The organism is Geminicoccus sp. (assembly GCF_036263595.1).
Classification (GTDB): Bacteria; Pseudomonadota; Alphaproteobacteria; order Geminicoccales; family Geminicoccaceae; genus Geminicoccus.
In genome coordinates this window covers 1-55,121 of the sequence record NZ_DATAGQ010000204.1, presented here as the reverse complement: position 1 = coordinate 55,121, position 55,121 = coordinate 1, and the positions used below count along the sequence as shown (strand labels likewise).

Genomic DNA, 55,121 nt, shown 5'->3' with positions numbered 1-55,121 from the left:
CAGCGATCTGCACCACGACCTTCCCGGTGCTCCTGCGGTGCTTGAGCAGCGAAAAGGCGTCCTTGGCCCGGTCCAGCGGGATGACGTCGGAGATGTGCGGCCGGATCTTGCCTTCTTCCAGCCATTCGAAGATCTGCTCGAAGCTTTCCCGTAGCCGGCCCGGGTCGTGCTTGCGGTAGCTTCCCCAGAAGAAGCCCATGGCCGAGACGTTCTTGACCAGGAGCAGGTTTGCCGGGATCTGCGGGATGACTCCGGATGCGAACCCAACGACGACGATCCGCCCCTCCCAGGCGGTGACCCGCAGCGACAGATCGAACATCGCGCCGCCGACGGGATCGAACACCACGTCGACGCCGCGGCCGCCGGTGATGTCCTTGATGACGGTGCGAAGCTCGGGGTCGTCGCTGTCCAGGGCATGATGGGCGCCGTGCTCGCGCGCGAGCGCCGCCCGCTCGGATCCCCGCGCCGTCGCGATCACGGTGGCGCCCAGCGCCCGTCCGACCTCCACCGCCGCCAGCCCCACGCCGCCGGCTGCGCCATGCACGAGCAGCACTTCGCCCGGGAGCAGTTGCGCCCGCCAGGATAGGGCGCCAAAGGCCGTGCCGTAGGTGAGGGCCATGGCCGCAGCCGTCAGGTCGTCGATATCGTCCGGGATCGGGATGACGTCCTCGGCACGCGCGAGCGTCTTCTCGGCGAACCCGCCATGGTCCAGGAAGGCCAGGACACGCTGCCCGGGCTCGACGCCGCCCATGATGGCGCCGGCTCCCACCTTGTCGATGGTGCCCGCGATCTCGAGGCCGGGCACGAAGGGCAGGGCGGGGCGGTCCTGGTACTTGCCCTCCAGCATCAGGAGGTCGGCGAAATTGACGCCCGCGGCCGCCACGTCGATCCGCACATGGCAGGCTCCCGGCTCCGGATCACGCAGCTGGCGCAGGGCAACTCCTTCGATCCCGACCGTCTGCTCGCAGACCAGTGCACGCATGGCGCGATTCCATCCGAGAAAGCGGGCCCGACCCTAGTCCTGACAGGCGCCTTGTGAAAGATCCGGAAGCGTGGCGCGGGCCAACGCTCCGGGCACGGTCGCCAAGGAGCCTTCCGGATCCGCTGGCGCGCAGCTACATGGCCGCTCATGTTCGAACAACAACTTCGCGGCTGGTTCGCGATCGGCGCCGAGGCGATCTCGAAGGAGGTCAATTTCGGCAACCTGATGCGGACGGCCCATGCCTTCGGGGCCGCCTATCTGTTCCTGGTGGACCCTGTCGCCACGCTGCGGGACGCCAGCCGCACCGATACGTCCAAGGCGAACCTGAGCCTGCCCGTCTTCCGCTATGGCAGCCCGGACGAGATGAAGCTGCCGCATGGCTGCAAGCTGGTGGGGGTGGAACTGACCGACGATGCCGTGCCGCTGCCGTCGTTTCGCCATCCGTCCGCGGCCGCCTATGTGTTCGGACCAGAGCGGGCTTCGCTGACCCCGGCGATGCTGGCGCGCTGCGACCATGTCGTCCGGATCCCGACCCGGTTCTGCGTCAACCTCGCCATCGCGGCCGCGATCGTGATGTACGACCGGCAGATCACGCTCGGCCGGTTCGGCGAGCGGCCGGTCATGGCGGGCGGCCCCGTCGTCCCGCCGGCCCCCCATGTTCACGGCAACGTGGTCCTGCGGCGCAGCGGGCGGGACTGAAGGGCACTGCGCCCTCTTCAGATTGCGGGCCCGTATGGTTATGATCACCGGAGTCCATGATCACTGCCTCCGGAGCCGAGTTGCATGAAGGCGCTCGCCGCTGTCGTCTTGTCTCTTGCCGCGTTCGTCCCGACCTTTGCCGAAGCCGCGCCCAAGCTCCTGTCCAACCACCGGGACTGGAACCTCTACGTCGTCGAAGGCGACGAGAAGCTCTGCTACATCGCCTCGGAGCCGAAGAAGCAGGAAGGAACCTACAAGTCCCGCGGCAACCCGTTCATCATCGTGGCGCGCATCCCGTCCAACCCGCCCATCGACGAGGTGAGCGTGCGGACCGGCTACGCGTACAAGAAGGACAGCGAGGTCTCCGTCCGCATCGACGGCACCGCCTTCAGCTTCTTTACCAATGACGAGCAGGCCTGGGCGAAGAGCGCCGAGGACGACAAGGCGGCGATCGCCGCGATGCGGCGCGGCAGGGAGGCCCTGGTCCAGGCGACCTCGACGCGCGACACCAAATCTAGCGACACCTACTCCCTTTCAGGATTTTCGGACGCATATTCAGCCCTGGCGGCAGCGTGCGGCAAAAGTGCCTCGCTGGCCGTGCCGGGCCCCCTTCGAGGCTGAACGATCGTGCAACAGTTGAGGAAGAAGCTGGCGGCCGACGGCCTGCCCAGCCTGATCGGCGCTGACCGGGCTGGTCTGGCGGCGGTGCTGGGCGAGCTTGGCGAGCCCGAAGGCAAGCGGTCCCTGCGGGCCCGCCAGCTCTTCCATTGGATCTACCATCGCGGTGCGCGCTCGTTCGACGAGATGACGACACTGTCCAAGGACCTGCGCGCCAAGCTGGCCGAGCAGTTCTCGGTGGCGCGGCCGGAGATCGTGGTCGAGCAGCAGTCGAGCGACGGCACCCGGAAGTGGCTCCTGCGCTTCTTCGACGGTCAGGAGGTGGAGTGTGTCTTCATCCCGCAGACCGACCGGGGGGCCTTGTGCGTCTCGACTCAGGTCGGCTGCACGCTGACCTGCAAGTTCTGCCATACCGGCACCATGCCGCTCGTGCGCAACCTCCAGGCGGGCGAGATCCTGGCGCAACTGCTGGTGGCACGCGACGCCCTGGGCGAGTGGCCCTCGCCGCGCGACGACCGGCTCTTCACCAACATCGTGGTGATGGGCATGGGCGAGCCCCTGTTCAATTATGACGGCATCGCCGCTGCGATGAAGCTGGCGACGGACGGCGACGGGATCGGCATGTCCCGCCACAAGATCACGCTGTCGACCTCGGGCGTGGTGCCGAGGATCGTCCAGTGGGGGGAGGAACTCGGCACCGGCCTTGCCATCTCCCTGCATGCGGTCCGCGACGACCTGCGGGACGAGCTCGTGCCGGTCAATCGCAAATGGAAGATCGCCGAGCTGCTCGACGCCTGCCGCGCCTATCCGCACCGGAACAAGCCGATCACGTTCGAGTACGTGATGCTGGCCGGCGTGAACGACAGCGACGCCGATGCGCGCGAGCTGGTCCGGCTGCTGCAGGGCATGCCGGCCAAGGTCAACCTCATCCCGTTCAACCCATGGCCCGGCACGATCTACCAGTGCTCCTCGAACAACCGGATCCGGGCGTTCGCCCAGATCGTCGAGGATGCCGGCTATTCGAGCCCGGTGCGGGTGCCGCGCGGGCGCGACATCCTTGCTGCCTGCGGCCAGCTGAAGACAGCCAGCGAGCGCGCCCGGGTAAGGGGGAACCTTGCTTCCGCCAGGGCCGAGGCGGCATTGCACTGAGGGCATGGCCTCCCGGTGTCTGGTCCAGATCGTGATGCGGCGGACGAGGCTGCAGGAGAGTTCGGATGCGGCGTTTCCTGATCGGCCTGCTTGCCACGCTGGGTGCGCTGGTCCTGGTCTTCGGCCTTGCCGTGGGCGGGCTGATCTGGTGGTTCGTCCGTTCCGGTCCCGAGCCGTTGCCCGATTCGATGCTGCTGACGCTCGACCTGCGGCGCCCGGTGCTGGAGGGAACCGCAGGCTTCGGGGCGGGCTGGCTGGCGCCGCGCGAGGACTACAGGCTGCTGGACCTGGTCCGGGCGCTGGACAGGGCAGCGGGCGATCCCAGGGTCAAGGCCGTCTATGCACGGCTGGACGAGGCGCCGCGCGGCCTGGCCGTCACCCAGGAGCTGCGGCAGGCGGTCCTGCGCGTGGCGGCCGCGGGCAAGTCCACGATCGCCTTTGCGGACAGCCTGGGTGAACTGTCGCCCGGCAATGAAGGCTACTACCTGGCCAGCGCCTTCCAGCAGATCACCATCCAGCCCATGGGATCGGTCGGGCTCACTGGTCTGGCCCTGGAAGAGCCGTTCGCGGAGGGGCTCCTGGCCAAGCTCGGCATCGAGCTGGAAGTCACCCGGCGCAGCGAATACAAGACAGCCCTGGACTTCGTGGCCGCAAGCGAGCCGTCTCCGGCCCATCGGGAGATGAGCGAGGCGCTGATCGGGTCGCTGGACGAGCAGTTCAGGGCGGACATCGAGCGGTCCCGCCCGGCCGTAGCCGGACGCATCGACGGCCTGATTGATGGCGGCCCGTATACGGGGCAGGCCGCGCTGGCTGCGGGCCTGATCGACCGGCTGGCGTTCGAGGACGTGCTGCTGGAGGAACTGCGCCGTGGTGCCGGGGCCCCTGACGGTGGGCGGCTGCAGCGGGTCGACCTGGACGACTACGCCGAGCGTGGCGAGCGGGCAGCACCGGAAAGCGCCCCGGTGATCGCGGTCGTCCATGCGCTCGGCCCGATCTTGCGGGGAACGACCGGCTTCGACGACAGCACGGCCGCCGCCGACGACGTCGCGGCGGCCCTCTCGGCAGCGCGCGAGGACCAATCGGTCCGGGCCGTGCTGTTCCGCATCTCCTCACCCGGCGGATCGCCCGTCGCCTCGGAGACGATCAGTCGGGAGATCGAGCGGCTCAAGGACGCGGGCAAGCCGGTCGTCGTGAGCATGGGCGATGTCGCGGGCTCCGGGGGCTACTGGATCGCTGCCGATGCCGACGTGATCATGGCCAATCCCGCGACGCTGACCGGCTCGATCGGCGTCATCGCCGGCAAGCCCGTGCTCGATGCGCTATGGGCATGGCTCGACGTCAACTGGACCCTGACCAGCCGGAGCGAGGCTGCTGGCATCTGGTCGTTGAACAAGCCCTACACGCCTGCCGAACTCGCCAAGGTGAACGCGTCGGTGGATGCGATCTACGCTGCCTTCAAGGACAGGGTCGCCGCCGGCCGCGGCCTGACGGCGGTCCAGGTCGAGGACGTCGCCCGGGGCAGGGTCTGGACGGGTGCGCAGGCCAAGCCGGCGGGCCTGGTCGACGAGCTGGGCGGGCTGTTCGAGGCGATCGGCGCCACGAAGAAGCAGATGGGCCTGCGGGAGGAGGACGAGGTGGCGCTCGTGCTGTACCCCGACCCGAGCGAAAGCTTCGGGCGGATGATCGGCCGTCTGACCCGTGGGCTGACCGGGGCGATGGCGCTGGGCGACCGGCTTGCCGGCCTTGTCACGGTCGGTCCCGGCGCCGTCGGCATGTCGCCGCCCTCCTTCCACTGAGCTGGCGGCATGTTTCGCTGCTTGATCGCTGGTGGAGTTGGGGGCAAACGGCCGGGGTGACCATGAACGAGACCCCCACCATCCCCGCTCCTTCCGTAACGACGACGGAGGGCCAGGGGACGCCTCCGCCATCCGAGGCCCCGATGGCCGACCGCTGGCGGCTTGCCGTGGCCGCGTCGCGTACGAGCCTGCTGGTCGCCGTCGGCTTGGCGGTCCTGAAGCTCGCGGCCGTCATCGGCACGGGTTCGGTGGCCATGATGAGCTCGGCCGTCGACAGTTTCGCCGATGTCGCTGCGTCCGGCATGATCTGGCTGAGCCTGCGAGGGGCGCAGCAGCCGCCCGAGCCGGGCTACCAGCTGGGCCAGGGCAGGCTGGAAGCGGTCTCCGCCCTGACCCAGTCGGCCTTTGTGGCCGGTGCCGGCCTGTTCGCCCTGTGCATCGCGGTCAGGCAGCTGATCTACGTCCAGCCGCTCGGCCACGAGGTGAGCGGGCTCGCCGTGATGATGGTGTCGCTCGTCGCGACGCTGGGCCTGATGATCTACCAGCGCCGGGTGGTGGCGCTGACCGGTTCCTCCGCGATCGCCGCCGACCGGGCTCATTACGAGAGCGACCTCTTCACGAACATCGCCGTCGTCCTGTCGCTCGTCGGCGCCGGGATCTACGGCCTGCACAGGCTCGACCCGCTGATCGGCGGCGCCCTCGCGATCTATCTTCTCTTCATGGCCTACCGGATCGGGCGCGACGCCGTCGGCACGCTACTCGACCGGCCGCTGCCGGCCGAGTTGCGCGCCCGCATCGAGGCGGTGGTCCGTGCCGATGCCGACATCGTCGCCATGTACGACCTGCGCACCCGCCAGGCGAGCGGCACCCGGATCGTGGAGTTCCACATCGAGCTCGCGCCGGACACGACGGTGTCGGACGCGCGCGCTATCATGGACCGTGTCGAGCTGGAGCTGGACGAGCTGGTGCCGGATGTCGAGGTAACCATCCATCCGATGCCGGCCGTGCACGACTAGGGAGCAAGCGTCCGCCGGAAGGCGAGGAGGCAGCCATGCGGATCACCGAGTTGAAGGCGACGCCGGTCAACATTCCGCTGGAGGCTCCCTTGTGGTGGAGCGGTGGCCTCTACCCCGGCACCTCCAAGGTCATCATCGAGATCCGCACCGATGCCGGCCTGGTCGGACTGGGCGAGGCGCCGTCGACGGATGTACTGCGGACGGTGGAGCAGATGGGCGAGCGCCTGCTCGGGGAGGATCCCCTGGACATTGCCGCCTGCGAGAGCCGTTGCCTGCCGCCCTGGCAGATCGTCCAGAACACCGATAACGCATCGGTCGCCAAGGCGTTCGGTGCTATCGAGATCGGCCTGTGGGACCTGCGCGGCAAGGCGTGGGGGCAGCCCTTGTACCAGCTGCTGGGCGGCAAGGTACGCGACCAGATCCCGTTCACCGAATATTTCGGCTTTCGCGAGGGGCTGGAAGAGACGCCCGAAGCGGTCGCGGACTACTGCCTGGCGATGCATGGCGCCTATGGCAGCACGCTCTTCGAGGGCAAGCTGATCCTGGGCGACCCGTTGATCGAGATCCGGACGGTGCGCCTGCTCCGTGAGGCGCTGGGGTCGCAAGCGGTGATCCGGCTCGATTCCAACATGCAGTGGTCGCTGCCGACCGCGATCAGGATCCTGCGCGAGATCGAGCCCTTCGACATCCGCAACTATGAGGATCCTGTCGGCAGCTTCGAGGAGATGGCGGCGCTGCGCCGGCATTCGTCCATCCCGTTTTCCACGCACATCCCCGACATCCGCCGGGCCGTCGCCCTCGGCACGCCCGAGGCGATCGTCGTCAATTTCGCCGTGCTGGGCGGGATCGCCCGGGCCATCCGCTTCATCGGCGCCTGCGAGGCGATGGGCGTGGGCTTCTGGTGCTATTCGGGCGACACCGGCGTCTGCACGGCCGCCTACCTGCACGTCTCGGCCGCCATGCCCTGGATTAGCGAACCCTCCCAGTCGCTGTTCCGCTGGCAGGTGGGCGACGTGATCGAAGGCGGGCCGTTCCGGCAACGCGACGACATGGTGGCCGTGCCGCAAGGTCCTGGCCTCGGCGTGGTGCTGGACCACGAGGCCCTGGCCTGCTGGCACCGACATTACGTGGACAACGGCCCGCTCGACCATTTCCAGGATCCTGCCAGGCCCGGCCGGTTCCGGCGCCTGCCCCTGGCCTGACTGGCCGCGCGTCAGATGCCGATCGCCATTCCGTCCTTGCGCGGGTCCGAGCCGCCGAACAGGACGCCACGCTCGTGATCGAGCGCGATCATCTGGCCGCCGCCGAACGGTTCCTGTGCCCATTCGACCTGATGCCCGAGTGCCTGGAGTTCCTGGCCGACCTTGCTGCTGAAGCCTCGTTCGAGGACGAAGCCTGGACCTGGATAGGCCATCGCGCGCGGGGCATCGATCGCAGCCTGCGGGTCGAAGCCGTGATCGCGCACTAGCGAAAGGACGTGGGCATGACCGACCGGCTGATACTGGCCGCCCATGACGCCGAACGAGGCGAACAGGCGGTCGCCCTCGAAGGCCAGGGCCGGGATGATGGTGTGCAACGGGCGCTTGCGCGGGGCCAGCGCATTGGGGTGGCCGGGCTCCAGTCGGAACGATCGCCCGCGATCCTGGAACACCACGCCGGTGCTGGGGCAGACCAGGCCGCTGCCGAAGCCGTCATAGACCGAGCAGATCAACGAGCAGGCATTGCGGTCGCGATCGACGACCGTCAGGTAGACCGTGTCCTTGTGCGCTTCCAGAAGGGGAGGCGGTGCATGGGAGCCGCAGCGGTCCGGCACCATCCGGCTGCGCATGGTCGTGATGGCCGCCTCGCCGAGCAGGGCATCGACCGGCACGTCCAGGTGACGCGGATCGGCGAGATGGCGGTCCCGCTCGGCATAGGCCAGCTTGGTGGCTTCGGCCAAGAGATGGTGTCGCGCGCTGCCGTGCGGGTCCATGGAGGCGAGGTCGAAGCCTTCCAGGGCCCGCAGGATCATCAGCGCCACGATGCCCTGGCCGGCCGGTGGGCATTCGACGACCGTCAGGCCGCGATAGCTGGCCGAGACCGGCTCGACGAACTCCGCCCGGTACGCGGCGAAATCGTCCTCGGTATGGGTGCCGCCATAGTCGCGCAGGCTCCGGACCATCGCTGCCGCAAGCTCGCCTTCGTAGAACGCCCGCCCGCCATGCTTGCCGATCTTCTCCAGCGTGGCCGCAAGCGCCGGCAGCCGGATGACCTCGCCCACCATGGGGGAGCGGCCGTTTGGAAGGTAGAAGCGGCGACCAGCCTCGGTCTTGCCGATCACCGCAACATCCCCCGCCCAGTCGAAGGCGACCCGGGGATGGACCGGAAAACCGTTGCGGGCGTAGTTGATGGCCGGCCGCAGCAGTTCCTGCAGGCTGCGCGTGCCATGAGCCTGCAGAAGCGCGGACCAGCCGGCGACGGCACCCGGCACGGTCACGGCATGCGCGCTGTCCTGCGGGATCGATTGCAGACCTTCCCCCCGCAGCCGCTCGATCGTAGCCCCCGCCGGAGCATGGCCGCTGCCGTCGACGGCGATCACGCCGCCCGATGAAGGCGCATAGAGCGCCCACATGTCACCGCCGATGCCGACCATCTGCGGCTCGACAACGCACTGCACCGCCACGGCCGCGATCGCCGCGTCCACGGCGTTGCCGCCCGCGCGCAGCGTGTCCACCGCCGCCAGCGTCGCCAGTGGATGGGATGTCGCGGCCATGCCGTCGACGCCGATGGCCGGGCTGCGGCCCGGCAATTGAAAGTCCCGCACCCGTGCTCTTCCCGTCTCGGCAGCGTCAGATGGTCGCCAGGGCAGGTAGCCCTCAGCTGCGATGATAGGGATGTCCGGCAAGGATCGTCGAGGCACGATATAGCTGCTCGACCAGCATGGCCCGCACGAGCATGTGCGGCCAGGTCATCATGCCGAGCGCCAGCTTCAGGTCGGCACGCCCGGCTACGGCTGTCCCATGACCATCGGCCCCGCCGATCAGGAAGGCGATGTCGCGCTGGCCCTGGTCCCGCCAAGTCCGCAACTGCTCGGCAAACCGCACGCTGGTGAGCTGGCGCCCGCGCTCGTCCAGCGCGACGACGCTGGCACCGGCCGGAACCTTGGCGAGCAGAAGCCTGGCCTCGTCCTCGCGGCGGGCCGGATCATCGGGACGCTTGCGGCTCTCAACCTCGACGATCGGCGTGATCATCGGGCAGCGCTGCCGGTAGTGCTGGACGAGTCCGTCGATCAACGGGTCACGATGCCGGCCCACGGCAAGGATCGTCGCCCGCACGATGCATCGTCAGCCGGGGCTGACGACCAGCCGCTTGGGAGCCTCGACCGACCACAGCTTCTCAATGTCGTAGAAGCTGCGCATCTCAGGCTTGAACAGATGGATGATCACGTCGCCGGCGTCGATCAGCACCCAGTCGGAGGCGCCCAGACCTTCGCCCGACGCGTCCTTCATGCCGCGCTCCTTCAAGGCGTGCAGGATCTTCTCGGCCATCGACGAGATGTGACGCTGTGATGTGCCCGAAGCAACGACCATGAAGTCGGCCATTGCGGTCTTGCCAGCTAGATCGACGACGATCGGGTCCACAGCCTTGTCGTCATCGAGCGACTTCAGCACGAAGTCGAGGAGGTCGGTCGATGGAACGCCTCCATTGCCTGATCTGGCTATTTCGATCTCTCCTGCCAGGCCGCCTCGGCGCGCAGCCGAATAGCGGTCGACGACGCCGGGTGCAGCGGATGGTGCAACAATACCCAAGCCGGCGGGCAGAGGTCGGCCAGCACATGAGCCTGGCGCTCGTCGAGGCGAGCGCCGGCAAAGCGCCGGGCAACCAGACCCAGTCCAGCACGCTCAAGATATGGTGCCCTGGCGATGACCGCAACCGGGCAGGCATGGAACAGTCGAAGCCAGTGCTTCCAGCGCGGCAATTGGATCAGATTGTCGGCGCCGATGATCCAGACGTGCCGCCTGCTTGGGTCGCGTGCGAGACCGGTAATGGTGTCGACGGAGAAGCGCAGGTTCTTCTGTTCCTCATAGTCGCTGACTTCGATCCGCGGGTCGGCCGCAGCTACGCGCCTGGCACTGGCGAACCGGTCGGCGAACGAGGCCATGCCGCTCCTGGTCTTGAGCGGGTTCTGCGGCGAGACCAGCCACACCACCTTGTCGAGCCGGAGACGGCGCAACGCCTCGCGGGTCGCATGCAGGTGACCATCGTGGGCCGGGTTGAACGAGCCGCCGAACAAGCCGACACGCGGCACGGCGCGCGGCAGGGGCTGCGCCGGCGACATGGCCGGCCGAGCGATGCGAGCCACGGGGCGGCGCAGGGAAACGGGATCCATCGAACACCGGTCCAGTGGGTGACGCTGTCAGGAGAGATCATCCCTGCAGGGCCGGCAGGTGCCGCCTACCGATCCTTTGACTCCGGCCTCACCAGTCGGCCTTCGCCTGCGCGGTGGAAGTACTGCGAGCAGACCAGCCAGCCCTTGAGCGGTCGCAACAGTGCCATGCAGGCCAGGATGGTCAATGGAAAGGTCGTCACCAGCTGAACCCAGTAGGGCGCGTCGAAGGCCAGGTCCAGCCACACCGCCATCACCAGGGCCGGCACGCCTACCACCGACATCGCGAAGAAGGCCGGTCCGTCGGCCGGGTCGGCGAAGGAGAAGTCGAGCCCGCACACGTCGCACTTCTTCGCGAGCCGGAGGTAGCCGGCGAAGATGTGCCCCTTCTGGCACCTAGGGCAACGGCCGCGGATGCCGGTCCTGATCGGGCTGTCCGTCTCGTTGAACTCGCCGGTCCCGCCGCTGGCGTCCGCCATCGTGGACATGTCCTTTCGCGCTCGCTCGATCGCTGGTGTTGCGTCACTTGAACGGCCGGTTGAACTGAGAGTTGCGGTCCGAAGCAAGCTATTCGGCGGCGAGTCAGGGCAGATACGGAACGATCCTGCCCTGCTGCACAACGGGGCCTGTCGGCGTCCCGGTGGGAGAACCGCCGGGCGGCTCCAGCGAAACGGCCAGCACTGCACCCTCGCCGATCTGGGCAAGTCGATCCGCGTCGATGACGGCCGTCGTGCGGTGGCCGCCGAGCACGCCCAGCGAGATCGGCGTGTCGGTGCCCTCGGGGATAAGCCAAAGCTCTGGCACACGGCTATCGTTCGGTGACTGGCCGACCGGATCCACCGAGATGGTGAGATTGGCCGGATCGGCGGTGACCAGCCAGACCGGTGCTCCCTCGGCATTGTCGAGTACCGCGACATAGGAAGGACCGCCACCTTGAGGAAGTGGCCGGATCAGGAGCAGACCGGCGAATGCTGCTGCCGCCAGCCCAGCCGCCAGCGCAGCGTTCCGCCAGATCGTGACGTTGTTCCAGATCCGCGTGCGCGCCGGCACCAGCACCCGGCCGGGCCGTGCTGGACGAGCCTGCCGGTTGATGGTCTGCTCGATGCGGCCGAACAGCTGCGGGTCGGGTTCAGCTGGGGCGGCCAGGCCAGCCAGGGGCGAGAGGCGCCTCTCCCAATAGGCCACGGCCGCCTGCGCCTGCCGATCGGTCCGCAGGCGCATCTCGAACCGCATGTGATCTTCCGGGGAGAGTGTTCCGAGCACGTACTCTCCGGCATCCGCATCGAGATCGTCACGATCGGAAGGAAGGTCGCTCATGCGCTCAGGCACTCCCGGAGGCGCAGGAGGCTGCGGCGGATCCAGCTCTTGACCGTGCCGAGCGGATGGCCCAGCCGCTCCGCAAGTTCCTCGTGGCTCCAGCCATCGGCGAACGCCATGACGACGCACTGCCGTGGCCCGGCTTCCAGCTCCTGGAGGCAGCGTGCGAGCCCGATCCGGTCGGCCGCAGGTATGCCCGGTACCTCGGCCATGCGGTCGAGCAGGCTGTCGGCCTCCCCATCCACCTCGGTTTCCAGCGCCGTCTCGCGCGCTGTCTTGCGGATGTGGTTGATCGCACTGTTGCGCACGATCGTGATCATCCACGCCAGGGCCGGGCCCCGGGCAGGATCGAACCTCGACGCATGCCACCAGACGCGCACGAACGCATCGTGCAACGCGTCCTCCGCCACCTCGCGGCGGCGCACGATCCTCATGGCCACGCCGAGCAGCCGGGAGGCTGTCGCCGCATAGAGTTCCTTGAAGGCGGCCGCGTCCTGTTGCCCGACTTTCTGCAACAGGGCGTCCAGCGGCTTCTCGGAAGCTTCGCTGTCAGATGGTGCTTTAATCTCGCGAGCTCGCATCTGCAGGTGGAATAGGCCCGCAGCGGCTCGGCGCCAAGCCGACCCATGACCTCGACCTCACGACAGCGGCAGGTTCGAGGCTACTACGCATGAGGTGGTGGCGATGGATGCAGGGCATCAGCCAGGCCGGCACTGTCCGCTGCCTCGTACCTGATACTTGTAGGTCACGAGTTGCTCCAGGCCGACCGGCCCGCGTGCATGCAGCCGCCCCGTCGCAATTCCGATCTCCGCGCCGAAGCCGAACTCGGCACCATCCGCGTACTGCGTCGACGCATTGTGGGTCACGATCGCGCTGTCGACCTCGTTCAGGAAGCGCTCGGCAGCGTCGACATCCCGAGCGACGATGCAGTCGGTATGATGGCTGCCATAAAGGTTCACATGAGAGATGGCCTCGTCCAGGTCCGCCACCACCTTCACCGCCAGCACGGCGTCCAGATATTCGGTGCGCCAGTCGTCCTCGGTGGCAGGCAGGGCCCGTGACCAGAGCGCCAAGGTCTCGCCGCAGCCATGAATCTCGCAGCCGCGTGCAGCGAGGGTGTCCAGGATCGGCGGCAGCAGGCGGCCAGCGACGGGCCGGTCGACAAGCAGGGTTTCCGTGGCGCCGCAGATCCCGGTCCGCCGCAACTTGGCGTTCAGGACCAGGGCCTGAGCCATCTCTGCATCCGCGCTGGCATGGACATAGGTGTGGTTGTTGCCGTCCAGGTGCGCGAACACGGGCACCCGGCTCTCGTTCTGGACGCGCGCCACCAGGGACTTGCCCCCGCGCGGAACGATCACGTCGACATGCTCGCCCGCCCGCAGCAGGGCGCCCACGGCTGCCCGATCGGTCGTCGGGATCATCTGCGCGGTGTCCTGGGGCAGGCCCGCGTCCGCAACCGCCTTGGCCAGCACCGCGTGGATGGCGCGCGAGCTGTGGAAGCTGTCCGAGCCGCCACGCAGGATCACGGCGTTGCCGGCCTTCAGGCAGAGGGCCGCGGCATCGGCGGTCACGTTCGGGCGGCTCTCGTAGATCACGCCGACCACGCCCAGCGGCACGCTGACCCGCGCGATGTCCAGCCCGTTCGGCCGGCGCCAGCGAGCGAGTTCCCTGCCGACCGGATCGGCCAGACCCGCCACCACCTCCAGCCCGGCCGCCATCGATTCGACCCGCGACGGGTTCAAGAGCAGGCGGTCCATCAGCGCCTTGCTCAAGCCGGCCGCCTCGCCGGCTGCCAGGTCCTTGCGGTTGGCTTCGATGATCTCATCCTGCGCCGCACGCAGCGCACCGGCCGCGCGCGTCAGGGCGGCGTCCTTGAGATGACGCGGTGCCAGGGCCAGTGCCGCGGCGGCTTCCTTGGCCCGGCGTCCGATCCGCTGCATGAGGTCCGCCATGTCGGTGTCGGCCACAGCACCTACTCCTCGCTACAAGAGCACCAGGTCGTCGCGGTGAATGAGTTCGTCACGGCCACGATAGCCCAGAGTCCGCTCGATGTCGTGGCTGCGCAATCCCACGATCTTCACGGCATCCTCGGCATCGTAGGCGATGAGGCCCTTGGCAACATCCCGGCCATCCAGCGAGCGGATCAGCACGGCGTCGCCGCGCTCGAAGCGCCCCTCGACCGAGCGCACGCCCGCAGGCAGGAGCGAGCTGCCCGCGAGCAGCGCCCGGGCAGCGCCCTCGTCCACGACGACCACGCCGCTGACACCCAGCGCTGCGGCGATCCAGTGCTTGCGGGCGCCGTGCGGGCTGGCCTTGGCACGGAACAGCGTCGAGCGGGCGCCTTCCTCGGCGGCGTTCAGCGGGTGCAGCGAGTCGCCCCTGGTCAGCACCACCGAACAGCCGGCGCGTGTCGCGATCCTGGCTGCCACCAGCTTGCTGACCATGCCGCCGGTCCCGACGGCGGTACCGGCGCCACCGGCCATGGCCTCGATCTCCGGCGTGATCTCGTCGACGACCGGGATGTGCCCGGCGTCCGGTGACCGACGCGGATCGGCCGTGTAGAGACCGTCCACGTCGGACAGGAGCACCAGTGTCTCAGCCGACGCCATCACCGCGACCCGTGCCGACAGCCGGTCGTTGTCGCCGAAGCGGATCTCGCTGGTGGCCACCGTGTCGTTCTCGTTGACCACCGGCACGGCGCCTTGCGCCAGCAGGGCCGCAAAGGTGGAGCGGGCATTGAGGTAGCGCCGTCGGGCCTCGGTGTCGTCAAGGGTCAGCAGGATCTGCGCCGCAGGCAGGTCATGGACGGCAAGGCTGTCGGCCCAGGCCGCCGCCAGGCGGATCTGGCCCACCGCAGCGGCCGCCTGCTTCTGCTCCAGGGGCAGGGTGCCGGCCGGCAGCCCCAGCACGCGCCGGCCCAGCGCAATGGCGCCCGAGCTCACCACGATGACCTCGGTGTCACGCATGCGCAGGCGGCGCAGATCGGAGGTCAGCGAATCGACCCAAGACTTGCGCACGTTGCCGTCCGGCTGGACCAGCAAGGAAGAGCCGACCTTGACGACCAGGCGCCGGACCCGGAAGGGCGAGGTCACGAAACCTCCAGCACCTTGGCCTTCGCGGCAGCCGCCTCGGCACGTGCCTGCTTCACGAGCTCGTAGGCGCGCAGCAGCACCGGCCGGACATTCTCGCCCGTAGCGGCCGAAATCAGCATCGGCGCCTGGCCGCAGGCCTGCTCCAGGCTCTTCGCCTTGCGCCGTAGCTGTTCCTTGGTGAGCGCGTCGACCTTGTTCAGGCAGACGATCTCGGTCTTGTCGGCCAGGCCATGGCCGTAGAGCTCGAGTTCCTTGCGGATCGTCTTGTAGTTCTGGGCGATCTTCGCATCGGTGCCATCGATCAGGTGGATGAGGACGCCGCAGCGCTCGACATGGCCGAGGAACCGGTCGCCGAGGCCGGCTCCCTCCGAGGCGCCCTTGATCAGCCCCGGAATGTCCGCCAGCACGAAGGCGTCATGGTCGATGGTGACCGTCCCGAGCTTGGGCTCGAGCGTCGTGAACGGGTAATCGGCGATCTTCGGCCGGGCGCGGGAGGAGGCGGACAGGAAGGTGGACTTGCCGGCATTCGGCAGGCCGACCAGGCCTGCATCCGCCAGGAGCCGCAATTCCAGCCAGATCCAGCGCTCCTCGCCAGGCCAGCCAGGCTCGGCCCGACGCGGCGCCCGGTTGGTCGAGGTCTTGAAATGGGTGTTGCCGCGCCCGCCGTCCCCGCCGCGGCACAGCACGAGCCGCTGGCCGTCCTCGGTCAGGTCGGCAATGATCGTTTCCTTGTCCTCGGCCAGGATGCGCGTGCCGACCGGTACGGTGATGACGCGGTCCTTGCCGTTGCGGCCATGCCGCTCCGCACCCATGCCGGCTTCGCCGCGCTCGGCCTTGAAGTGCTGGGCGTAGCGGAAGTCGATCAGGGTGTTCAGATCGTCGGACGCGACCACGATGACTGAGCCGCCCTTGCCGCCGTCGCCACCGTTGGGGCCGCCGTCAGGGATGAACTTCTCGCGGCGGAACGATGCGCAGCCGGCGCCGCCATGGCCGGACTGGACCCAGATCTTGGCGCTGTCGAGAAAGCGCATCGTGTCATGTCCAAACAAAAACGGCCGGGCAGATCCCGGCCGTCATGTCACCTGCAAAGTGATGAACCGGGATTCTACTCGGCGGCTGCCTTCGGCGAGACGACCGAGATGAACTTCCGGCCCTTGGTGCCGTCGTGGAACTTCACCTGGCCGTCCTGCAGCGCGAAGATCGTGTAGTCGCGGCCAAGGCCCACGCCCGTGCCGGGATGCCACTTCGTGCCGCGCTGGCGGACGATGATGTTGCCGGCGACGACCGCCTCGCTGCCGAACTTCTTCACGCCGAGGCGCTGACCGGCCGAATCGCGACCGTTCCGCGAAGAACCACCGGCCTTTTTATGCGCCATGGGATGTCTCCATCATTGGATCGTCTCCCTTAGCTGGAGACGATGCTCTTGCCGAACAAGGCCGAAGCCCCGATGTCGTGCACGCTGCCGATCAGGCTGCGTGGATCTCCTGGATGCGCAGCACCGTCTTCATCTGGCGATGACCGGTGCGCCGGCGATAGTGCTTCCGGCGGCGCTTCTTGAAGACGATGATCTTGTCGTCCTTGTCCTGCTCGAGGACCGTCGCGGTCACCCGCGCGCCGGCGACGAGCGGGGAGCCGACGACCGGGGAGTCGCCACCGACCATCAGGACTTCGGTAAGCTCAACGGTGGCACCAGCTTCAACGGGCAGCAGCTCGACGCGGATCACCTCGTTCGGGGTCACGCGGTACTGCTTGCCGCCGGTCTTAACGACTGCGTACATGGGACGAAGATCCTGCGGTCGGAACGTGCCGCACAACACGGCACGCCGGATATGGCTATCCGGACGGTTGGCGGACTATAGCCAGGGTCGTCGCCCTGTCAACGACGAGGATGGCTGCTTCTCAAGGTTCTGCCGAGGTCAGGGCAGGTGCGCGATCCTCGGAGCTGTAGAAGGCGGCCAAGGCATCGATCTCTTCATCGCTCAGATGTCGCGCCACCTGCCTCATGATCTCCTGATAATTCGTGCCACCGCGGACGCCATCCTTCCAAAGGCGCAGCTGGGTGGCCAGGTACCATTTCTCCTGGCCCTCCAGCAGTGGGAAGATCGGGTTGCGGACAGGCTCGGTCCGATGACAGAACTGGCAGGCGGGCACCCCTTCCTCCGGGATCCCGTTGGTGGCGATGGCGCGGCCGAGCTCGACCGCTTCTGCTGATTCCTGCCCCTTTGACGGCGATGGGGGAGGCTGCCCGGCATAATGATGCGCGGCACGTGCCAGATCCTCAGGGCTCAGGCCGGCCGTTGCGTACTGCATGATGCCGCTCGCCCGCCTGCCCTCCGAGAAGGCCTGCAGCGTCCGCACGAGATAGTCCTCCCGCTGGCTAGCGAGCACCGGAAACGCCCCGCCGTCGCTGTCGCCATCGCTGCCGTGGCAGCGCATGCAGCCGTCCAGCACCGGGTCCTCCGGCCGGCCCTGTCCATTCAGCGCCTCGCCGAAGGCCAGCTGCTCGTAGGTGGCCGCGTCCATCTCCGGCAGTTGCCGGAGGAAGGCCACCATCGCCCACACCTCGTCCGCACGGTCCAGGGAGATCCAGGCCGGCATGCCGCTGAACTTCACGCCATGCTGGACGATCACGAACAACTGCTCGGGCGTCCAGTCCCGGGCCGCGTGGGTGAGCAACGGCGGCGGCGGGGTCATGCGCCTGGGCAGGGCGCGTTCTTGCCTCGCGGGCGAACGGTGGCAGAAGGCGCAACTCGTCTCGAAATGGCCGGCAGCGCGTCGCACCAGCGCGGGATCATCCAGATTCGGCGGCGCCGTGACGTCGAGCGCGTCCGTGCGCACCGAGTTCTGCATCGCCCAGTGGAGGACGACGTCGGTGATCAGCCAGTGGCCGGAACTGGCGCGGATGCCGACGATGCCCGACCAGCCGACGAGGAAGGCCAGGATCGCGGCAGCCAAGCCGGCCCACAGGACGTAGCGCAGCCGAATGATCATGAGGGGGCTCCGCGTTCGTTGGCGCCGGCAGGCTCGCGCAGGACCCGCGCCATCAGCACGAGGCCGCCGATCAGATAGGAAGCCCCGCCCACCAGCAGCATCACGACCCCGCCCTGCTGCTGGTCGTCCAACCCATGCAGGCCGGCATGGCCGAACAGGGGCCGCTGCGCAAAGGCCAGAAGGGCGCCCAGCAGCGTCATGTGGATCGAGGTCAAGAGGAGGCCCAACGTGCCAAGCAGGCTCCGTCCGGTCCTGCCGCTGGCCGCAAAGCCCAGGCAGGCGATCCAGACGAGGAGCCCGGAAGCCAGGAACGAAGCCTGCTCGATCAGGAAGACGACCGGCTCGGACCTTGCCGCCTCGTGCAGGGCCGGCGCATGCCAGCCCCAGACCACGATCAGCTCGACCAGCGACGCCGGCAGCGGCCCGAACAGGATCGGATGGCGGGCTGAAGGGTCGAAGCGCGTGCCAGCGATGCTCGTGGCGATCAGGGGGGCGGCAACGGCAACGACGCCCATGTGGATCGTCATGTGCGCCGTGAACGAATGGCTGGCTGCAGGCCGCAGTGGCCCCAGCCATAAGGCCGCCAGTACCAGCACGCCTGCAAGCAGCCACCGCCAGCGCATCAGCGGCAGTCCGTGATGAAGACCGGAGGCAGGGCGACGAAAACGACGCCGACGAAACTGAGGCAGCTGACCAGGAGAATGCACACGCCCAAGAACTGTTCGCGTTGCTCGCTGGTCGGCGCATCATAGGGCGGCAGTTCCGAGCCCACGCCCCAGTGGCGGTAGCCGAACAGGCCGGACATGCCGATCAGCGCCAGTGCCACCACCGTCGCGACCGAGATGGCGACCTGGGTCACGAACAGGTCCGACTGCATGCCGGACTTCGCGCACTCGACGGCTGCGATGCCGTAGCAGACCATGAAGTGGATCGCCCACACCGTCGGCGGGGTGATCAGGGTCCACAGGTCCGCCCGGTCACGCCAGAACAGCATCGCGCCTCCTAGGCCACCAGGGGGAACAGGGCGATCACCAGCGCGGTCACGACCACCGTGATGGCGCCGAAATGCCAATAGAGCGTGACGTTCTGCAGATCGATGTCGTGCTCGGGCGTGAGCTTGCCCGCCAGACTGCGCGCGATGCAGTAGAACTGCATCAGGATGCCGACCGCGACATGGACCACCGTCCAGAGCACCAGCACCCAGACCGTGGCGTCATAGACGTCGGTGGTGGGGGCGAGGCCGGTCAACCAAGGGGCTGCCAGCAGCGCTGCGCCCGATGCTGCAGCCAGCGCCGCGCTGGCACACAGCAGGAAGAGGCCTTGCCCGCTGTTCCCGATCGCATTGCGGTGCCGGGCCAGGAGCATGCAGATCCAGGCCCCGAGCGTAAGCGCGGCCGAGAGAAGAGGAAGGAAGACGCCCGGACCCTTGGCGTCGGGCGGCGGGAAGTCCGGGTGGATGGTCCAGTAGAAGAAATAGGCAAAGACCAGGCTGGCGAACGCGGTGGCGTCGCCGACCATCGTGATGAACATCGCCCACCAGCCGACCGAGCGCGGGCCCGAGGCGTAGAGCGGCAGGTGCTTGCCGCGGCCGGCATCCTTGTCGGGCTTCTCCGGGATCATCGACGTCCCGGTCCAGAGCCACGCCATGATCACGAAGATGCCGATCACGCCCGAGAGGATGGTCGGGATCCACCAGTGGAACGTCGCGGCAATGAACGAGCCGCCGACGAAGATCGCGGCCCACATCGGCAGGAAGGAGTTGCCGGGAAGGCGCAGGACCTGGATCGGCTCGGCATCGAGCACGCCGGTGATCAGCGTTTCGCGCTTCTCCTCTTCGGCATCCGGCAGGAAGTAGCGGCCCTCGTCGATGTTCCGGATGAGGTCCTTCTGGTCCCAGAGCGGGTAACGGGTCGTGATGATGGGGACCGAGCGGATGCCCCATGGCTCACTAGGATTGCCGGCCACCCATTCCAGCGTGCCGGCGTTCCATGGATTGCGCGGCGCCTTGGGTTTCCAGCTGAACGGACGGACCACGTCCCACACGAACACCAGCACGCCCGCTGCCATGATGAAGGCGCCGACAGTCGACACCATGTTCAGCCAGTCGAAGCCCAGGCCCTCGGGATAGGTGAACACCCGCCTTGGCATGCCCCGCAGGCCCGTGAAGTGCATGGGCAGGAAGGCGATGTTGAATCCTGAGAACATCAGCCAGAACGCCCACTTGCCCAGGCGCTCCGACAGCATGTGGCCCATCAGGAACGGATAGAAGTAGTACACGCCGGCAACCAGCGGGAAGAACATGCCGCCGATCAGCGTGTAGTGAAGGTGCGCCACGACGAAGTGGGTGTCGTGGGCCTGCCAGTCGAAGGGGGCGAGCGCGACCATCACCCCGGTGAGGCCGCCGAACACGAAGATGGCAAGCGCACCGCTGGCGTAGAGCATCGGGATCGAGAACACGACCCGGCCAGCGAGCATGGTCGCGACGAACACGAAGATCTGGACGCCGGTCGGGATCGCGACCGCTTCGGACGCGGCCGAGAAGAAGCCCAGCGAGATCGCGGGCAGGCCGGTCGTGAACATGTGGTGGGCCCAAAGGCCGAAGCTCAAAAAGCCCGTGCCGACGGCCGCGAGCACGATCCAGCCGTAGCCGACGATGGGCCGCTGCGCGAAGGTCGGCACCATCATGGCGAGGAGTGCGATCGATGGCAGGAAGATGATGTAGACCTCGGGGTGGCCGAAGATCCAGAACAGGTGCTGCCAGAGGATCGGGTCGCCGCCGCGCTCCGGGTTGAAGAATGGCCAGTCGAACAGCCGCTCCATCTCGAACAGGATGTCGCCGGCGATCAAGGGCGGGAAGGCGAACAGGATCATGCCCGCCACGATCAGCACGTACCAGCAGTAGAGCGGGATCAGGTTGATCCGCATGCCGGGCGGGCGGCATTTCAAGACGCCCACGATCAGCTCGACCGCCGCGGCGATCGAGGCCACCTCGATGAAGGACAGCCCCAGCAGCCAGATGTCCGCGCCGATCCCGGACGTCTCCGGGTTGGTGGTGAGCGGCGGGTACATGAACCAGCCGCCGTCAGGCGCGGAACTGAAGAAGATCGAGCCGGCGACGAACACGCCGCCGATCAGGAAGCACCAGTAGCCGAAGGCGGAAAGGCGCGGGAAGGGCAGGTCCCGTGCGGCCAGCATCTGCGGCAGGATGAGGATCGCCACCGCCTCGAAGATCGGCACGGCGAACAGGAACATCATCATCGTGCCGTGCAGGGTGAACAGCTGGTTGTAGAACGGCGCGGTGACGAGATCGTTGTCCGGCACCGCCAGCTGGGCGCGCACGATGAGCGCCAGCACGCCCGCGAACAGGAAGAAGAAGAACGAGGTCGCGGTGTACCAGACTCCCACTTCCGAATTGTTCACGGCCGACCAGTAGCGCCAGCCGGACGGCGTTTCCCAGACCCTGCGGAGCCGGTCCTCCTGGACCTGTTGCCTCTCGAGGTCAGCGGCCTCGTCCGCGGCATGCTCCATCGTCATTCGAGACCTGCCAGCCAGGTAGCCAACGCCATCAGGTCCTGCTCCGGCAGCATGCGATAGGAGGGCATGTCGATGCCGGGCTTCACCTCGTCGGCATGAGCCACGAAGCGGGCGATCTCCTCCGGCGAGTTCGGCAGGATGCCGGCACCAATGGCATGGCGGCTTCCGACATGGGTGAGATCCGGGCCGACGGTTCCGTTGGCCGGGGTGCCGCGGACGGTGTGGCAGGCTCCGCAGCCCGCCTGCTGGAACACCTGCTCGCCCGCGGAGGCCTGCGGCTTGGCGGGGCCGCCCTCCTCGTCCAGCCAGGCCTCGAACCGTTCGGGCGTCATCACTTCGGCGGTCATCGCCATCAGGGCATGCGAGCTGCCGCAGAATTCGGCGCAGGCACCCCGATAGATCCCGGGGCGCGTGGGCTTCAGCATCTGCCGCGTGGTGCGACCGGGAATGGCGTCGGTCTTGCCGGCGATCGCCGGGATCCAGAAGGAGTGGATCACGTCGGGGCTGGTGAGCACCACCTCGACGATTCCGCCGGCCGGCATGCGCAGTTCGTTCGCGCTGACGATCGGCGGACGGCCTTCGGCATGGTAGGTGACGTGCCACCAGAACTGGCGGGCCTCCACCTCGATCCTGAGGTCGCCACCAGCCGCGCGCAGTTCCGGCATCAGGCGCAGGCCGTGCACGAGCAGGCCGGCCAGCACGATGGTCGGGAACACGGCACCACCCCAGAGGATCACCCGAAAGGCGGTGCGGTCATCCCAGGTCCGGCTGCCGCGATAGGAAGCGAGCACGGACGCGCCGATCACGATGCACCAGATGACGGCGGCACCGGTCAGCATCTGCCAGAAGAGTTCGCTTACCCGCTCGGCCGCTTCGCCGGCCGGATCCAGGGAGGACTGGGGACCGCTGCAGCCTGCAAGGACGAGGCAGGCACCCAGGAGGAGGAACCGGGGAGGGCCAGCCAAGTCAGCCCGCACGCGGGGCGCCTCCCGGCGGCGCATCGAGACGGGAGCGCACGACGCCAGATTCAGGCGGGGGCGTGGCTGGCGTCATCGGTCGTCCGCTCCGGCATGCTCGTGACCCGCCCGAAACAGCGGGGGTCGGCTGTGGAACCAGAACGGGTAGGGCCGCGGAGCGTTCCGAGCAGCCTGTCGAACGCTGGGATCAGGCGGCGGTCTGCAGTTCGACTGTCACCCTGCGGACCCACACCGCCGTGTCGTGAAACGCGCCCCCGCCGTTCGGGAAGCCGGGCTCCGCCGAGATCAGGGTGTTGACGCACTCGCCGTCGGCAAAGCCTCCGCGCGGCCAGATGCCTTCGATGATCACGGTACCTTCATGCTGGCCGGGTCGTGCCTTCGCATGGACGAGCACGGCGCCGCGGCGGTTGCCGACCTGCACCGGGTCGCCGTCGTTCAGCCCCAGGCGCAGCATCGCGTCCGGATGGAGCAGGGCGGTCGGCCGGACCTCGCGGGCGCGGCCGCTCGCCATTTCCGTAAAGCTGGAGTTCAGGAACTGGCGCGCGGGGGCCGCCACTAGCCGGAACGGGTGCTCCGCCGTGGGCTCCTCGATGACGGGCTGGTGATCCGGCAGGGGCGGCATGCCCGTGTGGTTGGACCCTTGCGCCGCCCAGTCCGGCGCGAAGTGGAACCGGCCGTCCGGCGTCGGGAAGCCGTCCAGGAAATGGCCGCCGTCGCGCTGGGGCAGGAGGTCGTGGCCGCCCTGTTCGAAGATCGTCCGGGCGTCGGGCAGGCCGGCTTTGGCCAGCATGTCCTCGATCAACTCCCATTCGGTCATCGCGAAGCCCGGATGCTCCGCACCGACACGCCCGGCCAGGTCGCAGATCACCTGATGGTTCGAGCGGCACTCCGCGAACGGCTCGAACAGCTTTCTAGTCACCTGCACGTTGGCATGGGCGCTGGCGGTGTAGAGGTCGTCATGCTCGACGAACATGGTGGCGGGCAGGACGATGTCGGCGAGCTTTGCCGTGTCCGTCATGAACTGCTCGTGGACCACGGTGAATAGATCGTCGCGCAGGAAGCCCTGGCGGACCAGGGCACTTTCCGGGGCAACGACCGCGGGGTTCGTGTTCTGGATGAACAGCGCATGGATCGGCGGGCCGTCGCCCAGGTCGTGGCGGTCGCCCGCGAGGATGGGACCGATGCGGGACTGGTCGAGGATGCGCACGGCCGGATCCCTCACGTCCAAGCCTTCGATCAGCGTCTTATCCAGGCCGTAGATGTCGCCCATCGAGTAGAGGGCGCCGCCGCCCTTCCTGGCCCAGGCGCCGGTGATCACCGGCAGGCAGGACACGGCGTGCATGGCGGCCGAGCCGTTCTTCTGCCGGGTGAAGCCGTAGCCGACGCGCAGATAGGAGGCCTGGGCCTGGCCATAGAGGCGGGCCACCTCGCGGATGCGCTCGGCCGGCACGCCGCAGATGGCTTCGGCCCATTCCGGCGAGCGGGCGGCGAAATGCTCCGCCAGGCGCTCGTACGGAAGATCGGCAAAGCGGGCGAGGTAGTCGCGGTCGGCATAGCCTTCGGCGAACAGGACGTGCGCGATCCCGCAGGCGAGCGCACCATCCGTGCCGGGCCGCGGGCTCAGATGGATGTCGGCGATGTCGGCGGTGCCGGTCTTGTAGACGTCGACCACGATGACCTTGGCGCCGCGCTTCTTCGCCTTGGCGATGTGGTTCATCATGTTGACGTGGGTGTTGACGGGATTGGTGCCCCAGATCAGCCAGAGGTCGGCATGCTCCCCCGCCTCGACCGGGGAGACCCCCCAGCGCTTGCCGTAGCCCGCCCGCCATCCGGCGTCGGATAGGGTCACGCAGAACGTGCTCTTCTGCCGGCTGTACTTCTTGGCGTGGCGCAGCCGCTCGATCCCGTCGCGCTGCACATAGCCCATCGTGCCGGCATAGAAGTATGGCCAGACCGCCTCCGCGCCGTGGCGGTGCTCGGCCGCGAGCAGCCCGTCCGCCACGCGGTCCAGCGCCTCGTCCCAGCCGATGCGGGTGAACTGGCCGCTGCCCTTGGAGCCTGTGCGCAGGAGCGGGTAGGCCAGCCGGTCCTTGTGATGGTAGCGCTCGGCATAGCGGCTGACCTTCACGCACAGGGTGCCGGCCGTGTAGTCGATGCGGTTGGAACCGCGCACCTTGCCCATCGTGCCATCGGCACGCCGCTCCACCTCCAGGGCGCAGACGGAGGGGCAATCATGGGGGCAGGTGGTGCGGAGCAGGGCGGTCATGAGGGCCTAGATGCGGCAGGAACTGGAACCGTTCAAGGTCGGCGGCCAAGTGGTCAGCGCAAGCACCAATTGTCGAATATTATCTAACTAGCTGACGCTGCTGGCTGTTCTTGGGTTCGTTCATGCAGTTTCCGATCATGCGACGAGGGTGCGCCGATGGCCGGCAGGCCATTCGAGAGCCCTCCATCATCGCACGACCAGCCCTTTGTCCTCAACAGCTCGATCACACGACCCGGTGCAGCAGCGGCTCGCCGCTGCCAAGCCGCCGCGTGTTCTCCACGATCACGGCCAAGGAGCGGTCCCAGGTTTCCCGCGTCAGCCAGGCGCTGTGCGGGGCCAGCACCACGTCGTCCCGCTGGAGCAGCAGGTTGTCCGGCTCGAACGGCTCGACCGCGAGGACATCCAGGCCGGCACCGGCCAGGCGCCCGTCATCCAGGGCGGCGATCAGCGCCGCTTCGTCCACCAGGCCGCCACGGGCGGTGTTGACCAGGATGGTGCCGGGGCGGACGTGGGACAGCGTGTCGGCGTTCACGATCCGGGCGGTGTCGGGCAGGAGCGGCAGGTGCGTGGAGATGATGTCGGCACGGGCGAACAGGTCTTCCAGGACCTGGACGCGCTCGCCGGGCTGGCCCTCCGCCTCGGAGCGGTGCCAGCGCAGGACCTTCGCACCCAGGGCTTCCATGACCGGCGCAAGGCGGCGGGGAACCGCGCCAAAGCCGACGAAGCCAACCGTGCGCCCGGCCAGCTCGCCATAGGCACCGGCGGCCTGGATCCGGTCGGACCAGCCTTCGCCCGCCCGCGATGCGCGGTCCTGGACGACGACGCGGCGCAGGACCGAGAGCATCAGCAGGAGCGCCTGCTCGGCAACCGCGGCCGTGTTGGTGCCCGGCATGTTGCAGACGGCGATGCCGCGGGCCTTGGCCGCTTCCAGGTCGATCGTGTTCACGCCGACGCCGATCTTCTGGATCAGCTTGAGTTTGGGCGCGGCCTCGATGTGCCGGGCCGTCACCGGATCCAGGGCGTGGAGGAGCATGTCGGCCTCCGCCATCGCCGCGAGTACGGCGTCCTTCTGGCGGGGTGCCACCGTCCTTACCGGGAACGGCAGGCCTTCCAGTCGGCTTTCGAGCCAAGGATCCGCCTGATAAACCAGCACGCCAAGCATCCGGATCACCTCGGTCGGACAGTAGAACAAACGATGCGACGGACCGTGACAGCTCCAGCCACCGACGCCGCCATCCTTGCGGTGCTGCGCCGTGCAGGCTTGTGGAACATCAGCGCCGATCCGGCCATGAAGCCTCTCACCGGTGGTGTCAGCTCCGACATCTGGCGGGTCGACCTTCCAGACGGGGCGGTCGCGGTCAAGCGGGCGCTGCGCCAGCTGCGGGTCCAGAAGGACTGGCAGGCCCCTGTGGAGCGCAACGGGTTCGAGGCGGCCTGGATGGAGGAGGCGCGCCGGCACGCCCCATCGGCGGTGCCGAAGCTGCTGCACCAGGACGTGATCGCCGGCGCGCTGGTGATGAATTTTCTCGACCCGCAGGACCATCCCCTGTGGAAGGCCATGCTCATGGAAGGGTGGGTGGTCATGGACCATGCCTGGGCAGTCGGGCTGGCCCTGGCCGCGGTGCATGCGGGAACAGCCGGCCGCACGGAGGTGGCCGAGACCTTCCCCACCGACCGGATCTTCCACGACATCCGGCTGGAGCCCTACCTGCTGGCGACGGCCGAGCTGCATCCGGATCTCGGGCGGCAGCTCAGGGGGCTGGCGCGCTCGACGGCGGCAACGAAGATCGCGCTGGTCCATGGCGATGTCAGCCCGAAGAACATCCTGATCGGACCGAGGGGGCCAGTGTTCCTGGATGCGGAATGCGCCTGGTTCGGCGACCCGGCCTTCGACCTCGCGTTCTGCCTAAATCATCTGCTCCTGAAATGCCTGTGGCGGCGGCCGAGCGCCGAGGCCTACCTGTCCGCGTTCGATGCGCTGGCGGAGGCCTACCTCGCCGAGGTGGTCTGGGAGCGGCGCGACCGGCTGGAGGAGCGGACGGCGGCCTTGCTGCCCGGGCTGCTGCTGGCGCGGGTCGACGGCAAGTCGCCGGTCGAATATCTCCACGCGCCGGACGACCAGGACAAGGTGCGCAAGGTCGCGCGGCATTTCCTGGCGCATGTGCCGGACCGGCTCGCGGCAATCCGTGAGGCCTGGGCGCTGGAGACGGTGATTTGAGCCATCGGATCGAACGGGTCGTGGGCCGCCGGGTGTGGGACAGCCGCGGGCGGCCCACCGTCGAGGCGGATATCGTGACGGCAGGTGGCCCGCTCGGGCGGGCGATCGCGCCGGCCGGTGCGTCCACCGGGTCGGGCGAGGCGCTCGACCGTCGCGATGGTGGCGAGGCGTTCGGTGGCATGGATGTGCGCCATGCGGTGGACGCGGTGAACGGCCCCATGGCAGAGGCGCTGCGCGGGCAGGACGTCCGCGACCAGGAAGCCCTCGACCGGATCCTGATCGAGCTGGACGGAACGGCGGAGAAATCCCGGCTCGGCGGCAATGCCACGATCGCCGTTTCCATGGCGGCAGCGCATGCGGCGGCGGGCAGCGAGGGCGTGCCGCTGTGGCGTTGGCTCGGGGGCGAGGCGGTGGACACGCTGCCCCTGCCGGAGATCCAGATCTTCGGCGGTGGGGCGCACGCGGCCGGGCGGCTGGACATCCAGGACTTCATGGTGGTGTGCCCCGGTGCGAATTCCTTCGCGCAAGCGCTTGAATGGACGGCGGAAATCTACCGTGCGGCCGGCGGGCTCATGAAGGAGGCCGGCAAGCTTGCCGGCGTGGCGGACGAGGGCGGCTTCTGGCCGCTTTTCGACTCCAACGAGGAGGCGCTGGGCATGCTGGCACGCGCCATCGAGCGGGCCGGCTACCGGCCGTTCGAGCAGGTTGCGATCTCGCTGGACGTGGCATCGACGCAGTTCGGCAGGGACGGACGCTACCGCCTGGCGCGCGACGGGCGCGACCTGGACGCCGCCGGCATGATCGAGGTGCTCAAGGGCTGGATCGGGCGCTATCCTATCGTCTCGGTGGAGGATCCGCTGGCCGAGGACGACCCGCAGGGGATGCAGGCCTTCATGGCAGCGCTGGGTGACCGGGTGCAGGTGGTGGGCGACGACTTCCTGGTGACGGAGGCCAGGCGGGTTCGAACGGCCGCCGAGCAGCGGCAGTGCGACACCGTGCTGGTGAAGCCGAACCAGCGGGGCACGCTTACCGAGGCGAAGGCGGCCTGGGAGGCGGCGAAGGCAGCCGGCATGGGGGCGATCGTCTCGGCGCGCTCTGGCGAGAGCGAGGACACCACAATCGTGCATCTTGCGGTCGGTTGGGGCGTTCCTCAATTGAAGGTGGGCAGCTTCACGCGCTCCGAGCGGATGGCCAAGTGGAACGAGGGCATCCGGGTCGAGGAGCAGCTGGGCAGCCGTGCCCGGTTCGCCGGGGCGCTACCTTTTCGCGACAAGTTCGCCTATCGGACCTGACGCGCGGCCAAATCCTTGGAAGAACGAGCATGAGCGATCAGACCCCCGTCACCGTGCTGACCGGCTATCTCGGTGCCGGCAAGACGACGCTCCTCAACCGCATCCTGACCGAACCGCACGGCAAGAAGTACGCCGTGATCGTCAACGAGTTCGGCGAGATCGGCATCGACAACGACCTCCTCGTCGAGAGCGACGAGGAAGTGTTCGAGATGAACAATGGCTGCATCTGCTGCACGGTGCGCGGCGACCTGATCCGGGTGATCGAGGGCCTGATGAAGCGGCGCGACCGCTTCGACGGGATCGTGATCGAGACGACCGGTCTCGCTGACCCGGCGCCCGTGGCGCAGACCTTCTTCGTCGACGAGGACGTGGCGCGGAAGTCGAAGCTCGATGCCGTGGTCACGGTGGTCGACGCCAAGCATGTCCGCCAGCGGATCGAGGACAGCCAGGAAGCGGTCGACCAGATCGCGTTCGCGGACGTGATCCTGCTGAACAAGACCGACCTCGTCGATGCCGACGAGCTGGCGGCGGTCCGGCGCGAGATCCGCTCGATCAACCGGTTCGCCAAGATTCACGAGACCCGCAACTCCAGCGTGCCGCTGGATCAGGTGCTGAACCAGGGCGCCTTCGACCTGAACCGCATCCTGGAACTGGACCCGGCATTCCTCGAGCACGGCCACGACGACCACGATCATGGCCACGTGCATGACGAGCATTGCGGCCACGACCACCATCATCACCACGACCATGGACATGATCATCACTACCATCATGACGAGGACCATGTTGCCCATTCCGGCATCACCTCGGTCTCGCTGAAGGCGGACCGGCCGATCCAGCCGGAACTGTTCGAGCGCTGGTTCGGGCAGATCCTGGCGGAGCAGGGGCAGAACATCCTGCGCTACAAGGGCATCTTGGACATCAAGGGCCGGGGCGAGCGCTTCGTGATCCAGGGCGTGCACATGATCCGCGACGGGGACTTCCAGCGGCCGTGGAAGGACGGCGAGCCGCGCTGGAGTCGGCTCGTGCTGATCGGCCGGCAGCTGGACCGGGCGGCGCTCGAGAAGGCATTCGCCGCTTGCGTGACGAACTGATGGCTGCTCCTCCAAGGCTGCCGGCGCAGGTGATCGGTACCGGCGCGCCGGTCATCGCGATCCACGTCATCGGCCCCACCATCGCTGCCGCGCTGGGCGACGGCCGTGTCTGGTGGGCCGATCCGGCCGACCTCGCGGCCAAGCTCGTCGAGCCCAGCACGGCGCATGACGGCGCGCTCCTGTCGGCGGCGGTGAGCCCGGACGGCAAGGCGCTACTCAGCGGCGGCGACGATGGCCGGCTGGTGCGCTCGGGCCCCGGCGAGGATCCGGTCGAACTCGCCAAGATCCCGCGCAAGTGGATCTCGGCGGTCGTGACCGATCCCGCCGGCGGCAACACCGTGTTCGCGGCCGGCAAGGAGGCGCGGGTGCTGGGCAGGGATGGACGGGAGAAGGCGGTGTTCGCCGACCATCCTTCCACCATCGCCGACCTGGCGCTGGATGCGAAGGGCAAGCGGCTGGCCGTGGCGCATTATGGCGGGGCCAGCATCTGGTGGACGGAGCTGGCCAAGCAGGAGCCCAAGCGGCTGACCTGGAAGTCCAGCCACCTGATGATCCGGTTCGACCCCACCGGGCGCTATCTCGTCACGGCGACGCAGGAGAACGAAATCCACGGCTGGCGCCTGGCGGACAACCAGGACATGCGGATGTCCGGCTACCAGACCAAGCCGCGCACCATGGCCTTTTCGCCGGACGGCAAGAAGCTGGGCACGGGCGGCTCGGACACGGTCGTGGTCTGGGACCTCACCGGCAAGGGGCCGATGGGCAAGGCGCCGCAGGAACTGGGCGATTATTGCGAGGTGCCGGTGACGGCGGTGGCGTTCCATCCGACGCTGTCGATCGTGGCGGCCGGCCATGCTGACGGCAGTGCCAAGCTCCTCTCGTTCGGCTCGGACCGGGCGATCCCGCTGGACAGCCCGGGCGCCGGGATGGTCACGGCGCTGACGTTTTCCAAGGACGGCAGGCAACTCCATGCGGGCACCGAGGATGGCGGACTCGCTTCCTACATGATCGCGAACTGACAAGGACGCCGGGAGATCAACCCGGCCAGGGTGGCTTTCGATGCTGGTCGACCTTCGCGAGACCTTGAAGCTGGCGCTGCCGGTGATGGCCGCGCGCGCCGGCATCCTGGTAATGACGGCGGTCGACACGATCATGACCGGGCGCTTTGGCGCGGACGAGCTGGCCTTCTATGCCGTGGGCAGCGCGCCGTTCATCCTGTTCATGCTGCTGGGCATCGGCCTTGCCACCGGGACGGTGGTGCTGGTTGCGCAGGCGATGGGTGCCGACCGGCTGGACGAGACCGGGCGGATCTGGCGGATCGCCTGCCTGGACACGGCCATCCTCGGCATCGGCACAGCCATCCTGCTCCTGCCGGGCGAGACCCTGCTCGGCTGGCTCGGGCAGAGCCCGGAGGTGGTGGAGGGCGGCGCGAGGGTGATGCGCGCCTTCGCGCTGGCCATGCCGGCCGTGCTGATCTTCGCGGTCACCAGCTATTTCCTGGAGGCGATCGGGCGGCCGCATGCCGGCATGGTGATCATGTGGCTGGGCAACATCCTGAACCTCCTGCTCGACTGGCTGCTGATGTTCGGGCCGATCGGCATCCCGCCGCTGGGTGCGGAGGGAGCGGCGCTGGGCACCTCGATCACGCGCTGGGCGATGACGGCCGCGATCATCCTCTATGCCTTCAACTTCAAAGGCCACCGCGCCTATGGCGTGCGAGGTGCGCTGGGTGCCGTGGCACCGATCAGGCGCGCACTGCTCAAGCTGGGCTTCCCGTTCGCCGCCTCGCAGGGCCTGGAGAGCAGCGCCTTCCAGTTCATCCTGGTGATGGCGGGATGGCTGGGCACGGCCCAGCTGGCCGCGCACCAGGCGGCGATCAACCTGAACGCTCTGTTCTACATGCTGACCCTGGGCGTGGCGACGGCGACCTCCGTCCGTGTCGGGCGGGCAGCCGGGCGGCGCCGGCCGGACGAGATCGCGAGGGCCGGCTGGGTCGGCGTCGGCATCGGCGTCGCGATCATGGTGACAATGGCGCCGCTGATCGCCCTGTTCCGCGAGCAGATCGGCGCCGTCTACACCTCGGACCCGCTGGTGATCGTCGTGATGGCGACGGCCCTGCTCGTGGTGGGCCCCACCATGATCGTCGACAGCGGCCAGGGCGTGGTCACGGCAGCCTTGCGCGGCACGGGCGACACGTGGATCCCGACGGTCATCCATGTCTCCTGCTTCTGGCCGGTCATGGTCGGCGTGGCCTGGTACCTGGCCTTTCCGGCGGGGCTGGGCGTGATCGGCCTGTGGTGGGGCTTGTTCACGGGCCTGGCACTCGCATTTGTTCTGTTGGGGCTGCGCTTTGCCGGCCGCTCCCGCCTGTCCACCCCGCTTGCCAAAGCATCATGACCGATCTGAAGCGCCTGTTCGACCGTCGCGCCGTGCACCGGAACCGGACGCGCGCCATGGCGGACCGCCGATTCGAGCCGTTTCTCCTGGACGAGGTCGCGGAACGCGTGGCCGACCGGCTGTCGGACATCCGCCGTCCGTTCCCGCGCGTGCTGGAGCTTGGCAGCTGGCGCGGCCGGCTGGCCGGGATGTTGGCACAAGCGGGCCTCGCTGCCGACCTGCTCGTCTCGGTCGATCCGGTGGCGGATGCGCTTGACATGGGGCCGGGCCTGAAGGTCCAGGCCGAGCCGGAACTCCTGCCGTTCGCGGACGACAGCTTCGACCTCGTGGTCAGCGTCATGGCGCTGCACCATGTCGACGACCTGCCGGGCGTGCTGGTGCAGCTCCGCCGGATCCTGGCGCCGGACGGGCTGATGCTCCTGGCCTGGCTTGGCGGCGAGAGCCTGATCGAGCTGCGCACCGCCCTGATGCAGGCCGAGCTGGACGTGCGGGGCGGCGTGTCCATGCTGGTGGCGCCGTTCGTGGACATCCAGGACGCGGCGGCCCTGCTGCAGCGGGCGCAGGTGGCGCTGCCGGTGGCGGATGTCGACCGGATCACGGTGAGCTATGCGGAGCCCCTGGCCCTGCTGCACGACCTGCAGGCCATGGGCGAGGGCGGTGCGCTGCTCGACCGGCCGCGCGGCATGTTCCGGCGCGACGTCCTGCTGCGGACCGCCCAGATCTATCGCGAGCGCTTCGCCCGGGAGGACGGCCGGATCCTGGCCACCTTCGACATCCTGTACGTGACGGGATGGAAGCCGCATGACAGCCAGCAGCAGCCGGCCAGGCGCGGCAGCGCCCAGGTGCGGCTTGCCGAGGCGATGGGGGTTCCGGTCGAGGTGCTGCAGGGAACGGCCAAGCGGGACGACGGTCAGACCGGCTGAAGGGCCTCGTCGAGCTGTGCGCGGGCATCCAGCCGCGCACCGAGCCAGCCGACGGCATAGCCCAGGACGACCCAGAACACCGCCTGGCTCAGCAGCGACGCGGTGACGAACTCGGCGGCGAGTTCTGGCGGCACCACCCCGCCATGCAGGCCGGCCGAGGGCGAGCCGATCAGGTGGGGGACGGCCAGCAGAACCAGGCCGAGGGCGGCCAGGATGGTGCGGCCTGACAGCAGGACGAGCCAGAGCCCCGCTGCCGTCGCAAGCGCCGTCATGAGCCACCAGGCCTGGCGCGCCGCCAGATCCGCGGTCACCGCCCCCGGCAGTTCCGGCGGCAGGCCCAGCGAGGGGGCGAAGGCGAAGGTCGCAAAGCCGGCGAGGCCCCAGAAGGCTGCGGTTCGGGGCGTATAGGCATGGCCGGCCAGCGCCATGGCACCGGCCAGCAACAGGCCGAAGCCGGCACCGGCCACCAGGTTGGCGCCGAGCGTCGAGATCCGCCGCTGCCAGGAGATGGCGCCCGGCTCGCCGTCGTCATGATGCTCGCCGCCATGCACCAGCACCAGGCCCGGCCCGGCCGACGCCAGGACGAAGCCCGGTGCCAGCGACGCCTCGTGCTCGTGGCCGGCCGCCTGCTCGTAGACTTCGGCCGCCACGATCAGCGGCACGGTCGTGAACGCCTGCAGCAGCGTGACGATCAGGCCGGCGAACAGGCCAGCCGCGATGCCGACCGTCGCAAAGCGCCGGAACAGAGTGAGCATGCCGCCTTGCCTTGCTCGATCAGTGGCAGGGGAAGGCGAAGCTGTGGCGGCCGTCATGCGCCGCGTCGTGGAGGACCTGGGAATTGGCGAAGCCGGCACCCCAGACGAGGAAGGTGCCGAGAAGGAGCGTGGCCACCACCGCCGTGGCGCGCTCCACCATCGATACCGGACGTGCGACGCGTGCGCCTTGAACCATTCTACGCTCCCATTCCCCGGAGAGACCGTGCTGGTCCACGGAAGAACCATGCCGGCGTCGCCCCTGCCTTCGGAATAACGACACCCAGGCTCCGAGACAATCGATCTGCTGATGCTTGCGCCTTGCGAGCATGCCGCCGAAAGCTCCCCACGTGCGGCTGGAAGAACGGCGCTGCGGACCTGCGGCCATGGTCCGGCCCGCTTGGGAGCAGACGGCGTTGCAGGAACTCGTGCTGGCGGTGTTCGTCGCCGTCTATCTCGGCATGGCGTTCGGCCGCTGGCCGGGGCTGCGGATCGACCGGACTGGCATCGCCCTGCTCGGCGCCATCGTGCTGTTCGCGGCAGGCGCCGTGTCGGCCGAGCGCGTCCTGGCGGCCATCGATTTTCCGACCCTGGTCGTCCTGTTTGGGCTGATGGTTCTCTCCGCCCAGTTCGCGGCCTGCGGGTTCTACGACCGCGTCGCTGCCGCCATCGCGCTGACCAGGGCCAGCCCGGCCACGATCCTGGCGCTGGTGATCGTGGTGGCAGGATTGCTGTCGGCGGTGCTGGCAAACGATGTCGTGGTGTGGGCGATCACGCCGCTGCTCTGCCGCGGGCTGGCCAGCCGGGGGCTCGACCCGCGCCCTTTTCTCATCGCGCTTACCGGCGCTGCCAATGCCGGCTCGGCCGCCACGCTGATCGGCAACCCGCAGAACATCCTGATCGGCTCGATCGGCCATCTCGACTTTTGGGCCTTCGCCGCCGCCTGCGCGCCGCCGGCCCTGGCCGGGCTGGTCGCCGTCTGGCTCGTGGTGCGCTGGCAGTGGCGCCAGGCACTGGTGCCAGCTGCCGGAAATGGTGGTGCCATCGAATTGCCGCCGGTCGAGCGCAGCGCGCTGCTTAAGGCCTGCTTTTGGACGGTCGTGCTGCTGGCGGGCTTCACCACGCCCATTCCCCACACGACCACCGTGCTGGTCGTGGCCGGCGCCCTGCTGGTGAGCCGGCGGTTTGCGACGAGGCGCCTGCTGGGCCTGGTCGACTGGCACCTGCTGGTCCTGTTCGGCGGGCTGTTCGTGGTGACGACGGCACTGGCCGATACGGGCCTTCCCACGATTGCGGTGGGCTGGCTGGAACAGGCGGGCCTCCTTCCGGACCGGCTGGGCGTGCTGGCGCCGCTGGCCCTGATCGGCAGCAACACGATCGGCAACGTCCCGATCGTGATGCTGATCCTGGGCATCCTGCCCGACCTGCCGCCAGGCGCCCTCTACGCGCTGGCCGCGCTCTCGACCCTGTCCGGCAACCTCCTGATCATCGGCAGCCTGGCCAACATCATCACCGTCGAGCGCGCTGCCGAGCAGGGCGTGCGGCTGGGCTTCCTCGACCATGCCAGGGCAGGCGTGCCCATGACCCTGCTGGCCCTAGTCTTGGCGATGCTGTGGCTCTACCTTGCCGGCTACGTCATGATCTGATGAGCGCAGCCGAGGCTCGACCCGCATCGTCGCGCCCTTGGTCCGTTGCTCCTCCCTTGTCCGAGAGGCTCTCATGCTGACCAAGGATCTCGCCACCGTCCCGAACGACCTCGAGAGCTTCTGGATGCCGTTCACCGCGAACCGCGAGTTCAAGAAGAACCCGCGGCTGCTCGTGAAGGCACAAGGGCTGCACTACACCACCCATGACGGCCGCCAGCTGCTCGATGCCACGGCGGGCCTGTGGTGCGTCAACGCGGGCCATGCCCATCCGAAGATCGTGAAAGCGATCCAGAAGCAGGCGGCCGAACTGGACTTCGCGCCCCCCTTCCAGTGGGGCCATCCGAAGTCGTTCGAGCTGGCCTCGCGCCTGGCCCACCTGTTCCCGGGCAAGCTGGACCACGCCTTCTTCACCAATTCCGGCTCGGAATCGGTCGACACGGCGCTCAAGATCGCGCTCGCCTATCACCGCAACCGCGGCCAGGGCACGCGCACCCGGCTGATCGGCCGCGAGCGCGGCTACCATGGCGTGGGCTTCGGCGGCATCTCCGTCGGCGGCATGGTCAAGAACCGGATGTATTTCGGCTCGCTGCTGACCGGCGTCGACCACCTGCCGCACACCTACAGCCTGGAGCACCAGGCCTATTCCAAGGGCCAGCCGGCCTGGGGCGCGCATCTGGCGGATGAGCTGGAGCGGCTGGTGGCGTTGCACGACGCGTCCAACATCGCAGCCGTGATCGTCGAGCCGGTGGCGGGCTCGACCGGCGTGCTGGCCCCGCCGCAGGGCTATCTGGAGAAGCTGCGCGCCATCACCAAGAAGCACGGCATCCTCCTGATCTTCGACGAGGTGATCACCGCCTATGGTCGCCTCGGCAAGGGCTCGGCGGCGGAACATTTCGGCGTGGAGCCGGACATCATCACCACCGCCAAGGGCCTGACCTCGGCCACCATCCCGATGGGTGCGGTGATGGTGTCCAAGGAGATCTACGAGACCTTCATGGAGACGGGCGGCTCGGAAAAGGCCATCGAGCTGTTCCACGGCTACACCTATTCGGCCCATCCGGTAGCCTGCGCCGCCGCCCTCGCCACGCTCGACGTCTACCGGGACGAAGGCGTGTTCGAGAACGCGGCCTCGCTGGTCGAATATTGGGGCGACGCCGTCCACTCGCTCAAGGGCCTGCCCAACGTCATCGACATCCGGACCGTGGGCATCATGGCGGCGGTCGAGCTGTCGTCGCGGCCGGGTGCGGTGGCCGAGCGGGCCTATGACGCCATGCTGCTCGGCTACGAGAAAGGCATCATGCTGCGGGTGACCGGTGATACGATCGCCATGTCGCCGCCGCTGGTCCTGACCAAGGCCCATATCGACGAGATCGTGGACAAGCTGGGCTCGGTGCTGAAGGAACTGCCCTGAGGCTCAGCTCAAGGCGATCTCGTTCGCCTCGAGCTTCACTATCGCGGCCCGGCGCTGATCCAGCTTGGTGCGCCGGGTCGCCTGCATGTGCGCCACCTTGCGCTTGAGCGGCCAGTAGACCGCGACGAATCCTGCAACCGCCACGGGCGTGCTGCCGACGGCCAGCGGCAGGAGCAGGGCCTCGCCCTCGCTCAAAAGATACTTCCAGCTGATGTGCTCGATCGGGGGCAGGCCCAGCTGGTGGTCGCCCAGGATCGCGCGGCCGAGCTCGTAGTCGGCCGCCATGACCAGCGGCAGGGTCCAGGGGTTGTTCAGCAGCGTGAAGGCCAGGGCCAGGGGGAAGCTGACGCGGAGCAGCCTTGCCAGGAGGAAGGCCAGCACGAAGTGGAGGCCGAACCAGGGCGTGAGCGCCAGCGCCGTGCCGAGTGCCACGCCGCCGGCCAGGAAATAGGGAGAGCCGGCCATCCGGGCGATGCGCTGGACGCGGTACTGCCAGGCGCGCTTGTAGCCGGTGCGCGGCAGGACGGCCAAGCGCATGCGTTCACGCAAGCGGGGCGTGCGGCGGCGGGCGAGGAGCACCGGCCTTAGGCTCCGCCGGGGCCTGCCTGACCGGGGCGGGAACCTGGCTTGACCGGCGGGATGGCAGCCAGCTCCGGCGGGACGTCCTCCGGGCGGTAGGTCGGCAGGTCGAGCGCCATCAGCGCCACATGCGGGACGCCCAGTTGCGCCCGGCCGCCCGAACGGTCCACCAGGCAGGCTGCCGCGACCACCTGGCCGCCATGGGCCCGGATGACCTCCATGCATTCGCGCGTCGACATGCCGGTCGTGACCACGTCCTCGGCGACCGCGACCCTGGCACCTTCCGGGATGGCGAAGCCCCGGCGCAGCGTGAACTTGCCGTCGACCCGTTCGGTGAAGATCGACGGGACACCCAGGGCGCGGGCCAGCTCATGGCCGACCAGGATGCCGCCCATGGCCGGCGATACCACCAAGTCCACCTGGATTCCCTCGAGCTTTGCCGCCAGCGCCAGCGCCAGCCGCCCGGCGCGCGCCGGGTCCATGAGCACGCGGGCACATTGCAGGTAGACGGGACTGCGCAGGCCCGAGGTCAGGATGAAGTGGCCGCGCAGGAGCGCGCCCGCCGCCTCGAACTCGGCCATCACCGCCGCCTGGTCCATCGCCTGTCCGTCCCGTCTGCCCTCGTCGTGCAGGGCTTGGACCACGAAATCATGCCGCTATGCCAGTGCCTCGCATCGCCGGCGCGTCATGGGCGCGCTTGGGCGTGCTCGCGGCGGGCGGCGGCCCAGACGTCGCGGGCCGCATCGAGATTCATCCCTGCGATAACAAGGCCCACGATCACGTCGGGCCAGGCGGACAGCCAGAGGTAAGCGGTGAGGAGGCCCGCAGCCACGATCGCGACGTTGGCGAGCACGTCGTTGCGCGCCGACAAAAAGGCGGCACGGGTCAGGCTGCCGCCATGGTGGCGGTAGCGGGCCAGCAGCACGGCACAGGCGCCGTTGACCAGAAGCGCCCCTGTGCCGGTCATCGCAAGCGGCACTGGCGCCGGCGGCACCGGGAGCAGGAACTTGTCCCAGGCAGTCCAAAGCGCCGCAACGGCCGGGGCCAGCAGGATGCCCGCGAGCAGCATGCCGACCTTGGCACGGCGGCCGGCGGACCAGCCGATCGCCAGCAAGATCAGCGCATTGACGAACGCGTCTTCCAGGAAGTCCACGCTGTCGGCGAACAGGGAAACGGAACCGATGGCGGCAGCGACGCTGAACTCGATGCCGAAATAGGCAAGGTTGAGGAACGCAACGATTCGAACCAACCGGCGGAGACCGGCATCACCCTGCTCAGCCGGCGCCGAGCTCATCGACCTCGTCCGGCACGCAGAGCACGCCCTTGAAGCCCAGGCGGTGATGCGGCGTGGGCCCGAGCCGCGCCAGGGCCTGGCGGTGGATCTCGGTGGGATAGCCGGCATGGCGCTCCAGGCCGTAGCCGGGCCAGCGCTGCGCCAGGCGGGCCATCGCCTGGTCGCGCACGACCTTGGCCACGATCGACGCGGCGGCGATGCAGTCGACCAGCGCGTCGCCCTTTACGATCGCCTCGGCCGGTAGCTCCAGGCCCGGCGGAACACGGTTGCCGTCGACCAGCACCTGGTGCGGCCGGACCTGCAGCTTCGTGATCGCGCGGCGCATGGCGAGCATCGAGGCGTGGAGGATGTTGAGGCGGGCGATCTCGGCGACCGATGCTGCGCCAAGGGCGACCACGGCGCTTTGCCGGAGGAGCGCTGCCAGACGCTCCCGCTCCGACGCCGGCAGCGCCTTGCTGTCCGCCAAGCCCTCGATCGGTGCGCGCAGGATCACCGCGCAGGCAACCACCGGCCCGGCCAGCGGACCGCGGCCGACCTCGTCGACGCCGGCGATCATCACCTGCTCGTTCCAGGTGATCCTCATGCCAGGCCCTTCAGGAAGTTCTCCTCCACGCGAATGGCCCCGACCTCGGTACCGACCACATTGCGGATCGGCTTCTCCCCGAACGGGTGCAGCGCCGCGCGATCGGCGCCGTCCAGCCAGCCCATCCGATCCAGGGCCGCCAGCAGCATGGCTTCCGCCGCCCGCGTGGCGCCATCGGTGGCCTTCAGGGCCAGGCCAAGGCCCAGGCGGCGGTGGCCGGCCAGGTAGACGCCCTCGGCCCCGGTCTTGGCGACAATCCAGGGAGCGGCGCGCATCAGGGCCGTGCACAGGCGGCCGGTGCCTGCGACCATCTCGGGATGGGCCACCATCGCGCCGGCGATCCGGCCAAGGGCAGCTTGGCGCGACGGGGACTGGCCTTGCGGCGCGGCGAGCCTTGCGCCAGCACGGGCCAGGGCGTCCAGCGGGATCGGCCAGGAAGGCACGCCGCAGCCATCCAGACCGGGCTCGGGCAGGTCGTCCAGCCCGGTCAGCGCGCACAAGGCCTCCTCGACCCGCTGCTGCACGGGGTGGCCGCGGTCCAGGTAGGTCTCCAGCGGCGCGCCCAGCAGGCTGGCGACGGTCAGCATACCGGTATGCTTGCCCGAGCAATTGTTGAAGGCGGGCCGGATGGGCCGGTGCTGCTCGATGCGCTCCACCTCGGCCGGCCCGAAGAGGGGAGGATGGCCGCCGCAACGCAGGTCCGTCTCGCGGAGGCCAGCCCGCTCGAGCCAGGCCAGGACACGGTCGACATGGACGGCTTCGCCGTTATGGGATGCGCAGGCGAGGGCCAGATCGGCCGGGTCGCCCACGAACCGGTCGAACGCGCCGGTCTCGACCAGCGGGAGGGCCTGGAACGGCTTGATCGCGGAGCGGGGGAACACCGGCTCGGTGACGTCGCCGATGGCGAACCGGGCGTGACCCTCCGCATCGCAGACCACGAGCCGGCCGGTATGCCGGCTCTCGATATGCCGGCCTCGCGTCACCAGTACGGCGATGGGATCCATCGATGGCCTCGTTGCGTGCTGCCGCCTGACGGCGTTGCGCGTCGCACGGGGCTGTCCGCGATGCAAGGCTGCCGGCCATGTCGGCCTGGGCGGGGAACGATGGACGAGGAGGCTCGGTGCCAGCATCGGGCCGCGTTGATCTGCCATCTTTCCGTCCAATGGCAAATCCTGGACTCTCATCCGGAAAATCGATCAAAGTGATCCGGTGTTACCTGAAGGAGAACGGTCAATGCAGCGACGTGCGGTTCTAGGCGGACTGCTGGGCATCGCTGCCATGCCGTCTCTCCCTGAGGCGGCGAGCAGGAACTTCGTCGCATGGAACTGCATGCGCTGGAATGGCGGGCCCACGAGCCTGGTCAGTTGCGGGTTGCGGACCATGACGATCTTCCATGAATCGTCGATGGTCACCGGCAAGGACCCGGACTTCGGGAAGATCGACGCGGTGGCAGCGCAGATCCGGCGGGCGCAGCCGAAACTGGTCACGCTGGATATCGAGCGGTGGTACCCGGAATATTCGGGCGGGCGGCGGCGGCTGATCGCGGTGGTCGACTATCTGCGCGACCGGATCCCCTCGACCACCAAGCTCGGCTACTGGGGCATCATGCCCGGCATCAACTATGGCGCCTATCTTGCGGGCGGCAGCCGATTGGCCGAGCAGCGCGCCCTGAACCGGGCGATGCGGCCGTTGGCAGCCAAGGTCGACTGGATCATGCCGTCACTCTACACGCCGGAAACCGACCGGGCGCGCTGGTCCAGGCATGCGGACATCGTGCTGAGCGAGGCACACAGCTTCGGCAAGCCGGTCATGCCATGGCTGTGGATGCAGTACCTGGAAACCTCGCCGGTCCGGAGCATCCGCTACGACCTGTTGCCCGGCAGCTTCTTTCGCGCCCAGCTCGAGAAGTGCTGGGCGAAGGCGGACAGTGTCTGCCTTTGGGGAACGCGGGTGCCGCAGAGCGGGGGCAAGATCCAGCGCCTCGACTGGAACGGGAACGCCGGATGGTGGCGCGAGACCAAGTCGTTCCTGCGCTCGCACGGCAAGAACCTCGATGCCTGCCGAGCATGACCGGGGGCGGGCGGATGCTGTCGGGCCGCCCAGGCTGGGCCGGCTGTTGCTGCGTGCGACCGGCAAGCGTGGCCTGACAGCACCATCGAGAGGTTGCCGCCGCAGCTTTGCTATGGCAGCGACCGTGCTGACGCCGTCCTTCTTGTAGAACCCCGGAAAGCGCCCCATGCAACGACGTGACTTCTTGGCGGGGCTCGTCGCCACCCCGACCGCGCCGAAGCTCACGGACCTCCTGTCCGACATGAAGGCAGCGACCGGCGGCAAGCCGCCCGTGGTCGTCCCGCCCAAGACGGAGTTCGTCGCCTGGGAGTGCATGCGCTGGAACAACGCGCCGGAAAGCCTCGCCGGCTGCGGGCTGCGCCGCATGCCGATCTACTACCAGGACTCGATGCTCACCGGCGAGGAGCCGGACTTCCCCAAGATCGACAAGGTCATCGCCAGCATCAAGGCGAACAGGCAGTCGTTCGTGACGCTCGACATCGAGCGCTGGAACCCTTCCTCGACGGCGGAGCGGGAGAAGCTGATCCGGGTGGTGGAGTATGTCCGTGAGCGGGTGCCTGCCGCGACCGAGCTGGCGCTCTATGGCATCATGCCCAAGCCCCGCTATGCCGACTACCTCAAGGGCGGCGAGCGGCTGGCCTACCAGCAGCGCGAGAACCGGCTGGCGCAGCCGCTGGCGAACAGGGTGGACTGGATCCAGCCGGTCTTCCACGCCTACAGCACGAACCGGCGGGACTGGCTGACCTATGCCACGGTCATCATGTCGGAGGCCCGTACCTACGGGAAGCCCGTGATGCCCTGGCTGTGGCCGCAATATCACGAGGACAGCAAGGACCCAAGCATCCGCTACCAGCTCATCCCGGGCGACGCATTCCGCGAGCAGCTGGAGACGGCCTATCGGCTGGGCGACAGCCTGTGCCTTCGGGGCACGCTGCAGCCCCGCCCGAACGGGACGATCGGACGGGCCACCTGGAACGGGCAAGCGCCCTGGTGGGCCCAGACCAAGGCATTCCTGCAAAGCCACGGACAGAGCCTCGCGGCCTGCCAGGCCTGATCCGGCACCGCCGTCAGCTCGGCATGACGGATGTCGGCGGGCGCCCCTGTTGCATGGTGCACAGCAAGCTTGTTTATTCACATATTATCGCCGTTAATATGCGGCGATAGCCTGAACGCTTGCAAAAGCCAAATGGTCCTGGCGTTATGCCGCTGAGTCCATGAACACGTCGGGGCTGTCGTCACGGCCTACCGCATAGTTCAGGTGACAGGACCATTACGGCAGCATTGCTGAGCCGCCGACAGAAGTTCTATAAAATACTTAGAGCTCTGTGTGTAATCTTGAGGGAACGACTAAATGCAGAGACGTGACTTCCTGGCTGGACTGGTGGCCACCCCGACCATGCCGACGCTCACGGAGCTCATGGCCGACGTCAAGCTGGCGAGCCACCAGGTGCCGGCACCGACACCGACGGTGCCGAGCAAGAAGAACTTCCAGGCCTGGGAGTGCATGCGCTGGAACAATGCACCGGCGAGCCTGGCTACCTGCGGCCTGCGCCGCATGCCGATCTACTACCAGAACTCCCTGGTCACCGGTACCGAGCTAGACTTCCCCAAGCTCGACAAGGTCATCGCCAACATCAAGGCGAACAGGCAGTCGTTCGTGACGCTCGACATCGAGTGGAACGCGGCATCGACATCGGACCGGCAGAAGATGATCCGGCTCGTCGCCTATATGCGGAGCAAGCTGCCGACCACGACCAAGCTCGCCATCTTCGGGCGGATGCCGAAGCCGCGCTATGCCGACTATGTCGCCGGTGGCGAGCGGCTGGCCCGCATGCGCCGCGAGAACCGCCTGATGATACCGTTGGCCGAGAAGGTCGACTGGATCATGCCCCAGTTCTACACCTACAATACGAACCGCAAGGACTGGGTGAAGTTCGCCGAGATCATGATCTCGGAGGCGCGTATCTACAACAAGCCGGTGATGCCGTGGGTATGGCCGCAGTATAATGACTGGAGCGCAGACAAGTCGCTCCGCTACCAGTTCATCTCCGGGGACTTCTTCCGCCTGCAGCTGGACACCACCTACCGGCTGGCCGACAGCCTTTGCATCTGGGGCACGCTGAAGCCGCTGCCGAACGGAACCCGTGGCCGGGCGACCTGGAATCCCAACGCCCCGTGGTGGCTGCAGACCAAGGCGTTCCTGAAGAGCCATGGCCAGCTCCCGGCCACCTGCCGGGCCTGACGCCGCCGTCAGCTTCGGGTCAGCCTTCCGATCTATCTTCGTCCCACCGCCCTCGTTCTGGAGGGCGCGTGAGAGAGGGTCGAACCATGAACAAGGTGATGGGTGCGGCAGCCGGTCTGCTGCTCCTGGGGATGAGCGGGGTGGCCATGGCCGACCCGCAATGCACGAACGAGCCCAAGAGCAAGTGGATGGACGAGGAAGCGTTTAAGCAGAAGGTCGTGGCGGAACAGGGGATCACCGAGATCGTCCGGTTCGTGGTGACCGACACGAACTGCTACGAGATCTACGGCAAGAAGGGCGACAAGAAGGTCGAGATCTACTTCGATCCGGTCACGGCCGCGGTGATCGAATCCGAAGAGGAATGAGCCATGGCAGGGGCGGGGCCTGAGCGTCTCGTGTCTGCACCGACGGAATCAGCGCCCGGGTCCCGGACCGTGAAGGTCTGGGACCCGGTCGTCAGGCTCTTCCATTGGACGGTGGCGACCAGCATCGTCCTGAACCTGTTCGTGCTGGACTCCGGCAAGTACTGGCACCGCACGACCGGCTATGCGGTGGCGATCGCGTTCGGCGTCCGGTTCCTGTGGGGCTTCGTCGGCACGCGCCATGCGCGCTGGTCCGACTTCTGGCCCTGGCCCTCGCAGGTCATCGCCTACCTGCGCCTGCTGTGGTCGGGACAGAACCCGCGCTTCGTCGGCCACAACCCGCTGGGATCGCTCGCGATCCTGGCCTTCTTCGTGCTGGTGGCCCTGCTCACGGGCACCGGCTGGCTTTTGCGCACGGACGCGTTCTTCGGTTCGCCGGAGATGGAGGAGATCCACGGCGTCATCGGCGACGCCCTGATGTGGCTGATGTTCCTCCACGTGGCCGGCGTCACGATCGAAAGCCTCCGTCATCGCGAGAATCTGGTCGTCGCGATGATCACCGGCCGCAAGCGCGCGTACAAATGAAAGGCCAGCAGGGGCGCTGACAGAGCCCTTGCCCCTGCTGGCCACCGCCTCCTCAGCCGGCGGCCGACAGCTTGTCCATCGTATCGTCCAGGCCCGACCAGAGCCGGTCGAACAGCTGGTCGATCTCGGCTTCCGAGATGATCAACGGCGGGCAGATACCCACGGCGTCAAACGGCATGCCACGCAGGATCAGGCCGTGCGGCAGGCATGCATTGGCCACCATCATCGAGGCCTTGGTCGCTGCCGGGAACTGTTCCCGGGTCGCCTTGTCCTTCACGATCTCGATGGCGCCGATCAGACCCACGCCGCGCGCCTCGCCGACCAGCGGATGCTCCTCCATCGCCTTCAGGCGCTTCATGAAGTGCGGCGCGATCGACTGGACGTGACCCAGCGTGTCCTCTTCCTCGTAGATCTTGAGCGTCTCCAGCGCGACGGCCGCCGAGACCGGGTGGCCGCCATAGGTATAGCCCATGCCCATGTTGCCGAGCTCCGCCGAACGGTCGGCCAGCACCTGATAGAACTCGTCGCTCATCAAGAGGCCGGCGATCGGCAGGTAGGCGCTGGAAAGCTGCTTGGCGACGGTCATCAGGTCCGGCTGAATGCCGAAGGTCTGCGAGCCGAACATCTCGCCGGTCCGGCAAAAGCCGCAGATCACCTCGTCCGCCATGAACAGGATGTCGTACTTCTTCAGGATCGGCTGGATCTTCGGGAAGTAGCTGTCCGGCGGGATGATCACGCCGCCGGCACCCTGCACCGGCTCCGCGAAGAAGGCGGCCACCGTCTCGGGGCCATGCTCGAGGATGAGGTCCTCCAGCTCCTTGGCGAGGCGATCGGTGAACTGGTCCTCGGTCTCGCCTTCCAGCCCTTCACGATAGAAGCTGGGCGGCGTGACGTTCAGGAACCGGTCGGCCATCGGCAGGTCGAAGCCCTTGCGGGCATATTCCAGCGCCGTGAGATGGCCGGCCGCGATCGTGATGCCATGGTAGGCACGCTTGCGGCTGATGACCTTCTTCTTCTCGGGCCGGCCCTTGGCGTTGTTGTAGTACCAGATCAGCTTGATCGCGGTGTCGATCGCTTCCGAGCCGGAGTTGACGAACCAGACCTTCTTCAGGGGCTCAGGGGCCATCGCCAGCAGCTTCTCGCCGAGCTCGATGGCCGGCGTGGTCGAGCGGTGGGAGAACTGATGCGAGTAGGGCATCGTCTCCATCTGGTGCCTGGCCGCTTCCACCAGGCGCTTGTTGTCGAAGCCCAGCGCCGTGCACCACAGCCCGGCCAGGCCTTCGATATACTGTTTTCCGTCGTCGTCCTCGACCCAAACGCCCTTGCCCTTCGTAATGACCAGCGGACCCTGCTTCTCGTGCACGCGAAGGTTCGTATAGGGATGGATGAGATAGGCGATGTCGCGGGCGGCGAGCGAATTCGGGGCGTGGGCCATGGGCGCGTGATTCCGGCGTGGCTGAAGTGTTGCCGGCCATCGTAGAAGGCATGCGACCGCTCCACCACCCCCGGACCTGTGCTGGACCAGCGTACTTGCGCATGGCTGGCCCAACGCCATGTGCCAGCCGACTACTCAGAGGTGAACGATGATCGGGCAGATCGAGCGCCCATCGGCCAAGGCCCCAGCCACTTCCCCGACCGGCGAGCTGCCTCCGGGCCATCCGCCGGTCGCCACGCCCAAGATCGGCGTGATCCTGTCCAACCTCGGCACGCCCGACGGCACCAGCTACTGGCCGATGCGGCGCTATCTGTCGGAGTTCCTGTCCGACCGCCGGGTGATCGAGAAGCCGGTGCTGCTCTGGCAGGCGCTGCTGCAGGGCGTGATCCTGACCACCCGGCCGTCGCGCAAGGGCAAGGACTACGAGACGATCTGGAACAAGGACCTGGACGAGGGGCCGCTCAAGACGGTGACGCGCTCGCAGGCCGAGCAGGTGGGCGCGGTCCTCAAGGAGCGCTACCCGAACGTGCTGGTCGAGTGGGGGATGCGCTATGCCAATCCGTCGCTGCCGTCGGTGGTCGACCGCCTGTTCCGCCAGGGCTGCTCCCGCCTGATCCTGCTGCCGCTCTACCCGCAATACAGTGCGGCCACGACCGCCACCGGCTGCGACGTCGTGTTCAAGAAGCTCTTGGACATGCGCTGGCAGCCGGCCCTGCGCACGGCGCCGCCCTACCACGACCACCCGACCTATATCGCCGCCATCGCGAACAGCATCCGCGAGCATCTGGCGACGCTGGACTGGCAGCCGGACAAGCTGGTCATGAGCTTCCACGGCATGCCCAAGGAATACCTGCTGCGCGGCGATCCCTATCATTGCCAATGCGTGAAGACCGCGCGGCTCGTGTTCACCGAGCTGGGCCTGAGCAGCGAGCAGGCCATGGTCTGCTTCCAGTCGCGCTTTGGTCCGGACGAGTGGCTGCAGCCCTATCTCGACAAGACGATGGAGGCGCTGCCGGGGCAGGGCGTGAAGAAGGTCGTGGTGATCTCGCCGGGCTTCTCGACCGACTGCCTGGAGACGCTCGAAGAGATCGAGGGCGAGAACCGCGAGATCTTCACCCATGCCGGCGGGGAGAAATTCTCCTACGTGCCCTGCCTGAACGACGGTCCGGCCGGGATCGACCTGATCGTCCAGCTCGTGGAACGGGAGCTGGCCGGCTGGGTGTGATGCCGGCGCTGTTGACCTGCACCGCGCCGGGGTCTTTGCGTCCGCTCCGGCGTTGATCGCCGACGGAACTGGCCACGGGCGGGCAGGGGACAGATGGATTCGAGGCCCGTCCTCTGGGGCAACCTTGCCGGCATAGCGAACAACCTGCTCTGGGCCACCACCATCCCGGTCACGGAGATGCTGCTGGCGACCTGGCCGCCATTCGTGCTGGCGGCCGGCAGGCTCATGACGGCGGCGCTGGGCATCCTGCTCCTGTTCCCGCTGCTCCGCCGCAAGCTCGATCTCAAGAGCATCCCGTGGCGCTCGGTCGCCAAGCTCGGCGGGCTCTACATGGCGCCCTCGGTGGTGCTGATGGTCTGGGGCCAGGATCTGTCCGACACGGTGGCCGCCGCGGTCGTGCTCACCACCATGCCGCTCGTCTCGGCGCTCATGGGCTTCGTGCAGGGCACGGAGCGGCTGCGCTTGACCCTTCTGCTGGGCGTCCTGCTCGCGATGCTGGGAGGCACGATCGCGGCCGGCACGTTCGACGAGGGAGCGCCCGATTTTCGGGGCGGCGAGATCATCGTGCTGGGATCCATCACGCTGTGGGCCCTCTTTTCCCGCGCCACGGTGCGCGAGCTGGGCGGACACGACTCGCTGGCACAGTCGTTCGTCACCGTGGGCACGGCCGGGGTGGTGCTCTCCTTGTTCTCCACGGGCCTGGTCGGCGGCGGCCTGGTTCCCCCGATCACGCCGACGGTGCGGGAGATCCTCCTGCTGCTCTGGATGGGCTGCATCGGCGTGGGCATGTCCCTGCCGCTTTGGCTCCTCTCGGCGCGCCTGCTGGGTGTCACGGTGGCCTCCATGCACCAGAACCTGCTGCCGTTCTACGTGATGGCGCTGGCCGTGCTGCTGGGCCAGGGTCGGATCGAGGCGGACATGCTGGCGGGGGCGGCCCTGGTCAGCCTGGGGGCGCTGATCGCGCAGGTGCCGTGGGACCGGCTGCGCCGCCGGCCGGCGCCTCAGACCATGCCGAACAGGTAGCGGCTGCCAAGGCCGGCCGCCCCGCAGATCGCCAGCGTCGGGATCATCCCGATCCGCAGGCCGAACATCGCGACCATGGCCAGCGCTGCCAGGGCCAGGGCCAGCGGGTCGAGCGTGCGCCAGTCCGGCACCGAGACAAGGACGGGCCCGATGCTCACCTCGCTCACCCTGCCGAACAGGCTGTGGAGCGCGAACCAGACCGCGAGGTTGGCGATCACGCCCACCACGGCGGCGGTGATGGCGGACAGGGCGCCGGACAGGGCGGCATGGCCGCGCAGGCGCTCGACATAGGGCGCCCCGATGAAGATCCAGAGAAAGCTTGGCACGAAGGTGACCCAGCTTGTCAGGAGGCCGCCAAGCAGGCCGCCGGCGAGGGGCGGGATGCCGCCTGCCTCCCGCAGTCCGGCGAGGAAGCCCACATAGGTGAGGACCAGGATGAGTGGGCCGGGTGTCGTTTCCGCCAGCGCCAGGCCGTCCAGCATCTCGCCCGGTGCCAGCCAGCGCTGCGTCTCGACCGCCTCCTGCGCGACCCAGGCCAGCGCGGCATAGGCGCCCCCGAAGGTCACCACCGCCATCTTCGAGAAGAACCAGCCAATCGCCGGATAGACGCTGGACTGTCCGAAGATGGCGGTGAGCAGGAGGATCGGCGCGACCCACAGGCTGCCGCAGGCCAGGACGATGCGGAGCGGACGGGCCCATCCGAGCTCGGCCGCAGGCCGTTCGTCAACGGCGACGGCCGGGTCCGCCTGCACCGGAGCCAGGAGCCTGCTGCCGAGAAGGCCGGCCAGCCCGGCCGCGAGCACGATGAGCGGGAAGGGCACGCCGAACGCGAAGATCGCGAGGAACGACAGCACCGCGAGGGCCACCATCCCCGGTCCCTTCAGCGCCCGCTTCGCCACGCGCAGCAAAGCCTCCAGGACCACGGCCAGGATCGCCGCCTTCAGCCCGAAGAACAGGCCGGCCAGCCAGGACGTCGCCTGGAACAGGGCATAGGCGGTCGAAAGGGCGAGGATCACCAGGAGACCCGGCAGCACGAACAGCGTGCCCGCCACGATGCCACCGCGAGTTCCATGAAGGAGCCATCCGACATAGACGGCTAGCTGCTGCGCCTCTGGCCCCGGCAGCAGCATGCAGTAGTTCAAGGCGTTGATGAACTGCGCCTCGCCCAGCCACTTCTTCTCGTCGACCAGGATGCGGTGCATCAGTGCGATCTGGCCGGCCGGCCCGCCAAAACCGAGCAGGCCGATCTTCGCCCAGATCCAGACAGCCTCGCGGAAACCGGGCTTCATCGTCATCGTTCTCCTGCTGGACGACCGCCCGTCCTTGCCACGGTCCTGCGACGGGATGACGAGGCCAGGGCCGCGCCGGATCGACATTTCCGGCGCGGCTGCTAAGCCCGGCGCCGCCGCAGCAATCAAGGCATGTCGTGACCGGACCGCTAGCCCTCTATCGCCAACGGGTCGCATCGGGCGCCATCCGCCCCGATCCGGACCAGGAAAAGGTCGTCCAGGCCCTGGAGCGGCTGCACGGGCAGCTCCAAGCGGCGCCGTCGGCACCGCCGTCCGGCAGCGGGAACTTCTGGAGCCTGTTCTCGCGCAAGCCCGAGCCCGCCAAACCGACACCGCGCGGCCTCTACCTCCATGGCTCGGTCGGGCGCGGCAAGTCGATGCTGATGGACCTGTTCGTGGAAACGTCGCCCGAGCCCAGGACGCGACGCGTGCACTTCCATGCCTTCATGCTGGAGGTGCAGCGACGGCTGCACGAGCTTCGCCAGCAAAGCGGCGGGGAAGAGGACCCGCTGGGCCAGCTGGCGCGCGCGATCGCGGCGGAAACCAAGCTGCTCTGCTTCGACGAGTTCCATGTGGTGAACATCGCCGACGCCATGATCCTCGGCCGCCTGTTCACCGCTTTGTTCGAGAATGGCGTGACCGTGGTGGCTACCTCGAACTGGGCGCCCGATCGGCTCTACTGGAACGGGCTGAACCGGGACCGCTTCTTGCCATTCATCGACCTGCTGAAAAGCAGGGTGGACGTGGTCAGGCTGGACGGGCCGGTGGACTACCGGGTCGAGCGGCTGCGCGATGCCGCCACCTGGTTTTCGCCGCTGGACGGGAATGCGCAGGCGTCGGCGGAGCGGCTGTTCCGGGCGCTGGCGGACGGCGCCGAGGGCGCGCCCGCCGAGGTGCCGGTCGGCACGCGCGTGCTGGCGGTGCCGCGGGCCGAGGGGCCGATCGCCTGGTTCGACTTCCCCGAACTCTGCGCCCGGCCACTGGGTGCCGCGGACTACTTGGCGATCGGCGAGCGATTCCGCGTGGTCTTCCTGATCGGCGTGCCGATCCTGGCACCCGGCCGCCGCAACGAGGCCCGTCGCTTCATGACGCTGGTCGACGCCCTTTATGAATGCAGGCGCGTGATGGTGGTGACGGCGGCGGGCAGCCCGGCCGAACTTTATCCTCACGGCGAAGGTGCTTTCGAATTCCAGCGGACGGTCAGCCGGCTGATGGAGATGCAGACCAGCGACTGGCTGGCGGTCGCGAGGTCGGCGTCCGGCGACACGGCGCCCGCCAGCTTTGCGCCGTTCGCGCTAACGTCGGACCTGAGCTAGCGCGCCGCGGGCGCGCCAGGCGTCACAGGCCAGTGTCCCCGTCAGCCTCGCCAGGAGCAGCGGCAGGCCCGCGAAGGGCAGCGCCATGGTGAGCATGGCCGGCCGGTCCGCCCACCGGGCCAGGATCCCGTCCATGAACAGCATGGCAATCACCACCAGCATGGCGGTCAGCAACGCCCAGGGCAGAACGCTCCACCGCCCGCCCCGCACCCGTGGCAGCAAGCATCGCCATGCCTCGCCGATGACGGCACTGGCCGCGAGCGGGGCGGCCGTGAGCAGCACGATGGCAAGGTAGGGCGGCTGCTCGGGGTTGGCCTCCCCGGCAAGGGCGGCGGCCCAGCCAAGGGCCCATTGGTTGAACGTGCCGTGCGAGAACCACGCAGCCGCGAAGGCCAGGGTCGCGGTCGTGGCGCCTATGCGGGGACGCACCAGCAGCACGATGGCCGCTGCCATGCCGGCCATGAGGTGTGCTGGCAGCGAGATCAGGCTTCGCATCAGGACGAGACCGGCCGGATCGGCGGCATCGGCGAGGTAGAGCAGGTTCTCGTACGCGCCGAAGCCCAGCGAAACGAGCACGGCCCCGGTGGCGCGGGCATGGCTGGTCGCGCCCAGCCCGTGCGGCACCAGCAGGAGCCAAAGGGCCGCCGCCTTCGCGAATTCCTCCAGGAAGCCGGACTCCAGCCAAGCGTTGGCCAGCGTGGCGCCCTCGGGGCCCAGTCGGTCGGCGAAGGGTGCCACCACGGCGAAAGGTGCCAGGATCGGCCCCAGCACCAGCCCGGCACCGATGGCGCTGCCGACGAAGCCGGGCGTGGGCGGGGTGGTATCCCGCGCGACGACCAGCATGACGAACGGCACCGGGATGGCCATCGCCGTCAGCAGCCAGAGCACGGTCACGACCCGCCGTCCCGCAGGCCCGCCGCCAGGCCGATCATGCCGACGACACCGGCGACCGCGCCCACGACAAGAAGCGGCAGCACGACCGGCGCCAGCAGGCAGGGCGCAGGCCGCCGGTCGCTCGCCAGGACGGCGTGAGCGGCCAGCAGCAGCAGCCCGGCCTCGGCGCCACGATCGTGCCAGAAGAGCAGGAACGGCAGGCAGATGGCGAGCGAGCCGGCGATCAGCCTGCCACAGGCCAGCGCCCACCAGCCGCCGAAGACGAACGCCGGCCAAGGCGACCATGGCGCCCTTTCGCGGCCAGGCGATCCTGCCGTTACGTTCATGCGGCCTCTCCCGTCGGCGCCCCGGATCGTCCGTAGAGGAAGCCCGCGCGGTCGTCCGGGGCCATTGTGGTTAACGCGCATTAAGGTGTGCGCAGCCGCAGCCTGCCGGGATGCGGGCGCTACCCGACCTGGCAGAGCTTCCAGGGGCCGATATCGACATGGAGATGGTCCTGGTGGAAGCGGTCGGCCGGCGGCCCCAGCACGACCTGGAACCGCTGGCAGGCGGCCTTGCCGACCGCACGCAGGAAGCTGCCGGCCGGGCCGTCGTCCGACCAGTCACGCTCGACCAGGATCCGGCGGCGGTCGGCCAGCACGAAGCCGTAGACGTCGATCGCGCGTCCCGACGCGTGGAGGCTCGGTCGGGAGGCATTGCCGGTCATCGAGCGACACGACCAGCTGCCGGCCGTGAGCACGGTGGCGATCCGGCTTCCGGCCCGTGCCAGCGCGATCCGGTCCAGATCCGGCGCGAAGTCCGCCCAGGCCTTGGCCATGGCACAGGCTGTCTTCAGGGGCGGGTCGAGCTTGAAGCCGCTGCGCTGGAGGACCAGCGGCTGCTGAACCGAGCAGGCGCCGCCCGGTGCGGCCGGCCAGGGGCTGAAGGCGGTACCGGCGGCGGCGAGATCGGCCATGCAGGCCGGGTTGGCCCGCTGCATCGAGGGCGTTCCTCCGCCACAGGCTGTGAGAAGGACTAGGCAAGCGACCAGGACGGCCACCGGGCGCGGATCGCGACGCGTCGGCCTGTTCCCGCCGTGAAGCTCGATGCGGTGATCGGTCGTGGTGAAGGAGCGACGTGTTAACGAAGGATTCATCGGGGCGGGCGCAAGATGGGCGGGCGGTCGTCGAGCCGCGGACCAGGACCTGCATCGAAGGGAGCAGCCTTGGCGCGCTTCCACCAGATCTTTCTCGCCATCTGCCGGGCGCCGGCCCTGCCATGGTCGGCCGTGGTGCTGGTCGTCATGGCCATGGCGTCGGTCACGGTGGCAGGACTGGGCATCGAGGACCAGGCGCCGCCTGCGCCCTTCGTCGGATCCTTGATGCAGGTCCCGATCGCGGCATCGCTTCCACCTCCGCCTGACCATGCGATGCCGGCGCCGGCCGAGGACCATGCGGCTGTCGTGGGGCAGGAGCCGGCCACGCCCGAAGCCGCCGGGACGCAAGTCCCCGGCATTGCCCTGCTGTTGACAGGGTTCGGCCTGGATCCGGTGCTCACCCGGGCTGCGTCGGAGCTGCCCAGAACCGTCGCTTTCGCCTGGTCGGTGTACGCCGATGACCCTTTGCCGGGGCAGGCGGCCGTGCAGCGGCAGGGCCGCGAGGTCTGGCTGGAACTGCCCGTTTCCCGCGGCGATCCTGCGCGTTTCGATCAGGGGCCGCTGGCCCTGTCGCCGGCGCGCTCGGATGAGCGGAACCTCGAACGGCTGACGACGATCCTCTCGAGGGGAAGCGGCCTGTCGGGCGTCGTGGCCGAGCCAGGAGCGTTCGCGCCCAGTCCCGTGCGCTTCCGGCCGCTCGCCCTGGTCCTGCAGCAGCGCAGGCTGCCGCTGCTGCTGCACGGCGACTTCGCCGCTACCATGGCCGGCCAGGCAGGCTGGGGAGGTGCTGGCGCGAACGGGTCGATGGGCCCGGCCACGCGTGCCGACACGATTGACCGGTTCCTCGACCAGCTCGCGTCCCGGGCGAATGAGGATGGCCGGGCCATCGGGGTGATGCGTGCCCATCCGCTGACGATCGCGCGGATCCTGCGCTGGCAGCACGGAATCGCTGCCCAGGGCTTGACGCTGGTGCCTCCTTCCACCCTCCTGCACGCGCCGCTTGACCCGATGGTCGCGGTGAAGACGGGCCCGTTGGCAAAGGGCTGGGCGGGTGGACCTGATGGGCACGGAGGGTGACATGGAGGAGCAGGGAACCTGCATCATCTCGTCGGAGCCGTTACAGGGCTACCGGCCTTGCGTGGGGATCCTGCTGCACCGGCCCGGCCGGGGTCTGTTCGTCGGCCGGCGGATCGACACGACGGTCGAGGCCTGGCAGCTGCCGCAAGGTGGGATCGACCCGAGCGAGACGCCGCTTTCCAGTGCCGTCAGGGAACTGCGCGAAGAGGCGGGAACGGATGCCGCTACGCTCCTCAAGGAGAGCGACCGATGGCGCGCCTACGACCTGCCGGCCGATCTGGCTGCGAAATCCTGGCGGGGCCGCTACAAGGGCCAGTCGCAGCGCTGGTTCCTGTTCCGTTTCGACGGCGAAGACGGCGACATCGACCTGATCGGTCATGGCGAGGAAGCCGAATTCGCGGAATGGCGCTGGATGGGCGAGGCCGAGATCATGGCCCATATCGTGCCGTTCAAGCGGGCGATCTATCAGGACGTCTTCGACGAGTTCAGGGGCGACCTCACATGACTCCACCTTCGCCGGGTGGGCTGGAGGCGAGGTGGCCGGACGCTTGCCGGGAGGGGGATCACGGCATGGCCTCGACGCCTGGATGAGGTGGCAGTCAGGCTCGACCCGGGTCATGGCACGAGCCCTGCTCGTCCTGGCGGGCGTGCTCGGCGCTGGGTGCTCGTCGGATCCGGTGGTGCAGCAAGAGTTACCCGAGGTCGCCCCGCCCGCGGTCGTCGCCGGACCGGCCAAGGCGAGGCGGGACGAGGACACTTGCGCGGGGCTGGTGGCGGCGGTCCAGGCATGGGAAGGCGCCTTCGCGGCGCTACGCAGGCAAGCATCCGGGCCAAGCCGATGGCAGGCCCGGCCCCTGGACCAGGAACTCGGCCAGTGTGTGGTCGATGGATCCGCCCGGATCTCGGCGAGCTATGTCTGCACGGTCGCCGTGGCCGGATCCGGCGATCGGAGGTCCGCTGACGTGGTGTTCAGGCGCGTCGAGGACCGCATCGACCGCTGCCTCGCGCAGCCGTTCTGGTATCCTCGGCAATGGGCCAAGGCGCACCCGGTGGAGCTTGCTGGCGGGGAGGGGCAGCAGCTCTGGCGTGACCTGCAGGCCTGGCCGCGACCGGCGCTCCAGCTGAAGCTGGAAGAGGACTATGCCCGCCCCGGCCGGTGGTCCGTGCGCTTCACGACCTATACCATGCGGTGAGGCAGATCGGCCCCGAGCAGCAGCGGGTTGATCGCCTTGACGGGTGGTTAGGGAATCATGGCGACTGTCCCTACGCCGCCAATCCGAGGCGATCAGTGGGGGCGGGTGCGAGGTTCCGGAACAGGCCCCCCGGGGCGGCCGCGGTGTATGGTCCCGGGATGAGGTGGTGTGGGTCGATTTTAAAGATGGAGGGGTTATCCTTGCAGGCATCGCAGATGGCCTTGAAGGGCGTCCGCCACAGTAGTGCCTTGAGGTGCCTGGCAAAGTTGCAGGCGGTGCCGAA

At 68.3% G+C, this 55,121-nt stretch carries 57 protein-coding genes and 1 pseudogene (1 of these 58 running past the window's edge); 25 read left to right on the top strand and 33 right to left on the bottom strand.

The annotated features are described in order from the left end of the window. Window positions 1-982 carry the 5' portion of an NADPH:quinone oxidoreductase family protein gene (locus VHL31_RS22890; RefSeq protein WP_329663564.1) on the bottom strand. It extends 26 nt beyond the left edge of the window, so 982 of the gene's 1,008 nt are visible here — the first part of the coding sequence; the start codon lies at window positions 980-982; its stop codon lies beyond the left edge, outside the window. A 147-nt stretch (window positions 983-1,129) separates the two neighbouring features. On the opposite strand from VHL31_RS22890, the gene VHL31_RS22885 reads away from it, so the two are divergent. From VHL31_RS22885 to VHL31_RS22860, 6 genes are all read left to right on the top strand, one after another. Further along, complete coding sequence (locus tag VHL31_RS22885) at window positions 1,130-1,681, top strand: RNA methyltransferase (protein ID WP_329663563.1); 552 nt, start codon at window positions 1,130-1,132, stop codon at window positions 1,679-1,681. 84 nt (window positions 1,682-1,765) lie between these two features. Continuing rightward, window positions 1,766-2,302: an invasion associated locus B family protein gene (locus tag VHL31_RS22880; RefSeq protein WP_329663562.1), complete on the top strand. Its 537-nt coding sequence runs from the start codon at window positions 1,766-1,768 to the stop codon at window positions 2,300-2,302. A gap of 15 nt (window positions 2,303-2,317) precedes the next feature. Next, window positions 2,318-3,448, top strand: coding sequence for a 23S rRNA (adenine(2503)-C(2))-methyltransferase RlmN (gene rlmN, locus VHL31_RS22875; RefSeq protein ID WP_329663561.1), 1,131 nt, complete (start codon window positions 2,318-2,320; stop codon window positions 3,446-3,448). A gap of 65 nt (window positions 3,449-3,513) precedes the next feature. Next, window positions 3,514-5,244 (top strand): S49 family peptidase, encoded by a 1,731-nt coding sequence (locus VHL31_RS22870; RefSeq protein ID WP_329663560.1) that lies wholly within the window; start codon window positions 3,514-3,516, stop codon window positions 5,242-5,244. 143 nt (window positions 5,245-5,387) lie between these two features. Continuing rightward, window positions 5,388-6,260, top strand: a complete 873-nt coding sequence (locus VHL31_RS22865; protein WP_329663559.1) for a cation diffusion facilitator family transporter — start codon at window positions 5,388-5,390, stop codon at window positions 6,258-6,260. A 35-nt stretch (window positions 6,261-6,295) separates the two neighbouring features. Next, window positions 6,296-7,462, top strand: coding sequence for a mandelate racemase/muconate lactonizing enzyme family protein (locus VHL31_RS22860; protein ID WP_329663558.1), 1,167 nt, complete (start codon window positions 6,296-6,298; stop codon window positions 7,460-7,462). Between the two features lie 11 nt (window positions 7,463-7,473). Here the strand turns inward: VHL31_RS22860 and ggt are convergent, their stop codons facing one another. The 19 genes from ggt to VHL31_RS22765 form a co-directional block, all read right to left on the bottom strand. Then, complete coding sequence (gene ggt, locus VHL31_RS22855) at window positions 7,474-9,063, bottom strand: gamma-glutamyltransferase (RefSeq protein ID WP_329663557.1); 1,590 nt, start codon at window positions 9,061-9,063, stop codon at window positions 7,474-7,476. Between the two features lie 52 nt (window positions 9,064-9,115). Beyond that, window positions 9,116-9,574 carry a 23S rRNA (pseudouridine(1915)-N(3))-methyltransferase RlmH gene (gene rlmH, locus VHL31_RS22850; protein ID WP_329663556.1) on the bottom strand — a complete coding sequence of 153 codons (459 nt, stop codon included), beginning with the start codon at window positions 9,572-9,574 and terminating at the stop codon, window positions 9,116-9,118. 9 nt (window positions 9,575-9,583) lie between these two features. Further along, complete coding sequence (gene rsfS, locus VHL31_RS22845) at window positions 9,584-9,910, bottom strand: ribosome silencing factor (RefSeq protein ID WP_329663555.1); 327 nt, start codon at window positions 9,908-9,910, stop codon at window positions 9,584-9,586. 47 nt (window positions 9,911-9,957) lie between these two features. Then, window positions 9,958-10,629, bottom strand: a complete 672-nt coding sequence (locus VHL31_RS22840) for a nicotinate-nucleotide adenylyltransferase (RefSeq protein ID WP_329663554.1) — start codon at window positions 10,627-10,629, stop codon at window positions 9,958-9,960. A gap of 65 nt (window positions 10,630-10,694) precedes the next feature. After that, complete coding sequence (locus VHL31_RS22835; RefSeq protein WP_329663553.1) at window positions 10,695-11,105, bottom strand: DUF983 domain-containing protein; 411 nt, start codon at window positions 11,103-11,105, stop codon at window positions 10,695-10,697. 103 nt (window positions 11,106-11,208) lie between these two features. Then, on the bottom strand, window positions 11,209-11,943 hold the full coding sequence (locus tag VHL31_RS22830) for an anti-sigma factor (RefSeq protein ID WP_329663552.1): 735 nt from the start codon (window positions 11,941-11,943) through the stop codon (window positions 11,209-11,211). Next, the gene (locus VHL31_RS22825; protein WP_329663551.1) at window positions 11,940-12,458 is read right to left on the bottom strand and encodes a sigma-70 family RNA polymerase sigma factor; all 519 of its coding nucleotides are present in this window, start codon (window positions 12,456-12,458) and stop codon (window positions 11,940-11,942) included. Before VHL31_RS22825 ends, VHL31_RS22830 begins: the two co-directional genes overlap by 4 nt. 183 nt (window positions 12,459-12,641) lie before the next feature. Continuing rightward, on the bottom strand, window positions 12,642-13,895 hold the full coding sequence (locus VHL31_RS22820; protein ID WP_349262531.1) for a glutamate-5-semialdehyde dehydrogenase: 1,254 nt from the start codon (window positions 13,893-13,895) through the stop codon (window positions 12,642-12,644). Window positions 13,896-13,925: 30 nt separating this feature from the next. Then, window positions 13,926-15,035, bottom strand: coding sequence for a glutamate 5-kinase (gene proB / locus VHL31_RS22815; RefSeq protein ID WP_329663549.1), 1,110 nt, complete (start codon window positions 15,033-15,035; stop codon window positions 13,926-13,928). Then, window positions 15,032-16,066 (bottom strand): GTPase ObgE, encoded by a 1,035-nt coding sequence (obgE, locus tag VHL31_RS22810; RefSeq protein WP_329663548.1) that lies wholly within the window; start codon window positions 16,064-16,066, stop codon window positions 15,032-15,034. Before obgE ends, proB begins: the two co-directional genes overlap by 4 nt. Before the next feature lie 74 nt (window positions 16,067-16,140). Next, window positions 16,141-16,410 carry a 50S ribosomal protein L27 gene (gene rpmA / locus VHL31_RS22805; RefSeq protein WP_329663547.1) on the bottom strand — a complete coding sequence of 90 codons (270 nt, stop codon included), beginning with the start codon at window positions 16,408-16,410 and terminating at the stop codon, window positions 16,141-16,143. Window positions 16,411-16,501: 91 nt separating this feature from the next. Next, complete coding sequence (gene rplU / locus VHL31_RS22800; RefSeq protein ID WP_329663546.1) at window positions 16,502-16,813, bottom strand: 50S ribosomal protein L21; 312 nt, start codon at window positions 16,811-16,813, stop codon at window positions 16,502-16,504. A gap of 121 nt (window positions 16,814-16,934) precedes the next feature. Beyond that, complete coding sequence (locus tag VHL31_RS22795; protein WP_329663545.1) at window positions 16,935-18,026, bottom strand: c-type cytochrome; 1,092 nt, start codon at window positions 18,024-18,026, stop codon at window positions 16,935-16,937. Next, window positions 18,023-18,649, bottom strand: a complete 627-nt coding sequence (locus VHL31_RS22790) for a cytochrome c oxidase assembly protein (protein WP_329663544.1) — start codon at window positions 18,647-18,649, stop codon at window positions 18,023-18,025. The genes VHL31_RS22795 and VHL31_RS22790 overlap by 4 nt, the downstream gene beginning before the upstream one ends. Further along, complete coding sequence (locus VHL31_RS22785) at window positions 18,649-19,020, bottom strand: transmembrane prediction (protein WP_329663543.1); 372 nt, start codon at window positions 19,018-19,020, stop codon at window positions 18,649-18,651. The genes VHL31_RS22790 and VHL31_RS22785 overlap by 1 nt, the downstream gene beginning before the upstream one ends. Window positions 19,021-19,028: 8 nt before the next feature. After that, window positions 19,029-21,560 carry a cytochrome c oxidase subunit I gene (ctaD, locus tag VHL31_RS22780; RefSeq protein ID WP_329663542.1) on the bottom strand — a complete coding sequence of 844 codons (2,532 nt, stop codon included), beginning with the start codon at window positions 21,558-21,560 and terminating at the stop codon, window positions 19,029-19,031. Beyond that, window positions 21,557-22,537, bottom strand: a complete 981-nt coding sequence (coxB, locus tag VHL31_RS22775) for a cytochrome c oxidase subunit II (RefSeq protein ID WP_329663541.1) — start codon at window positions 22,535-22,537, stop codon at window positions 21,557-21,559. The genes ctaD and coxB overlap by 4 nt, the downstream gene beginning before the upstream one ends. A gap of 187 nt (window positions 22,538-22,724) precedes the next feature. After that, window positions 22,725-24,803: a molybdopterin-dependent oxidoreductase gene (locus VHL31_RS22770; protein WP_329663540.1), complete on the bottom strand. Its 2,079-nt coding sequence runs from the start codon at window positions 24,801-24,803 to the stop codon at window positions 22,725-22,727. A 223-nt stretch (window positions 24,804-25,026) separates the two neighbouring features. Beyond that, window positions 25,027-25,965, bottom strand: a complete 939-nt coding sequence (locus VHL31_RS22765) for a 2-hydroxyacid dehydrogenase (RefSeq protein ID WP_414653807.1) — start codon at window positions 25,963-25,965, stop codon at window positions 25,027-25,029. Window positions 25,966-26,010: 45 nt separating this feature from the next. Between VHL31_RS22765 and VHL31_RS22760 the strand changes: the two genes are divergently transcribed. The 6 genes from VHL31_RS22760 to VHL31_RS22735 are packed head-to-tail and all read left to right on the top strand — an operon-like array spanning window position 26,011 to window position 32,727. Further along, on the top strand, window positions 26,011-27,021 hold the full coding sequence (locus tag VHL31_RS22760; RefSeq protein WP_329663538.1) for an aminoglycoside phosphotransferase family protein: 1,011 nt from the start codon (window positions 26,011-26,013) through the stop codon (window positions 27,019-27,021). Beyond that, entirely contained in the window at window positions 27,018-28,313 is a 1,296-nt protein-coding gene (gene eno / locus VHL31_RS22755; protein WP_329663537.1) for a phosphopyruvate hydratase, read from the top strand. Before VHL31_RS22760 ends, eno begins: the two co-directional genes overlap by 4 nt. Window positions 28,314-28,342: 29 nt before the next feature. After that, window positions 28,343-29,407, top strand: coding sequence for a GTP-binding protein (locus VHL31_RS22750; RefSeq protein ID WP_329663536.1), 1,065 nt, complete (start codon window positions 28,343-28,345; stop codon window positions 29,405-29,407). Further along, window positions 29,392-30,426 (top strand): hypothetical protein, encoded by a 1,035-nt coding sequence (locus VHL31_RS22745; protein WP_329663535.1) that lies wholly within the window; start codon window positions 29,392-29,394, stop codon window positions 30,424-30,426. The genes VHL31_RS22750 and VHL31_RS22745 overlap by 16 nt, the downstream gene beginning before the upstream one ends. A gap of 40 nt (window positions 30,427-30,466) precedes the next feature. Continuing rightward, window positions 30,467-31,804 carry an MATE family efflux transporter gene (locus VHL31_RS22740; protein WP_329663534.1) on the top strand — a complete coding sequence of 446 codons (1,338 nt, stop codon included), beginning with the start codon at window positions 30,467-30,469 and terminating at the stop codon, window positions 31,802-31,804. Next, a complete protein-coding gene (locus VHL31_RS22735; protein WP_329663533.1) occupies window positions 31,801-32,727 on the top strand; it encodes a class I SAM-dependent methyltransferase in 927 nt (308 codons plus the stop codon). The genes VHL31_RS22740 and VHL31_RS22735 overlap by 4 nt, the downstream gene beginning before the upstream one ends. On the opposite strand, the gene VHL31_RS22730 is transcribed toward VHL31_RS22735, so the two are convergent. Continuing rightward, window positions 32,715-33,482: a CbtA family protein gene (locus tag VHL31_RS22730; RefSeq protein ID WP_329663532.1), complete on the bottom strand. Its 768-nt coding sequence runs from the start codon at window positions 33,480-33,482 to the stop codon at window positions 32,715-32,717. The genes VHL31_RS22735 and VHL31_RS22730 overlap by 13 nt on opposite strands. Before the next feature lie 19 nt (window positions 33,483-33,501). Further along, window positions 33,502-33,678 carry a CbtB domain-containing protein gene (locus VHL31_RS22725; protein WP_329663531.1) on the bottom strand — a complete coding sequence of 59 codons (177 nt, stop codon included), beginning with the start codon at window positions 33,676-33,678 and terminating at the stop codon, window positions 33,502-33,504. Window positions 33,679-33,865: 187 nt separating this feature from the next. On the opposite strand from VHL31_RS22725, the gene VHL31_RS22720 reads away from it, so the two are divergent. Together VHL31_RS22720 and VHL31_RS22715 are read left to right on the top strand one after the other, a co-directional pair. After that, a complete protein-coding gene (locus VHL31_RS22720) occupies window positions 33,866-35,125 on the top strand; it encodes an SLC13 family permease (protein WP_329663530.1) in 1,260 nt (419 codons plus the stop codon). Window positions 35,126-35,198: 73 nt separating this feature from the next. Beyond that, the gene (locus tag VHL31_RS22715) at window positions 35,199-36,536 is read left to right on the top strand and encodes an aspartate aminotransferase family protein (RefSeq protein ID WP_329663529.1); all 1,338 of its coding nucleotides are present in this window, start codon (window positions 35,199-35,201) and stop codon (window positions 36,534-36,536) included. A gap of 3 nt (window positions 36,537-36,539) precedes the next feature. Here the strand turns inward: VHL31_RS22715 and VHL31_RS22710 are convergent, their stop codons facing one another. From VHL31_RS22710 to VHL31_RS22690, 5 genes are all read right to left on the bottom strand, one after another. Next, on the bottom strand, window positions 36,540-37,115 hold the full coding sequence (locus VHL31_RS22710) for a DUF2062 domain-containing protein (RefSeq protein WP_329663528.1): 576 nt from the start codon (window positions 37,113-37,115) through the stop codon (window positions 36,540-36,542). 5 nt (window positions 37,116-37,120) lie between these two features. Beyond that, the gene (pyrE, locus tag VHL31_RS22705) at window positions 37,121-37,714 is read right to left on the bottom strand and encodes an orotate phosphoribosyltransferase (RefSeq protein WP_349262529.1); all 594 of its coding nucleotides are present in this window, start codon (window positions 37,712-37,714) and stop codon (window positions 37,121-37,123) included. Window positions 37,715-37,800: 86 nt separating this feature from the next. After that, on the bottom strand, window positions 37,801-38,409 hold the full coding sequence (locus VHL31_RS22700; RefSeq protein WP_329663526.1) for a cation transporter: 609 nt from the start codon (window positions 38,407-38,409) through the stop codon (window positions 37,801-37,803). Continuing rightward, window positions 38,390-38,992 carry a ribonuclease HII gene (locus VHL31_RS22695; protein WP_329663525.1) on the bottom strand — a complete coding sequence of 201 codons (603 nt, stop codon included), beginning with the start codon at window positions 38,990-38,992 and terminating at the stop codon, window positions 38,390-38,392. The genes VHL31_RS22700 and VHL31_RS22695 overlap by 20 nt, the downstream gene beginning before the upstream one ends. After that, complete coding sequence (locus VHL31_RS22690) at window positions 38,989-39,996, bottom strand: asparaginase (RefSeq protein ID WP_329663524.1); 1,008 nt, start codon at window positions 39,994-39,996, stop codon at window positions 38,989-38,991. Before VHL31_RS22690 ends, VHL31_RS22695 begins: the two co-directional genes overlap by 4 nt. Before the next feature lie 229 nt (window positions 39,997-40,225). Here VHL31_RS22690 and VHL31_RS22685 point away from each other — a divergent pair, with 229 nt between their 5' ends. From VHL31_RS22685 to VHL31_RS22665, 5 genes are all read left to right on the top strand, one after another. Continuing rightward, window positions 40,226-41,062: a hypothetical protein gene (locus tag VHL31_RS22685; protein ID WP_329663523.1), complete on the top strand. Its 837-nt coding sequence runs from the start codon at window positions 40,226-40,228 to the stop codon at window positions 41,060-41,062. A gap of 166 nt (window positions 41,063-41,228) precedes the next feature. Then, entirely contained in the window at window positions 41,229-42,116 is an 888-nt protein-coding gene (locus VHL31_RS22680; protein ID WP_329663522.1) for a hypothetical protein, read from the top strand. Window positions 42,117-42,413: 297 nt separating this feature from the next. Beyond that, window positions 42,414-43,304 (top strand): hypothetical protein, encoded by an 891-nt coding sequence (locus VHL31_RS22675; RefSeq protein WP_329663521.1) that lies wholly within the window; start codon window positions 42,414-42,416, stop codon window positions 43,302-43,304. An 86-nt stretch (window positions 43,305-43,390) separates the two neighbouring features. Continuing rightward, complete coding sequence (locus tag VHL31_RS22670) at window positions 43,391-43,669, top strand: PepSY domain-containing protein (RefSeq protein WP_329663520.1); 279 nt, start codon at window positions 43,391-43,393, stop codon at window positions 43,667-43,669. A gap of 69 nt (window positions 43,670-43,738) precedes the next feature. Then, a complete protein-coding gene (locus tag VHL31_RS22665) occupies window positions 43,739-44,251 on the top strand; it encodes a cytochrome b/b6 domain-containing protein (RefSeq protein ID WP_329663519.1) in 513 nt (170 codons plus the stop codon). Between the two features lie 52 nt (window positions 44,252-44,303). Here VHL31_RS22665 and VHL31_RS22660 read toward each other — a convergent pair whose 3' ends face one another. Further along, window positions 44,304-45,686, bottom strand: coding sequence for an aminotransferase (locus VHL31_RS22660; RefSeq protein ID WP_329663518.1), 1,383 nt, complete (start codon window positions 45,684-45,686; stop codon window positions 44,304-44,306). Window positions 45,687-45,834: 148 nt separating this feature from the next. Here VHL31_RS22660 and hemH point away from each other — a divergent pair, with 148 nt between their 5' ends. Both hemH and VHL31_RS22650 read left to right on the top strand, forming a co-directional pair. Then, complete coding sequence (gene hemH, locus VHL31_RS22655; RefSeq protein ID WP_329663517.1) at window positions 45,835-46,911, top strand: ferrochelatase; 1,077 nt, start codon at window positions 45,835-45,837, stop codon at window positions 46,909-46,911. 93 nt (window positions 46,912-47,004) lie between these two features. Beyond that, a complete protein-coding gene (locus tag VHL31_RS22650; protein ID WP_329663516.1) occupies window positions 47,005-47,934 on the top strand; it encodes a DMT family transporter in 930 nt (309 codons plus the stop codon). On the opposite strand, the gene chrA is transcribed toward VHL31_RS22650, so the two are convergent. Continuing rightward, window positions 47,913-49,229 carry a chromate efflux transporter gene (chrA, locus tag VHL31_RS22645; RefSeq protein ID WP_329663515.1) on the bottom strand — a complete coding sequence of 439 codons (1,317 nt, stop codon included), beginning with the start codon at window positions 49,227-49,229 and terminating at the stop codon, window positions 47,913-47,915. The two genes, VHL31_RS22650 and chrA, sit on opposite strands and share 22 nt — an antisense overlap. A gap of 131 nt (window positions 49,230-49,360) precedes the next feature. On the opposite strand from chrA, the gene zapE reads away from it, so the two are divergent. After that, window positions 49,361-50,539, top strand: a complete 1,179-nt coding sequence (gene zapE / locus VHL31_RS22640) for a cell division protein ZapE (RefSeq protein WP_329663514.1) — start codon at window positions 49,361-49,363, stop codon at window positions 50,537-50,539. Here zapE and VHL31_RS22635 read toward each other — a convergent pair. The 3 genes from VHL31_RS22635 to VHL31_RS22625 all read right to left on the bottom strand — a co-directional run bounded on the left by VHL31_RS22635 (window position 50,519) and on the right by VHL31_RS22625 (window position 52,412). Beyond that, complete coding sequence (locus tag VHL31_RS22635; protein WP_329663513.1) at window positions 50,519-51,433, bottom strand: PrsW family glutamic-type intramembrane protease; 915 nt, start codon at window positions 51,431-51,433, stop codon at window positions 50,519-50,521. The genes zapE and VHL31_RS22635 overlap by 21 nt on opposite strands. Then, window positions 51,430-51,759 (bottom strand): hypothetical protein, encoded by a 330-nt coding sequence (locus VHL31_RS22630; RefSeq protein WP_329663512.1) that lies wholly within the window; start codon window positions 51,757-51,759, stop codon window positions 51,430-51,432. The genes VHL31_RS22635 and VHL31_RS22630 overlap by 4 nt, the downstream gene beginning before the upstream one ends. Before the next feature lie 119 nt (window positions 51,760-51,878). After that, window positions 51,879-52,412, bottom strand: a complete 534-nt coding sequence (locus VHL31_RS22625; RefSeq protein ID WP_329663511.1) for an extensin family protein — start codon at window positions 52,410-52,412, stop codon at window positions 51,879-51,881. Between the two features lie 225 nt (window positions 52,413-52,637). Here VHL31_RS22625 and VHL31_RS22620 point away from each other — a divergent pair, with 225 nt between their 5' ends. The 3 genes from VHL31_RS22620 to VHL31_RS22610 all read left to right on the top strand — a co-directional run bounded on the left by VHL31_RS22620 (window position 52,638) and on the right by VHL31_RS22610 (window position 54,838). Beyond that, the gene (locus VHL31_RS22620) at window positions 52,638-53,645 is read left to right on the top strand and encodes a divergent polysaccharide deacetylase family protein (RefSeq protein ID WP_329663510.1); all 1,008 of its coding nucleotides are present in this window, start codon (window positions 52,638-52,640) and stop codon (window positions 53,643-53,645) included. Beyond that, window positions 53,629-54,150, top strand: a complete 522-nt coding sequence (locus VHL31_RS22615; RefSeq protein ID WP_329663509.1) for an RNA pyrophosphohydrolase — start codon at window positions 53,629-53,631, stop codon at window positions 54,148-54,150. The genes VHL31_RS22620 and VHL31_RS22615 overlap by 17 nt, the downstream gene beginning before the upstream one ends. 112 nt (window positions 54,151-54,262) lie before the next feature. Further along, window positions 54,263-54,838, top strand: a complete 576-nt coding sequence (locus tag VHL31_RS22610; RefSeq protein WP_329663508.1) for a hypothetical protein — start codon at window positions 54,263-54,265, stop codon at window positions 54,836-54,838. A 142-nt stretch (window positions 54,839-54,980) separates the two neighbouring features. On the opposite strand, the pseudogene VHL31_RS22605 reads toward VHL31_RS22610, so the two are convergent. Continuing rightward, a pseudogene (locus VHL31_RS22605) lies at window positions 54,981-55,121 on the bottom strand (IS481 family transposase); the annotation flags it as partial.

Coding starts and splice junctions, on each gene's coding strand:
- obgE (WP_329663548.1), bottom strand. CDS start 16,066: ATGCGCTTTCTCGACAGCGCCAAGATCTGGGTCCAGTCCGGCCATGGC.
- VHL31_RS22750 (WP_329663536.1), top strand. CDS start 28,343: ATGAGCGATCAGACCCCCGTCACCGTGCTGACCGGCTATCTCGGTGCC.
- VHL31_RS22795 (WP_329663545.1), bottom strand. CDS start 18,026: ATGATCATTCGGCTGCGCTACGTCCTGTGGGCCGGCTTGGCTGCCGCG.
- VHL31_RS22830 (WP_329663552.1), bottom strand. CDS start 11,943: ATGAGCGACCTTCCTTCCGATCGTGACGATCTCGATGCGGATGCCGGA.
- ctaD (WP_329663542.1), bottom strand. CDS start 21,560: ATGACGATGGAGCATGCCGCGGACGAGGCCGCTGACCTCGAGAGGCAA.
- VHL31_RS22670 (WP_329663520.1), top strand. CDS start 43,391: ATGAACAAGGTGATGGGTGCGGCAGCCGGTCTGCTGCTCCTGGGGATG.
- rplU (WP_329663546.1), bottom strand. CDS start 16,813: ATGTACGCAGTCGTTAAGACCGGCGGCAAGCAGTACCGCGTGACCCCG.
- VHL31_RS22615 (WP_329663509.1), top strand. CDS start 53,629: ATGGGCACGGAGGGTGACATGGAGGAGCAGGGAACCTGCATCATCTCG.
- VHL31_RS22700 (WP_329663526.1), bottom strand. CDS start 38,409: ATGAGCTCGGCGCCGGCTGAGCAGGGTGATGCCGGTCTCCGCCGGTTG.
- VHL31_RS22720 (WP_329663530.1), top strand. CDS start 33,866: ATGGTCCGGCCCGCTTGGGAGCAGACGGCGTTGCAGGAACTCGTGCTG.
- VHL31_RS22725 (WP_329663531.1), bottom strand. CDS start 33,678: ATGGTTCAAGGCGCACGCGTCGCACGTCCGGTATCGATGGTGGAGCGC.
- rpmA (WP_329663547.1), bottom strand. CDS start 16,410: ATGGCGCATAAAAAGGCCGGTGGTTCTTCGCGGAACGGTCGCGATTCG.
- VHL31_RS22790 (WP_329663544.1), bottom strand. CDS start 18,649: ATGCGCTGGCGGTGGCTGCTTGCAGGCGTGCTGGTACTGGCGGCCTTA.
- VHL31_RS22820 (WP_349262531.1), bottom strand. CDS start 13,895: ATGGCGGACCTCATGCAGCGGATCGGACGCCGGGCCAAGGAAGCCGCC.
- VHL31_RS22880 (WP_329663562.1), top strand. CDS start 1,766: ATGAAGGCGCTCGCCGCTGTCGTCTTGTCTCTTGCCGCGTTCGTCCCG.
- VHL31_RS22885 (WP_329663563.1), top strand. CDS start 1,130: ATGTTCGAACAACAACTTCGCGGCTGGTTCGCGATCGGCGCCGAGGCG.
- VHL31_RS22685 (WP_329663523.1), top strand. CDS start 40,226: ATGCAGCGACGTGCGGTTCTAGGCGGACTGCTGGGCATCGCTGCCATG.
- chrA (WP_329663515.1), bottom strand. CDS start 49,229: ATGACGATGAAGCCCGGTTTCCGCGAGGCTGTCTGGATCTGGGCGAAG.
- VHL31_RS22730 (WP_329663532.1), bottom strand. CDS start 33,482: ATGCTCACTCTGTTCCGGCGCTTTGCGACGGTCGGCATCGCGGCTGGC.
- VHL31_RS22740 (WP_329663534.1), top strand. CDS start 30,467: ATGCTGGTCGACCTTCGCGAGACCTTGAAGCTGGCGCTGCCGGTGATG.
- VHL31_RS22870 (WP_329663560.1), top strand. CDS start 3,514: ATGCGGCGTTTCCTGATCGGCCTGCTTGCCACGCTGGGTGCGCTGGTC.
- VHL31_RS22610 (WP_329663508.1), top strand. CDS start 54,263: ATGGCACGAGCCCTGCTCGTCCTGGCGGGCGTGCTCGGCGCTGGGTGC.
- VHL31_RS22630 (WP_329663512.1), bottom strand. CDS start 51,759: ATGAACGTAACGGCAGGATCGCCTGGCCGCGAAAGGGCGCCATGGTCG.
- VHL31_RS22835 (WP_329663553.1), bottom strand. CDS start 11,105: ATGGCGGACGCCAGCGGCGGGACCGGCGAGTTCAACGAGACGGACAGC.
- VHL31_RS22715 (WP_329663529.1), top strand. CDS start 35,199: ATGCTGACCAAGGATCTCGCCACCGTCCCGAACGACCTCGAGAGCTTC.
- VHL31_RS22735 (WP_329663533.1), top strand. CDS start 31,801: ATGACCGATCTGAAGCGCCTGTTCGACCGTCGCGCCGTGCACCGGAAC.
- VHL31_RS22860 (WP_329663558.1), top strand. CDS start 6,296: ATGCGGATCACCGAGTTGAAGGCGACGCCGGTCAACATTCCGCTGGAG.
- VHL31_RS22840 (WP_329663554.1), bottom strand. CDS start 10,629: ATGGATCCCGTTTCCCTGCGCCGCCCCGTGGCTCGCATCGCTCGGCCG.
- VHL31_RS22770 (WP_329663540.1), bottom strand. CDS start 24,803: ATGACCGCCCTGCTCCGCACCACCTGCCCCCATGATTGCCCCTCCGTC.
- VHL31_RS22765 (WP_414653807.1), bottom strand. CDS start 25,965: ATGCTTGGCGTGCTGGTTTATCAGGCGGATCCTTGGCTCGAAAGCCGA.
- VHL31_RS22695 (WP_329663525.1), bottom strand. CDS start 38,992: ATGAGGATCACCTGGAACGAGCAGGTGATGATCGCCGGCGTCGACGAG.
- VHL31_RS22680 (WP_329663522.1), top strand. CDS start 41,229: ATGCAACGACGTGACTTCTTGGCGGGGCTCGTCGCCACCCCGACCGCG.
- VHL31_RS22650 (WP_329663516.1), top strand. CDS start 47,005: ATGGATTCGAGGCCCGTCCTCTGGGGCAACCTTGCCGGCATAGCGAAC.
- pyrE (WP_349262529.1), bottom strand. CDS start 37,714: ATGGACCAGGCGGCGGTGATGGCCGAGTTCGAGGCGGCGGGCGCGCTC.
- VHL31_RS22865 (WP_329663559.1), top strand. CDS start 5,388: ATGGCCGACCGCTGGCGGCTTGCCGTGGCCGCGTCGCGTACGAGCCTG.
- VHL31_RS22785 (WP_329663543.1), bottom strand. CDS start 19,020: ATGCTGTTCTGGCGTGACCGGGCGGACCTGTGGACCCTGATCACCCCG.
- VHL31_RS22675 (WP_329663521.1), top strand. CDS start 42,414: ATGCAGAGACGTGACTTCCTGGCTGGACTGGTGGCCACCCCGACCATG.
- VHL31_RS22660 (WP_329663518.1), bottom strand. CDS start 45,686: ATGGCCCACGCCCCGAATTCGCTCGCCGCCCGCGACATCGCCTATCTC.
- hemH (WP_329663517.1), top strand. CDS start 45,835: ATGATCGGGCAGATCGAGCGCCCATCGGCCAAGGCCCCAGCCACTTCC.
- VHL31_RS22625 (WP_329663511.1), bottom strand. CDS start 52,412: ATGCAGCGGGCCAACCCGGCCTGCATGGCCGATCTCGCCGCCGCCGGT.
- VHL31_RS22690 (WP_329663524.1), bottom strand. CDS start 39,996: ATGGATCCCATCGCCGTACTGGTGACGCGAGGCCGGCATATCGAGAGC.